We start from the raw sequence: 56,099 nt of genomic DNA on the forward strand, positions 1-56,099 counted from the left end.
CTTGCTCACGCCGAGGCCGCTGACCTCCAGCAGGGCGGTGGGGCTGGAGCGGGTGAACGAGGCAAGGTGCCCGGCGGCCTTGCGGGCCATCGCGAGGAACTCGTCGGGGGCCAGCTCGCGGTGGTTGGCGAGCAGCTTGAGGATCGGGTGCACCTCGTACGTGCTTCCCGCCGCCAGCAGTTCGTCGACGGGGGCGATGAGCGCCCCGGGGTCCAGGTAGAAGGGCGGGTACGCGGGTTCGTAATGGATGCCGCTGGTCCGCTCCACGGCGAACGAGACGCCGGGCGCGGCCTCGCGGAGGGTCTCCACCACGGCGGCGGCGTACTCGCGCTCCAGCGGGTGCACGTCGATCAGCCGGCCGCCGTTGTGCAGGTCGACCACGGCCGCGCCGTTGGCGCAGATGGCCAGGCCGTGACCGTGCACGTGATCGCGTACGACGTCCATCCAGCGGGCCGGGCGGCCGGTGACGAAGAAGACCTCGATGCCGGCCCGCTCGGCGGCGGCGAGTGCGGCGACGGTCCGCGCGGAGACCGTTTTGTCGTCGCGGAGCAGAGTGCCGTCGAGATCGGTGGCGATCAGCCGTGGCGTGGCGGAGAGGGCGGGCGCCGTACGGTCCACGGCCTGGGTCGAGGGCTGCTCGGTAGCTGGAGTCACGTCACCCATCCTCCCGCATATGCCTCGCACGGGTGCCCGAAGGGGCGCGTGTATCAGCCATCACTCTCCGCCTTCGGCCCCGGCGGCCCGCCGCGCGTTCCCGGCGGTTCCCCGGCGCTCACCAGGGGACGCGTGGGTGCCGTCCGTCGGCCGTCCGCCGGTTCTCCGGGGACATCCGGGGGCATCCGGGGGGCATCCGGGGGGTGGGGGCACGGGGCAGCCCCGGGGGCGGGGGTGGGGGTCGCCGCCGGGCCGGACGGGCCTGAGGCCGGCCCGGCCCCAGGCCCGTCCGGAGGGCCGCCGGCACGGCTTAGGCTCGAGGGCATGCGTCTGAGCACTGTGATCCTTCCCGTCCGCCGCTGGTCCGAGGGCGGCCGCGAGGTGTGGCAGCGGGCCGAGCAACTGGGTTTCCACGCCGCGTACACCTATGACCACCTGTCGTGGCGGTCCTTCCGGGACGGGCCGTGGTTCGGCGCCGTCCCCACCCTCACGGCCGCCGCCACGGCCACCTCCACGCTCCGCCTGGGCACCCTGGTGACCTCGCCGAACTTCCGGCACCCGGTGACCCTCGCCAAGGAACTGATCTCCCTGGACGACATCTCCGGCGGCCGGGTCACGTTGGGCATCGGGGCGGGCGGGTCGGGTTTCGACGCCTCGGCGCTGCTGCGGGAGGACGAGGAGGCCTGGAAGCCGCGCGAACGGGCCGACCGCTTCGCCGAGTTCGTGCCGCTGCTCGACCGGCTGCTGACCCATGAGGTGGTCTCGCACGAGGGCGCCTTCTACTCCGCCCAGGAGGTGCGGAACATACCGGGCTGTGTGCAGCGGCCCCGGCTGCCGTTCGCGGTCGCCGCGACCGGACCGCGCGGGCTGCGGCTGGCCGCCCGGTACGGACAGGCATGGGTGACCACCGGCGACCCGAAGATCGCCGACACCGGCACCCCGGCCGAGTCGGTGGTCGCGGTGGCCCGGCAGATCGAGGCGCTGCGCGCGGCGTGCGAGGAGGCCGGACGGGACGCCGCGGAGCTGGACAAGATCATGCTCACCGGCTTCACCCCGGACCGCAACGGACCGCTGGAATCGCTGGACGCCTTCGTCGACTTCGCGGGCGCCCACGCGGAGCTGGGCATCGACGAGATCGTGCTGCACTGGCCGATCCCGGACTCCGACTTCGGCACCGACCTCAAGGTCTTCGAGCGGATCGCCACCGAGGGCCTGGCGCGGCTGGCCGCCCGGTAGCGGCCACCGGAAGCGGGGGCGGACGCGGGGCGGGCGCCATCCGCCGGCGGCATCACCCGGCGGGGCGAGCGCTGCCGGCCCCGTCTCCGCCGCCCCCGGTCCGCCCCGTCTCCGCCGCCCCGCCTGTCCCGGCCGTGCCTCCACTGCTCCCGCCTCCGCCGGCTGTCCGCCGCGCACCGGCGCCCCGCGCTTCCGAGTCGCCGGTCGGCCCGCGCCGCCCGGCCGCCCGCACGCCGCGCCCCGGCGCCCGAGCCCCTGCGCGGCCGGTCCGCGTCCGCCGTTCCGTGTCGCCCGGCCCCGCCTCCGCCTGTCCCGGCCGTGCCTCCACCGCTCCCGCCGGCTGTCCGTCGCCTCCGCCGTTCCGCGTCGCCCGGATGCCGGTGTGCCGTGGCCGCCGAGCGGGGCCCCGGCCGTCTCCGTCCCTGGTGGCGCCTTGCCCTTTATGCCGCGTAAAGCCGCGAAAGGTGCAGAATCGAGGGTGGAGGTCGGTACTCATGGCGCGTACCCGGTTCGCCCCCGATCGCGGCCTGGCGACCCGCATGGTCGGCACGATGTTCCTCATAGGGCTGCTCTACGTGGTCTTCGTCGGTGTGCTGCTGGTGCTGCTGGGCAACTCCTGGCCGCTGATCCTGCTGCTCGTGGGGGGCATGTTCATCACCCAGTTCTGGTTCAGCGACCGGATCGCCGCGTTCAGCATGGGGGCCCGGGAGGTGACCCCGGAACAGGCCCCGGAGCTGCACGGCGCGGTCGACCGGCTGTGCGCACTCGCCGACATGCCCAAGCCCCGGGTGGCGATCGCCGAGAGCGACGTGCCCAATGCCTTCGCCACGGGGCGGAACCAGCGCCAGGCGCTGGTGTGCGCCACCACCGGGCTGATGCGGAGGCTGGAGCCGGAGGAACTGGAAGGCGTGCTGGCGCACGAGCTGTCGCACGTGGCGCACCGGGACGTGGCGGTGATGACCATCGCCTCGTTCCTCGGCGTGCTCGCGGGCGTGATCACCCGGGTCGCGCTGTGGGGCGGGTTCACCCGGGGCAACGGCCGGGACAACAACACCGCCATCCTGATGCTGATCGTGCCGCTGGTCAGCGCCGTCGTCTACGCCATCAGCTTCCTGCTCACCCGGCTGCTGTCCCGGTACCGCGAGCTGTCCGCCGACCGGGCCGGGGCGCTGCTCACCGGCCGCCCCTCGGCACTCGCCTCGGCGCTCACCAAGGTCACCGGGCAGATGGCCCGCATCCCCACCCGGGACCTGCGGCAGGCCGAGCCGTACAACGCCTTCTACTTCGCCCCGGCGCTCTCCGGCGAGAGCATGAAGCGGCTGTTCTCCTCCCATCCCACCCTGGAACAGCGCCTGGACCAGCTCGGACGGATCTCCACCCAGCTCGGAAGGGGCTGACCGGTGGGCTTCCTCGACGTCATCCTGGGACGCAGCAAACCGGTGCGCCCCGACCTCGACCAGCTCTTCGGGCTGCCGTCCGCCGCGATCACCCTGGAGGCGGCGCTCGGGTTCGTGCCGACCGGACAGGGAGCGGTGTGCTTCGCGAGCGTCGAAGGCGGTGCGTTCGAACGGCTGCGGCAGGACGTGCGGGCCCTGCTGGACGCCGATGCCGACCGGGGCGGCGTACCCGTGGAGTTCAGCCGGGACGAGTACGGCTACACCTGGCTGCTCGCCCGGCAGCCGCCCGAGGACACGGCGGCGCTCGTCAACGATCTGCACGCGGTCAACAGCGGCCTGGAGGGCAGCGGGTTCGGGCCGCAACTCCTCTGCTCCCTCATGGTGTTCCGCCGCGCACCGGACCAACCGGACGGCGTCCCGGGGCGCGACCCGCTGCTGGCGCTGGTGTACCTGTACAAGCGCGGCTCCTTCTACCCGTTCGCCCCGCTGCCGGGCCGGCCGGAGAAACGGGACAACGCGCTGGAGCTGCAGGTGAGATCACTGCTCGCGGACGATCTGCGGATCGAGCGGGATCTGTCCCGCTGGTTCCCCGTGTGGGGCGCGCCCGGCCTGTGACCCGGGACGGTACGCCGTCCCGGCCCGCGACCGGCCGGGACCGGCCCGGGTCGGCCGTCCGGCCCCGACGGCAGCGGGCCCGCCCGTGGTCGGGGCGTCCGGGGCCGGCCGTGGCGGGGCGTCCGGGGCCGGTGCGGGCGCCGGTCAGTCGGGGAAGCGGAGGAACGCGGGCGGGACCCCGGCCACCAGCCAGACCCCGTTGGCGCTGACCTGGAAGCTGTGCCCGGCCCGGTGCATGGCACCCGCGTCGACCGGGACGACCACCGGGACACCCCGCCGGGCGCCCACGCGGGTCGCCGTCTCCCGGTCGGGTGACAGGTGCACCGCGTGCCGGTTCATCGGGCGCAGCCCCTCGGCGCGGATCGCGGGCAGGAACCGCGCCACCGTGCCGTGGTACAGGTACGGCGGGGGCTCGGCGACCGGGAGGCAGAGGTCGACGTCGACCGTGTGTCCCTGGTTGGCGCGGATACGGTCACCCTCGACCGCGTACCGCTGCTTGTCGTTGGAGCGGACCACCTCGTCGAGTTCGGCGCGGGTGAACCGGAAGCCGTGGGCACCGGCTGCCGCGATCAGTTCGCCGACCTCCACCCAGCCGTGCGGGTCGAGGGTGATCCCGATCCGCTCCGGCTGATGCCGCAGATGCCGGGCCAGGTACTTGGAGATCTTCACCTTGCGTCTGTCGTCCATCACCTCTCATCGTGCCGTCGCCGCCCGCGCCCCGCATCCCCTTTCCACGCGGGAACCCGGCTGCCGCCCGGGGCCCGCCATGGTGCGGACCGGACCGGAGGCCGGCGTCGCGGCGGGACGCGGGGCCCGTCCTGACGCGGCGCGTCCCGTCACGGCCCGCAGGTGCGGTCCCGGCGCGCGGCGAGGGCGTCCATGGTGCGGGCGCGCACCTCACGGTCCGCCGCCGCGGCGATGAAGTCGGCGGTGGCATCGGCACCCACCAGGGCGCGGACCGCCTCGACCGTCTCCACGGGCAGCGTCACCGTCCGGCCCCGACCGTCCTCCGCCGCCCGCTGAGGGTGGGCCCCGCCGGGTGCCTCCCGGGGCCGGCCACCGCCCGGCCCGTCCCCGGTGCCTGATGGCGGGGACGGGGCGACCGGAGCCACTGGGGCATCCGGCGACCGGCCCACCGGCCCCGGATCGTCCGGCGGCCGACCTGCCACCCCCGGCGGGTCCGCCGCCGGGTCGGCCGCCTCCGGGTCGGCCGCCTCCGGTATGTGCGGTGAACGACCGTCCGCCCCTGGCCGGTCCGTCGCCTGCGCGGCCGCCCCTGATACGTCCGTCACCGGCACCTCTGGGCCGGGCACGGCCGACCCCCGCACCGCCGCCCCCGGCACCGCCGACCCGGGCACGGCCGTCCCCGGTATGGCCGTTGCCGACAGGTCCGGCTCCGGCGCGTCCGGCTCCGGCGCGTCCGGGCCCGACGCGTCCGGGCCCGGCACGTCCGGGCCCGGCACGTCCGTTGCCGACGAGCCCCCTGCCGACGAGCCCCTTGCCGACGAGTCCGGCCCTGGCGGGTCCGTCGCAGGCGTGTCCGTCGGTGACGGCGCCTGCCGGGTGGTGGCGAAGTCGGCCAACTGCCGCCGCACATAGCGGGTCGCCTGGGCGCGCATGGCGCGGGCCAGTTCCGCCTCCACGCTCTGCTGTGCGAGCGGCCGTAGCCGGCGCACCAGCGTGGCGGCCTCCGCGATCCCGGCGTCGGTGGGCGGGTCGTCCAGGAAGCGCCGGAAGACATGCTCGGTGGTGAACTCCAGGAACCGGCCGGCGATCCGCTCCACCTGCCCGCGCAGCTCCCGGAGCTGGGCGGCCACCGCGGGGAGCGGAACGCCCGCCGTGTGCAGCTCCCGGGCGACGGCCAGTTCGGCCGGGCTCGGCACGAGGTACTCGTCCGGGCGCCCGGGGACCGGTTCCAGCACCCCCAGCTCCACCGCCTCCCGGAGCGCCTCTTCCTGCCGTTCCCCGTCGAAGAGACCGGCCAGCTCGGCCCGGGTCACCGGGACCGGGCGCTCTCTGCTCCACGGGCCCCCCACCTCGGCGACGAGCCCGAGCACCCCGCCCAGCCCGCGGCCCGCGTCCCAGGCCTCCAGCAACTCCTTGATGCTGGCCAGGGTGTAGCCCCGGTCCAGCAGCTCGGCTATCTGCCGGAGCCGGGCCAGATGGGCCTCGCCGTACACGTTCGCCCGGCCACGGCGCTCCGGCCGGGGGAGCAGCCCGCGGTCCTGGTACCCGCGGATGGTGCGGACCGTGGCGCCGCTGCGGTGCGCCAGGTCCTCGATCCGGTACTCCGCGCCCCCGCCCGCCGGGCCGTTGCCGGAGGGGGCGGCGGCGGCCCCGGCCCCCGGGGCGGGCCCCGCACCCGGCCACGCGGCGGGCGGGCCGGCGGCGATGTGGCCGCCGTGCGGCCGGGCGGGCACCGCCGGGGCGGAATCCGGGGACCCGGCGCCGCCCGGCGGTGTGGCGGAGTGAGGCGGTGCGGGGGTCGGCGGTGGCGGGTGACCGGACACGCGTGGCTGCTCCTGGTGCTAGACCGACAGGTTGATCCGGGCCAGCGCCCGGGATGCCTTCGGCGATATTCGGCCCAGGATTCGGGCGACCCGCGCCTCCGGGGTGACGGGCACCACCGCCTCGTTGTGCGCCACGGCCCGCAGCACCGCCTCGGCGACCTTCTCCGGCGGGTAGTTCCGCTTGGCGTAGAGCCGGGAGGACCGCTCCTGCCGGCGTCTCTGCTCCTGCTCCGGGACACCGGTGAAGCGGGTGGTCGCGGTGATGTTGGTGTGCACGAAGCCCGGGCAGATCGCGGAGACCCCGATGCCCTGGCCGGCCAGCTCGGCGCGGAGGCATTCGCTGAGCATCAGCACGGCCGCCTTGGACGTGCTGTAGGCGGACAGCGACCGGGAGGGCTGGTAGCCGGCGAGTGAGGCGGTGTTCACGATGTGCCCGCCCTGCCCGCGCTCGGCCATCCGCCGGCCGAAGGCCCGGCAGCCGTGGATGACCCCCCACAGGTTGACGTCCAGCAGCTTGCGCCAGTCCTCCGTGGTGGTGTCCAGGAACGAACCCGCCATCCCTATGCCCGCGTTGTTCACCAGCACGTCCACCACGCCGTACTCACCGGTGACCTTCTCGGCGAGCTTCTCCATCGCCGCCTCGTCGGCGACGTCGGCGGTCTCCGCCCAGGCCCGCGGCGCGCCGAGCAGCCGGGCCAGCTCCGCGGTGCGGGCGGCGCCTTCCGCGTCCCGGTCGACGGCCACCACCCGGGCGCCCGCCTCGGCGAAGGCGAAGGCGGTGGCCCGGCCGATACCGCTGGCCGCGCCGGTCACCAGCACCAGCCGGCCGCCGAACCGGTCGGCGAACGGCGCCGCGGGACTCTTGGCGACCGGCGCCCGGCCCCCGCTCTCCTCCCGTGCGGTGACGAACTCCCCGATCCAGGCGGCGAGCTGGTCCGGCCGGGTGCGGGGTACCCAGTGCCGGGCGTCGATGGTGCGCCGGGTCAGGTCCGGCACCCACTCGTCCAGGTCGTCGTAGAGCCGGGGGGACAGGTAGGCGTCACCGGTCGGGACGATCAGCTGCACCGGCGCGTGGGCGTACGCGTCGTCACGCGGCTGCCGCATCCGGGAACGGACGTTGTCCCGGTAGAGCCACGCGCCGTGCGCCGCGTCGTCCGGCAGCGAGGGGGTCGGGTAGTCCCCGGCCGGTACCTTCTCCACCCGCTCCAGCATCCCGGGCCAGCGCCTGCCGAGCGGGCCGCGCCAGGCCGCCTCCGGGAGCTTCGGGGTGTGCAGCGCGTACACGTACCAGGATTTGGCGCCCTGGCCGAGGAGGTGGGCCAGCCGGCGCGGGGTGGGGCGGGACCTCCGCCGCTTGACCCAGTGTCCGAAGTGGTCCAGGGAAGGGCCGGAGACGGAGGTGAAGGAGGCGATGCGGCCCGCGGTGCGCGGCACCGTGACGAACTCCCACCCCTGCACCGAGCCCCAGTCGTGGCCGACCAGGTGCACCGGCCGGCCCGGGCTGACCGCGTCGGCCACCGTCAGGAAGTCGTCGGTCAGCCTGGCCAGGGTGTAGCCGCCGCGCAGTGGGGAGGGGGCGCTGGACCGGCCGCAGCCGCGGACGTCGTACGCCACCACGTGGAAGCGGTCGGCGAGCCGCCGGGCGACCTCCGTCCACACCTCCTTGCTGTCCGGGTAGCCGTGCACCAGCAGCACCGTCGGCCGGCCCGGGTCCCCCCACTCGGCGACGCACAGCTCCACCTCGCCGGTGTGGATCCGGCGCTCCGTCCCGCCCGCCGCTTCCGTCATCACGCGGTTCCCTTCTCCTGCTCGGTCCTCGTGTACCGCGGTCGTGCGGCGCCCTCCCGGCGCCGCACGTGCGGCAGGTCGTCGTCCGGCCAGGACGCGTGCTGCTGCGGAACCCGGGAGTCGGCGACCACCAGGCCCTCCTCGAACCCGGTCCCGACGCCGCGAACCCCCGGATGCGGTTCGACGCCCACGGACCGGGCCGCCGCGGGTGGCCGGAGAACCGGTACCGGCTCCACAGCGGTGAACCGCCGACCGGAGCCGCGCCACCCAGCAGCACGCCGATGCCCGGCTGTGCACCGATGCCCGGCTGTGCACTGACGCGTGGCTGTGCGCCGACGCACGGCGGCAGGCCGCCGCTGCATCACTGAGGTCATCGCCGTCCCCCCGGCGCCGCCCGCCGCCGGGCGCCGCCCATCCGTAACCGACCAACCTGACACTGATGAATGTGACAATCGCCGACGGCTGCGTCAAGGGTCGGAAGCCGCCTGTGGATACCGGCGGTAACCCCCGCCCGGCGGCAGCGCGGAGGCGGTAGCCCGCCGCGCCGGTTCGGGTGGTGGCCGCGCGGTGCCCCGGCGATGGCCGCCGCGCCCCGGCGGCGGTGGCGCCCCGGCGGTGGCCGCGCGTCGCTCCGGCGGCCGCCCGGGCGGCGCCGCCGACCGCGCCGATTACCACGGGCGACCCCGACGCGGGACCGCCCCCGGGACCCCTTGCCCCTACGGGTCCGTCAGCCCGGAGAAGTACGCGGATTCCATCGTCTGGGCTGACGTCCGGCCGGGGACCCGGCCCTACCGTCGAATACGTGACTGTCATCGCCACCGAAAGCCTGAGCAAGCGGTACCCCCGGGTCACCGCTCTCGACCGGCTCACCGTCGACATCACGCCGGGCGTCACGGGCCTGGTGGGTGCCAACGGGGCCGGCAAGTCCACGCTGATCAAGATCCTGCTGGGTCTCTCCCCCGCCAGCGCCGGGAGCGCCCGGGTACTCGGCCTGGACGTGGCCACCGAGGGCGGTGCGATCCGCGAGCGCGTCGGGTACATGCCCGAGCACGACTGCCTGCCGCCCGATGTCTCGGCGACCGAGTTCGTCGTGCACATGGCGCGGATGTCCGGGCTGCCGCCGTCCGCCGCCCGGGAGCGCACCGCGGACACGCTGCGCCACGTCGGGCTGTACGAGGAGCGCTACCGCCCCATCGGCGGCTACTCCACCGGTATGAAGCAGCGCGTCAAGCTCGCCCAGGCGCTGGTGCACGATCCGCAGCTGGTGCTGCTGGACGAGCCGACCAACGGCCTGGACCCGGTGGGCCGGGACGAGATGCTCGGGCTCATCCGCCGGGTGCACACCGACTTCGGGATCTCGGTGCTGGTCACCTCCCACCTCCTCGGCGAGCTGGAGCGCACCTGCGACCACGTGGTGGTGATCGACGGCGGCAAGCTGCTGCGCTCCAGCTCCACCAGCGACTTCACCCAGGCCACCGCGTCGTTGGCGGTGGAGGTCACCGATCACGAGGATCGGCTGCTGGAACTGCTGACGCGGTCCGGGCTGACCGTCCGCCGTGACGGCATGCTGCTGCTGGTCGACGTCGACGCTGATGTCGATGCGGCATCCGACGCCGGCGCGGCCCCGCGGCCGGACGCCGAGCGCGGCGGGAGCGCCTACGACACGGTGCGGGACGCGGTCGCGGAGCTGGGCGTGGGCCTGGTGCGGATGGAGCAGCGACGGCACCGGATCGCCGAGATCTTCCGCACCGGCGCATCCGCCGTCGACGACGCCGCCGACGCCGGTGACTCCACTGCCCCCGGTGCCCCCGGTGACTCCACTGACCCAAGCGTCCCCGGTGTCCCCGGCCCGGACCCGGCACCGGCCCCGGTCTCCGGAAGCCCCGCCCCCGGCCGTCCGAAGAAGGAGGCGTGAGCCGATGACCCGGCCCGACGTCAACGTCATCCACAACATCGGCTACCGCCACTACGACGGGGCCCGCCTGGGCCGGGCCTACGCTCGCCGCTCGTTGTTCTCGCAGAGCCTGCGCGGCGCCTACGGGCTGGGCCGGTCGGCGAAGTCCAAGGTGCTGCCGATGATCCTGTTCGCGGTGATGTGCGTACCCGCCACGATCCTGGTGGCGGTCGCGGTGGTCACCAAGAGCGACGAGCTGCCGGTGGAGTACACCCGCTACGCCATCTACCTCCAGGCGGTCATCGGCCTCTACGTCGCCGCGCAGGCCCCCCAGTCGGTCTCCCGGGACCTGCGGTTCAAGACCGTGCCGCTGTACTTCTCCCGGCCGATCGAGACGGTGGACTACGTGCTGGCCAAGTTCGCGGCCATGGCCTCGGCCCTCTTCCTGCTCACCGCCGCCCCCGTGCTGATCCTCTACGTGGGCGCCCTCCTCGCCAAGCTGGACTTCGCCGACCAGACGGCGGGGCTGGCGCAAGGACTGGTCTCCGTGGTTCTGCTCTCCCTGCTCTTCGCCGGCATAGGCCTGGTGATCGCCGCGCTCACGCCGCGCCGCGGTTTCGGCGTCGCCGCCGTCATCGCCGTGCTCACCATCAGCTACGGCGCGGTCAGCGCGGTGCAGGGCATCGCCTTCGAACAGGGCAGCACCGGTGCCATCGGCTGGCTCGGCCTGTTCTCCCCGATCACCCTGGTGGACGGGGTGCAGACCGCGTTCCTCGGTGCGACCTCGTCCTTCCCCGGCGGCTTCGGCCCGGACGCCGGTGCCGGCGCCGTCCACCTCCTCGTCCTCCTCGGCCTGATCGTCGGCTCGTACGGGCTGCTGATGCGCCGCTACCGAAAGGTCGGGCTGTGACCACCTCCCGTCCGTCGCCCTCCGCCACCCTCCTCAGGAACGGGCCGCGCCGATGAGCACCCTCCGTATCGACAACGTCTCCCGCTGGTTCGGCAACGTGGTCGCCGTCAACGACGTCAGCATGACGATCGGGCCCGGGGTGACCGGACTGCTCGGCCCCAACGGCGCCGGGAAGTCCACGCTGATCAACATGATGGGCGGGTTCCTGCCGCCGTCGAACGGCAGCGTCACCCTCGACGGCGAGACCATCTGGCAGCACGAGGCCGCCTACCGGAAGATCGGGCTGGTGCCCGAGCGGGAGGCCATGTACGACTTCCTCACCGGCCGGGAGTTCGTGCTCGCCAACGCCGAACTGCACGGGCTGGAGCGGCCGGTGGCCGCCGCCCGGAAGGCCCTGGCCACGGTGGAGATGGAAGAGGCGGCCACCCGCCGGATCGCCACCTACAGCAAGGGCATGCGGCAGCGGGTGAAGATGGCTTCCGCGCTCGTCCACGAGCCGTCCGTGCTGCTGCTGGACGAGCCGTTCAACGGCATGGACCCGCGCCAGCGCATGCAGCTGATGGACCTGCTGCGGCGGATGGGTGCCGAGGGCCGCACCGTCCTGTTCTCCTCGCACATCCTCGAGGAGGTCGAGCAACTCGCCGCCCACATCGAGGTGGTGGTGGCCGGCCGGCACGCGGCCTCCGGCGACTTCCGCAAGATCCGCCGGCTGATGACCGACCGCCCGCACCGCTATCTCGTCCGCTCCTCCGACGACCGGCGGCTCGCCGCCGCGCTGATCGGCGACGCGTCCACCGCGGGCATCGAGGTGGACGTCAAGGAGGGCGAACTCCGCATCCAGGCCGTCGACTTCGCCCGCTTCACCGAACTGCTGCCGCGGGTCGCCCGCGATCTGGACATCCGGCTGCTGACGGTCTCACCGTCCGACGAGTCCCTGGAAAGCGTCTTCTCCTACCTCGTCGCGGCCTGAAAGGAGCCCTCAGCGATGTCCTCGCTCTACCACCCGACCGTCGCCCGGCTCACCTACCGGGCGCTGCTCGGCCGCCGCCGCGCGCTGATGCTGGCCGCACTGCCGGTGCTGCTGATCGCCATCTCGGTGGCGGTGCGGGCGATGACCGGTGCCGACGACTCCACCGCGGACGGCATCCTGGGCGGCTTCGCGCTCGCCACCATGGTGCCGCTGATCGGCGTCATCGCGGGCACCGGCGCGATCAGCCCGGAGATCGACGACGGCTCGGTCGTCTACCTGCTCGCCAAGCCGGTCAAGCGCCCCACCATCATCTTCACCAAGCTGCTGGTCGCCATCGCCGTCACGGTGGCCTTCTCCGCGGTGCCCACCTTCCTGTCCGGCCTGATCCTCAACGGCGACAGCCAGCGGATAGCCACCGCCTACACGGCCGCGGCGGCCGTGGCCTCGGTCGCCTACAGCGCGATATTCCTGCTGCTCGGCACGGTCACCCGGCACGCGGTGGTGGCCGGTCTGGTCTACGCGCTGGTCTGGGAGTCGGTCTTCGGCAACCTGGTCGCCGGAGCCCGCACCCTGAGTGTCCAGCAGTGGTCCCTCAGCGTCGCCCAGCGCATCGCGGACGGCGGGGTGGTCACCTCCGATGTCGGCCTCCCGGCGGCCGTGGTGCTGCTGACCGTGGTGACCTGCGCGGCCACCTGGTACGCGGGCCGCAAGCTGCGGTCGCTCACGCTGGCCGGCGAGGAGTGAGCCGGCCAGCGGTCCGCTGAGCGGGGCCGGGGCCTGGGGCCGGGCTGGGGGGCAGGCGGCGACCCCGGCCCGGCCGCCGCCCGCCCGGCCCGCCGCCCGGCCGTACGCCCGCCCGACCGACGGGCGGTCGCCAGGTCGCCGCCGCACGACCGTCCGCCGGGCGCGGCCCCGGCCCCGCCCGCACCGGCACCGGGTGCGCCGCTCAGCCGGCCGCCGCTGCCAGCGCCGCCCGGGCCGCGGCGAGTATCTCGGCGGGCGCCTTGTCCGGGGTGCCGGCGTCGTACGGCGGCTGCGGGTCGTACTGCATCAGCAACTGGGTGGCCCGGGCGTGCGAGTCGCCCGCGATGCGGCCGGCGAGCGCCAGGCCCATGTCGATCCCGGCCGAGACCCCGGCCGCGGTGACGTACTTGCCGTCGAAGACGTACCGGGCCTCGGTGGGGTGCGCGCCGAGTTCGCCGAGCTCCGCCATCCCGCTCCAATGGGTGGTGGCACGGCGCCCCTCGAGCAGTCCGGCCGCCGCCAGGATCAGCGACCCGGTGCACACCGATGCCGTCCAGGTGCTGGTGCGATCGGCCTCCCGGAGCCAGTCGAGGACCGCCGTGTTGGTCAACTGCGGGGCGTAGACCGGGCTACCCGGCACCAGCACGATGTCCGGGTGCGGGACCTCGTCCAGCCCCGCCTCGGCGGTGATCCGCAGGTTGCCGAGCTCGTTGGTCACCGGCCCGGGGCGCTCGGCCACGAAGAGCGTGTCGGACTTCGGCAGGTTGGCGAGCGACTCGTACGGCCCGATCGCGTCGAGTGCGGTGAAGCCTTCGTAGAGCAGGATGGCCGTCTGCATGGCGTACTCCTTGACTGTGGATGGATCGTTCGGTCCCCGCCGGAGGTTCCGGCACCGCTCCGGGGCCGGGTTCCGCTCCGGTTCCGGCTCCGGTTCTGGTTCCGGCTCCGGTTGCGGTCGTGGTTGCGGGGGAGGGGAGGGTGCGTCGGGGGCCGCTCAGGACACCGCGGTGGGACGGAAACGCCGCCGGTACTCGGCGGGGGACGTGCCCAGCGCGCGGACGAAGGCCCGCCGCATCGCCTCCGGCGTCCCGTAGCCGCAGGCCCGGGAGATCTCGGCGACGCCGTCGCCGGAGTCCTCCAGCAGCCGGCGCGCCGACTCCAGCCGTACGCCGTCCACGTAGCGGCCGGGGGTCATCCCGACCTCGTTCCGGAAGGCCCGGGCGAAGTGGCGCGGGGAGAGGTTGGCGCGCTCGGCGAGCGCGGCCACCGACAGGTCGGCGGCCGGGTGCTCGGCGATCCAGCTCTGCACGTCCCGCAGCGGCAGGCGCTGCGCCGTCTGGGCCGCCAACTGGGCGCTGAACTGCGTCTGGTTGCCCGGTCGCCGGAGGTAGACGACCAGGTGCCGGGCGATCCGGAGGGCCGCGTCCCGGCCCAGGTCCTCCTCGACCAGGGCCAGCGCGAGGTCGATGCCGGTGGTGACCCCGGCGGAGGTGGAGACCTTCCCGGACCGGATGAAGATCGGTTCCGGATCGACCTCGACCCCGGGGAAGCGCCGGGCGAGCGAGGCGCACATGGTCCAGTGGGTGGTCGCCCGCACTCCCTCCAGCAGCCCGGCCTCGGCGAGCGCGAAGGCGCCGGTGCAGATCGACACGACGCGCTCCACGGACGGAGCGGTCTCCCGCAGCCAGGCGATGAGCGCCGGGTCCAGGCGGCGGGTCCCGCTGCCCCCGGGCACGATCAGGGTGTGCGGCGCGGGCACGTCGCGCAGCGCCAGGTCGGGGATCACGGTGAAGCCGGCCGAGGTACGGACCGGGCCGCCGTCGAGGGTCGCGGTGAGCACCCGGTAGGCGCCGGGCGATCCGGTCTGGTTCGCGCCCGCGAACACTTCGAGGGGACCGGTGAAGTCCAGGCTCAAGGTGCCCTCGAACAGGGTGATGAGGACGGTCCGTGGCGGCATGGCTCCATCGTGGTTCGGCACCCCGAGGGCAGCAATGCCGAATCTCCCACCTTTTCTGCCATCCGGCGGAGGCGCGGACGGGCGGAGCGGCTGTCCGGACGGCTGCTTACGGTAGGGGCATGACCGATTCCGATGACGTCCGCCGCATCGCGCTGTCCCTGCCGGAGACGGTGGAGAAGGAAGCCTGGCAGATGCCCACCTTCCGGGTCGCCGGGAGGATGTTCGTGACCATCCCGGACGACGAGACCTCCTTCGCGGTGCGCTGCCCCCGGCACGAGCGGGAGGAGCTGATCGCCGCCGAGCCGGAGAAGTTCTGGGTGCCGCCGCACGAGGCGGGCTCCAACTGGGTGCGGGTCCGCATCGCGGCGCTGGAGGACGAGGCGGAACTGCGGGACATCCTGGTCGATTCCTGGACCCAGGCCGCTCCGCCGCAACTGGTCGAGGAGTTCGCCGGCAGCGCGTCCGGCACGGCCTGACGCCCGACCCGCCGGCCCGCGCGCGTGTCCGCCCGGCTGGGCCGGCCGGGGCCGACGGCTCCCGCTCCGGGACCCGGGCGTCCCCCGCACGGGACCCGGGCGTCCCCCGCACGGAGCCCGGGCGTCTCCCGTATGGGGCCGGGCGGCCCCGGTGCCGGGCCCGGGCCCGGGTCGGTGTCTCCCCCCCCCCCGGCGGGGCCGGGGGCGCCCCGGCGCACCGGGGTGCGGGCCGGGCGCCCGCACCCCGGCCCTCGTCAGCGCGCCGTGTAGCGCACCTCGGTGAACGGCCAGTCGGCGGCGAGCCAGGCGGACACGGCCTCGTAGAGCGGGCGGTCCAGCTGGGCCCGGTCCGCACGTACCCAGGAACTCACCCGGGCCACACCCTCCGCTCCGGCCGCCGCGTTCGCCGCGTCCGCCGCGGGGACGGTGTCCTCGCCGGACGCGTGGCGTAGTGGGTAGATGTAGACGCAGCCGATCACCTCGTCGGCACCTCCGGAGCGGCCGCCCGAGCCGCCCTCCGTCCCGGCCCCCGGCTCCCCGGGCCCGTCTCCCGTAGTCCCGGCCCCGGCGTCCCCGGCTCCCGCATCCCCGGCCCCTGCCCCCGTATCCGCAGCCCCCGCGTCCCCCGCGTCCCCGGCCCCGGCGTCCCCTGCTCCGGCCCCCGAGTCCCCGGCGGGGTCCCCGTCCGCGGCGCTCCCGGTCCGGTCGCCGGTCGCGAGCACCGTGTAGGTGAAGCCGGTCCGCCGCTCGAAGTCGGCCGCGTGCCGCTCCAGGTCGGCGAGGTTCGCCTCCAGGGACATGCCGTCGACGGGCGGCCAGCCCCGCCCCTCGAATCCCGGGGTGGTCCGGATGTGCTCGATGCCGGACATCCACGCCGCGTGGTCGGAGGCGTTGTGCCGCGGCGCCAGGGGCTCCAGCCGGAACGCGGCGGTCTCCAGCCGTCGCGGCACGGTGAAGTCGTCGGGAACGAAGGGGGTGTCCGGTGCGGAAGGCGTCATGGCCCGGAGGGTACGTCGTGGTCGGGCAGCCGTCGCGGCCGTTTCCGCCGCCCGCCCGCCCGCCCGCCCAACGCCCGCCGCAGCCGCCCCGCCCCGGGGACCCCGTGCCCCAGCCTCCGCCCCCGCCCCTCGCCTGGACCGAAGCCCCCGCCCTACCCCTCGCCTCGCCTGGACCGAAGCCCCCGCCCCGCCCCTCGCCCCGCCTGGACCGAAGCCCCCGCCCTACCCTTCGCCTCGCCTGGACCGAAGCCCCCGCCCTACCCCTCGCCCCGCCTGGCCTCGCTCCGCCCCCGGCCCGCCCGGCCCCGCCCGGTCCCCCGGCTTCCGCCCGGGGCCGGTGACCGCCGTGGGGTGCCGTCCGGCCACCGCCTAGGGTGATCGGCGGCCCGGGACGACGAGGTCCCGGTGTCCGACGAGCGAGAGGCTCAGAACGTGACTGTCGCACTGTTCACCCTCGGCGGGACGATCGCGATGGGCGGGGTCGCCCGGGACGGTTCGGGAGGGGGTGTGGTCACCCGGCTCACCGGCGCCGACCTCACCGCCGCCGTCCCCGGCCTGGCCGACCTCGGCCTGCCGGTCGAGATACAGGACACCCAGGCCGTCCCCAGCGCCGGACTGACCTTCGGTCAGGTACTCGACCTCCTCGACGACGCGTCCCGCGCGGTGGCGGCGGGCGCGACCGGGGTGGTGGTCACCCAGGGCACCGACACCCTGGAGGAGACCGCCTTCCTGGCGGACCTGCTCTGGCCGCACCAGGCCCCGTTCGTGCTCACCGGGGCGATGCGCAATCCCACGCTGGCCGGCCCGGACGGCCCCGCCAACCTGCTCGCCGCCGCCCGTGTCGCCGCCGCGCCCGAGGCGCGCGGCCTGGGCGCCCTGGTGGCCTTCAACGACGAGGTGCACGCGGCCCGCTGGGTACGGAAGACGCACAGCACCAGCACCGCGACCTTCGCCTCCCCCGATCTCGGCCCCATCGGCCATGTCATCGAGGGGCGGGTCCGCGTCCTGACCGCGCCGCGCCGGCCCGGCCCCGTCTTCCCGCCCCGGCAGTCCGGCTCCGGGCCGCAGGCCGGTCCCGCGCCGGCGGGCTTCGACCGGGAGCGGCTGGCCGCGACCCGGGTGGCGCTGCACACCCTCTCCCTGGACGACGACGGGACGGCCCTGGAGGCCCTCGGCGCCACCCACCAGGGGCTGGTGGTGGCCGGCTTCGGAGTCGGGCACGCGCCCGCCGCGCTGGCCCCGGTCCTGGGGGACCTGGCCGGGCGCATCCCGGTGGTGCTGACCTCGCGCTGCGGCAGCGGCTCGGTGCTGCGGGCGACCTACGGGGCGGTCGGCTCGGAGGCGGACCTGCAGCGCCGCGGCCTGATCAACGCCGGGCTGCTGGACCCCTACAAGGCGAGGATCCTGCTGCGTCTGCTGCTGGCCGCCGGCGCCGGCCGGGAAGCGATCGCCGAAGCCTGCGCGCGCCTCGGCTGAGTCCCGGCGCGGCCCGCGTCGCTCCACCGGGTACCACCGGCGGCGGCCGGGACGCCGAAGACCCCGCGCACCCGGCGCGGGGTCTTCGGTGTTGCGCCGGACGGCGGGGACGCGGCCCCCGCCGGCCCCGGCGTCAGAGCGTGCGGCTGCGGTGCGGGCTGCCCAGCCCCTCGCGGTGGTAGGCGGCGGGCTCGGCCGGACCGCCCGGTTGGCGGCCCACCGCCACGTGGACGATGGATGGGGCTCCGTTCTGCCCGCGCCGCGACAGCATCACCGTCATCACGACGGACGCCAGCGCCAGGACGATCAGTGCGATCAACACTGCGACCATGTCGTACCCCCCTTGTGACGTGTCCGCTCACCGTACTCCCCGCGGACGTCGAAAACCGCTCATCGGTCACGTCAGGTTCCGGACAATCGGGGTGCGCGCAGCCCGTGTTGGCGCACCGGGGACGGTAACTAGCTGACGTATCAGGGGAGTTCGGGGGCGAACATGCGAACGCACGCGCGGCTGTTCGTCGGAACGCGTGATCCGGGCCGGAAGCGCTGTCCCCCGCCTCTACCCACCGGCGATGCTTACCAGGCGCGAGTGAAGGGCTGCAGACCGTTACCGCGTCCCCGGCGGCGGTGCATGTCCCGCCCGTACGTCGGGGTGTCGTCCCACTTGGAGTTCACGTACAAGGAGAAGCATGAACATCGTCACCAGCCTGCTCGCCGGCGTCGTCCACTTCGTGGGCTGGCTCGTCTGACGCGGCAGGATCGCGGGTGGCGCGGCACCGGCTGACCTCCGGTTCCGCGGGCACCGCGAGACGCGCTGTCCGGCCCCGCCCCCCCTGGTCCCACGGAGGGGCGGGGCCCTTCCGGACGCGCCCACCCGGTCGGGCGGCGGCCGGCGGCGGTCGGTGCGCCGGGCCCGGTCAGGCGCTGTGGGCCAGCAGGGTCTCGGCGATGGCCACCTGCTTCTCCTGGAGTTCTCCCTCGTCGTCCTCGTCCTCGAGGTCCCACAGGGCGTTCTGCAGCACCCGGGCGAGGGTCCAGCGCAGCGCCCGCTGCCGGTCCTGACCGGTGATCTCGGTGAGCAGGTCGAAACGGCGGCGGACGGCGCGCGGCACGTCACCGGTGGCGGTGACGTCGTCCCAGCGGTTGTGCAGCGCGGGCAGCAGCTCGAAGCCCGGGTCGCCGGCCAGCGGCTTGGGGTCGATGGCCAGCCAGGGGCCGCGACCGGAGCCCGGGAGCGAGGCGAGCACGTTCTCGTAGTGCAGGTCCCAGTGGAGCAGCCGGTCGCCCGGCTCGCCGCGGACCTCCGCCACCGCCGCGAGGCAGTTCTCCAGCAGCCGGCGGTGGCCCGCGTCGGCCAGTCCGGGCAGCAGGCCGGGGAGGTCGCCGAACAGCCGGTCGGTGACGCCGGCCAGGGTGCGCAGCCCGGCCGGGGCGGGGGCCGCGGTCAGCCGGGCCATGATCTCCGCCAGTTTCATCAGCGCGGCCTGGTCGTCGGGGACGGAGGCCAGTGAGCGGCGGCCGTCCAGCCGCTCCAGCAGCATGGTGCCGCTGGCCGGGTCGTGGTCCAGCAGACGTACCGCCCCGTCGCCGGCCCACTCGCGCAGGCCCGTGGCCTCTCCGGCGGTCTCCTCCGTGACCTGCTGGAACTTCAGGGCCGCCGGCGTTCCGTCCTTGCCGGTGACCGGCAGCACCAGGGCGGCGTACCCGTGCGCGGCGGTACCGTCCGGGCGCAGGTCCCACCGCTCCAGGAACTCCGTGACCAGTTCCGGCAGCGCGGCGATCCACTCCGGCCCGCCGTCATAGTCGTCGTAGTACTCGGCCAGTCGGGCAGGAACCTCGATACGCGTCATGAAGGGGGTGGCTCCTCGTTGCGGTGGTACCGGAACGGACCCTCCGCCCATCCGAGGCACCGGGCCCCGGAGTCGCTCCGCCGCCCGGTCGTCCGCCGATGGCGCGGCCCGGTGCGGTGATCTTACGGTCGGTCGGGGCGGGGCCGCTGCGGGGTCGCGCCCCCGGTTTCCGGAGCCCGCGCCACCCGCCCGCGGACCGGTGCCGGCCACCGGTCGGCCGGGGTGCCGGGCCGGGCGCGGAACGGCCGGCCGCCGCCGGGCGACCGGTCGGGGCCTCGACCGGCCCGGCCGCCCCCGGAGCCGCCCCGGACGCCCCCGCGTCCCCGAACACCCCCGCCGCACCGGGCACTTCGGCCGCCGTGCCGGGCGGACCGGCCCGGACGCATTCGGGACCGGGTCCAGCCACTGCCGGGGGCAGTCCTCCCGGAGTCGGCCCTCCCGGGGGCAGTCGCTCCGGGGCCAGCCCACCCGTGGTCAGTCCACCCGGGGTCAGCCGCTGCCGTGGTCAGCCGCTCCCGGGGGCAGTGGCCCGGAGTCCCGCGCGCCGTACTCCGTGCCGTACTCCGTGCCGTCCTGCGCGCCATCGTGCTCATCGTCGTCCGGGCCGCCGTCGGGGCGCCGGTGGAGGCTGTCCGACACGGTCTCCGCGAACGCCAGCGCCGCCGGGCTCAGCGCGTCCCAGCGGCGCACCGCCCAGCCGGCCGCCAGTGGGGGGAGCCCGGGGATCGGGATCAGCCGCAGGTCGCGGCGGGCGCTGCGGTGCCAGCCCGGCAGCGCGGGCACGACCGCGTGGCCCAGGCCGAGTTCGGCGAGCAGGATGGCGGTGTCCCAGTCGGCGACGCTGGTGGTCGACACCGGTTCGGTGCCCTGCCGGGTGAGGTGTTCGTCGAGCCGCAACCGGGAGATGGAGTTCTCCGGCAGGCGTATGTGGCGGATCGCGGCGAGTTCCCCGGGGCCGATCTCGGTGCGGTCGGCGAGCGGGTCGTCGGCCCGGACCGCGAGTACCCAGGGCAGTTCGGTCACCGGCCGCTGCTCCACTCCGCGGACCGGCGGGCGGATGGTGATCCAGGCCAGGTCGGCTGCGTTGGCGGCGAGCGCCTCCAGGCAGGCGCGGGTGGAGTTCTCGGTCTGGAACTCCAGGCTGACGTGCGGGTGCCGGCGCCGGAAGGCCACCACTCCGGCGGACATGAAGTGCCGGACGGTCGTCGCCCCGGTGGTGATCCGCACCGTGCCGCCGCCGCCCTGCCGCATGTCGCGCAGCCGTCGCAACGCCTGGTCCAGGCCGCCCAGTCCGTCCGCCGCCGACCGGTGCAGCACCCGGCCGGCCTGGGTGGGGGAGACCCCGCGCGGCTGGCGCTCCAGCAGGGTGAGGCCGAGTTCCCGCTCCAGGCGCCGGACCCGCTGACTGACCGCCGACTGGGTGCAGCCCAGTTCACGGGCGACGGCGCTGAGGCTGCCGGAGTCGCAGACGGCGACGAAGGCGCGGAGATCGTCCAGGGTCACCGGCACAAGCTACAGCTTGAGGGTGTGGGAGGAGCCCCCAGGGAGGACTTGGGGACGGGGCGGACGAACCGGGGTATGGCGACCGGGGCGGCCGAGGGCGCGCGGGAGGGCGCCGGGGCCTTCCCCGCGGAGCCGGAAGCTACGCGCGTAACTGAGCTTAACGACCTGTTCATGCCAATGACCGACGGGAGGTTGACGCTTGTCAGGTACTCGCCGAACCCTATGGGGGCGCCACCTCGTTTTCTGCTCCGACTCCCCCCAATCCGCAGCTCGTTGACGGGCTGTCACACCCCGGAGGACCGCATGCGCCGGTTGACCACCAGCCTCGCCGCCACCGCGATCACCGCAGCCGCCACCGTGGCCCTGGCCTCGCCCGCGCAGGCCGCCCCCGCCGACAAGCCGCAGGTGCTCTCCAGCTGGACGCAGACCAGCGCGAGCAGCTACAACGCCTGGCTCAGCGCCCGCAACAACCAGGGCGCCTGGTCCGCCTACGCGTTCAACTGGTCCACCGACTACTGCAGCACCTCCCCGGACAACCCGTTCGGCTTCCCGTTCCAGCTCTCCTGCGCCCGCCACGACTTCGGCTACCGCAACTACAAGGCGATGGGCTCCTTCGACGCCAACAAGTCGCGGCTGGACAGCGCCTTCTACGAGGACCTGAAGCGGGTCTGCAACCGCTACAGCGGCGCCACCAAGACCTCCTGCAACGGCACCGCCTGGACCTACTACCAGGCCGTCAAGATCTTCGGCTGAGCCGCCGGCCGCAGGTACCCCGGCCCTCGCGGGGCAGCGGCGTGGACCGCCGCCGCGCCCCCGGCGCCCGTCGCACGGCGCCGCACCGGCCACGGTCCACCAACCACCGGGAACGGCCGCATCCGCGCCCGGTGGCGGACCGTTCCACGGGTCCGACCGCACCGGATCCGGGCGGAGGCCCGCCGCGTCGAGGCGCGGCGGGCCTCCGGCGCTGTCCGGCGCGGCCCCGCCGGGCGGCAGGGGACCCCGGGCTCAGGCGCCCGGGAACAGCCGCTCCAGGACGAGCGCGATGCCGTCCGCGTCGTTGGAGGCGGTGATCTCGTCGGCGACCGCCTTGAGTTCCTGGTGCGCCCCGGCCATCGCCACCCCGTGCGCCGCCCAGCCGAACATCGGGATGTCGTTGGGCATGTCACCGAAGGCGATGGTCTCGGCGGCCTTCACGCCCAGGCGGCGGGCGGCCAGTGACAGCCCGGTCGCCTTGCTGAGGCCCAGCGGCAGCAGCTCCACGATGTCCGGGCCCGACACGGCCACCCCGACCAGGCCGCCGGCCACCGCCGTCGCGGCCCGGGCCAGCTCGTCGTCGGCCAGCCGGGGATGCTGGATGTAGAGCTTGTTCAGGGGCGCGGACCAGACGTCGGCGGGATCGGTGAAGGCCCGGTAGGGCAGTTCCCCGTCCACCGTGCGGTAGCCGGGGCCGACGAGCACCTCGCCGTCCAGCCCGTCCCGGCTCGCGGCCAGCAGCACCGGGCCGACCTCCGCCTCGATCTTGGCGAGGGCCAGCCCGGCGAGCTGCCGGTCCAGGGTCACCGAGGTCAGCAGCCGGTGCTCACCCGCGTGGTACAGCTGTCCGCCCTGGCCGCACACGGCGAGGCCGCGGTAGCCGAGGTCGTCGAGTATGTGCCGGGTCCAGGGCACCGACCGCCCGGTGACCACCAGATGCGCGGCGCCCGCCGCGGTGGCCGCGGCCAGCGCGTCCCGGGTGCGCCCGGAGATGGTCTCGTCGGAGCGCAGCAGCGTCCCGTCCAGGTCCGTCGCGACCAGCCGGTACGGCGGCCGGTGCTCCGGCCCGCTGCCCGGACCGGGGCGGGCGGCCGGGTCGCCGCCTTCCCCGCCGGCCCGGCCGCCGGTGGCCGGGCCGGGGCCCGGGTGCGCGGCGGCGCTCACTTGGCGACGGGTTCCAGGAGCTCCCGGCCGCCCAGGTAGGGCCGCAGGACCTCCGGAACGCGGACCGAGCCGTCGGCCTGCTGGTGGTTCTCCAGCAGCGCCACGATGGTGCGGGGCACCGCGCACAGCGTGCCGTTGAGCGTGGCCAGCGGACGGACCTGCGGCTTGCCGCCCTCCCCGGCCTCCCGCATCCGCACCGACAGGCGACGCGCCTGGAACTCGTCGCAGTTGGAGGCGGAGGTCAGCTCGCGGTACTTGCCCTGCGTGGGGATCCACGCCTCGCAGTCGAACTTCCGGGAGGCCGAGGCGCCGAGGTCGCCGGTGGCCACGTCGATCACCTGGAACGGCAGCTCCAGGCCGGTCAGCCACTGCTTCTCCCAGTCCAGCAGCCGCTGGTGCTCGGCCTGGGCGTCCTCCGGCGCGACGAACGAGAACATCTCGACCTTGTCGAACTGGTGGACCCGGAAGATGCCGCGGGTGTCCTTGCCGTAGGTGCCCGCCTCGCGGCGGAAGCAGGGCGAGAAGCCGGCGTACCGCAGCGGCAGCTTCTCCGCGTCGAGGATCTCGTCCATGTGGTAGGCGGCGAGCGGGACCTCGGAGGTGCCGACCAGGTAGTAGTCGTCCTTCTCCAGGTGGTACACGTTCTCCGCGGCCTGGCCGAGGAAGCCGGTGCCCTCCATGGCGTGCGGGCGCACCAGCGCGGGGGTGAGCATCGGCACGAGGCCGGCCGCGGTGGCCTGGGCGATGGCGGCGTTGACCAGCGCGAGTTCCAGCAGGGCGCCGACGCCCGTCAGGTAGTAGAAGCGGGAGCCCGACACCTTGGCGGCGCGCTCCACGTCGATGGCGCCCAGCGCCTGGCCGATCTCCAGGTGGTCCTTGGGCGTGAAGCCCTCGGCCTCGAAGTCGCGGATGGTGCCGTGCGTCTCCAGGACGGCGAAGTCGTCCTCGCCGCCGACCGGCACGTCCGGGTGCACCAGGTTGCCGAGCCGGCGCAGCAGGGCCTGGGCCTCCTCCTTGGCCTGGTCCTGCTCGGCGTCGGCGGCCTTGACGGCGGCGGACAGCTCGGCGGCCTTCTTCAGCAGCCCGGCCTTCTCGTCGCCGGCGGCCTTGGGGATGAGCTTGCCGAGCGACTTCTGCTCGGCGCGCAGCTCGTCGAAGCGGACGCCGGAGGCCCTGCGCCGCTCGTCGGCGGAGAGCAGTTCGTCGACGATGCCGACGTCCTCTCCACGGGCGCGCTGGGAGGCGCGCACACGGTCGGGGTCCTCACGGAGCAGGCGAAGGTCAATCACCCCCCCAGGTTACCGGGGCGGAGCGTGGCGGCTCGACCCATATCGCGGCGCATTATTTGCCCGGTTTATACCGATTGGGTATTGCGCTCGCCACGGTTCGGTCACGAGTGCCGCGGCGGGGCGGGCGGGGGTCGGCGAGGGGGTGGGCCCAGGGTTCGGCGGGACGGGGAAACGCCGGAATTGCGCGCCGCCCGGACCGTCAAGGGAATTCCCGTGCATTCGCCGAAAAGGGGCATAGGGTGCTTGTCGTGCTGACCGGGCTTACCGTACTCCCTTGCGGTCGCGCGGAGTTGGGCCCCCGCTGAGGGGGTGTCCCGTCCCTCGCTTGTCCACAGGGGCTGTGGGTGGTGCGGCAGGTTATCCACAGCCTGTGTGTGAGTTCTGTGGATGCCGGAATTGATCATTCCGTCTTGTCGGAGATGACATGGGGATTCCCGGACCAAACCATCCGACCCCACTCTTTCGGGTGGGAGTGATTAATTTCCGGTGACCCTAAAGGGGTGATCTTCGGAATTCGGATGACGCCCCGGGGAGGAGCGCCGGGTGCGGGCTGTGGACACGCGCGGGTGGCACGGGGGTACGTTCGGTGACGCGGCGCCGCCGCCGGGTGGATCTGTCGACTTTTCCCCAGCCCGGGAGCCGCCCCTGTGGATAACTTCGCCACTCCTGGGGATAACGCCGTGACGCTGTGTGCGGCCCGTGGCCGCAACGCCGCCGCCCCCGGCGCCGGGCGCCCGAGGCCCGTCAGGTCCGGCCGTCCTGGCAGCGGGCCAGCCACTCCGCCGCCGCCACGAACTCCTCGTCCGAGGTGCCCGGCCGCAGCGGGCCCACCATCGACGGGTCCACGCCCGCCCGCGGATAGGAACCCAGGAACCGCACCTTGGGGCAGATCCGCTTGAGACCCATCAGCACCGAGGCCACCCGCCGGTCGTTGATGTGCCCCTCGCAGTCCACCGAGAAGCAGTAGCGCCCCATGCCCTGACCGGTCGGACGGGACTCGATCCGCATCATGTTCACGCCTCGGGCCGCGTACTCCTGGAGCAGTTCCAGCAGCGCACCGGGATGGTCGTCGCCGAGCCAGATCACCACCGACGTCTTGTCGGCCCCGGTCCACGCCGCGGGCCGGGCCGGCCGGCCCACCAGCACGAACCGGGTGACCGCGTTCTCCGCGTCGTGGATCTCCGAGACCAGCGGTTCGAGGCCGTACCGGGGGGCGGCGAACTCACCGGCGAACGCCGCGTCGTAGCGGCCCTCCTGGACCAGCCGGGCCCCGTCCGCGTTCGACGCGGCCGACTCCCACTGGGCGTCCGGCAGGTGTGCCGCCAGCCAGTTGCGGACCTGCGGCTGGGCCACCGGGTGGCCGGTCACGGTCTTCACGTCCGTCAGCCCGGTGCCGGGCCGGACGAGCAGGGCGAACGCGATGGGCAGCAGCACCTCGCGGTAGATCATCAGCGGTTCACCGGTGGCCAGTTCGTCCAGGGTGGCGGTGACGCCGCCCTCCACGGAGTTCTCGATGGGCACCAGCGCCGCCGCGGCGGAGCCCGACCGGACGGCGTCCAGCGCGGCCGGCACGGAGACCATCGGGACCAGTTCACGGGTGGCGGCCTCGGGCAGTGTGCGCAGCGCGGCCTCGGTGAAGGTGCCTTCGGGACCGAGGTAGGTGTAGCGGCTGACCGACATCACGGTGGGGCTCTCCCTGCGGATCGGACGAGTGCCCCACGATACCCACGCACACCGGGCCCCCGGACCGCCGTCCACGAAGCGGTCCGCCGCCCGGCGGCGGCGCCGCGGGCACCGGCGGCCGGGTGCCCGTGGCCCGGCACCGGCGGCCCGGTGCTGGCGGCCGGGTGCCCGCGGCCTGGCACCAGCGGCCGGGTGCTGGCGGCCCGGCCCCGGCGCCCGGCCCCGGCGTCCGGCTGGCGCTCGCGATCCGGCCTGGCGCTCGCGGTCCCCGCCGGCGCCCGCGGCTCCGGCCCGGCGCACCGGTGGCCGCGCTGCACCGCCGGCGGGCGCTCCGGCGGCCGGTCAGCCCTCCAGCAGCGGCTGCCCGACGTACGAGCCCGGCTTCGGGGCGGGTGGCACCGCGAACAGACCGCTCGCCTCGTGCCGCAGGAACCGGGACAGCCCGTCGCCCCGGTCCAGCTTCCGCTGCACCGGCACGAACCCCTTCATCGGATCCGCCTGCCAGGCGATGAACAGCAGACCCGCGTCCGGCGCCCCGTCGTCCAGGAAGCCGTCGTGGTACGAGAAGGGACGCCGGAGCATCGCCGCGCCCTGGTTGGACTCCGGCGCCGCCACCCGTACGTGGGCGTCCCCCGCGATGGCCAGCGCGCCCTCGGGGGTCATCTTCGTCAGGTCGACCGGGGTGGTCTCCGAGCCGCCGGACAGCGGCGCCCCGTCCGCCTTCCGGCGGCCGATGACCTTCTCCTGCCGCTCCGTCGACAGGTTGTCCCAGGAGTCCAGGAGCATCCGGATGCGCCGCACGACGGCGTACGAGCCGCCGGCCATCCACTCCGGCGCGCCCCGGTCCGGCACGAACACCCGCCGGGCGAAGTCCGGATCGGACGGGGCGGGGTTGTTCGTGCCGTCGACCTGGCCCATCAGGTTGCGGGCGGTCATGGGCCGGGCGGTGGCGCCGGGGGTGCGGTTGAAGCCGTTCATCTGCCAGCGCAGCCGGGCCGTCCCGCCCGCGTCCCGCTGGACCGCGCGCAGCGCGTGGAAGGCGACCAGCGCGTCGTCCGCGCCGATCTGCACCCACAGGTCGCCGTTGCTGCGCCGGCCGTCGAGGGCGTCGGCGGAGAAGTCCGGCAGCGGCGCCAGCGCCTCCGGCAGTGCGGCGCCCAGCCCGGTCCGGCCGAAGAAGCTCCGGCCGAAGCCGAAGGTCACGGTGAGCGAGGACGGCCCCGCGTCCAGCGCGATCCCGGTGTCCGCGCCCCCGGCCTGCGGCTCGCCCGCCATCAGCCGCTCCGCCGTCGCCGTCCAGCGGCGCAGCAGGGCGATCACCGCCCGGCGGTCGGCGCCCGGCGCCAGGTCGAAGGCGAGCAGGTGGCCGCGCGCCTGCAACGGGGTGGTGATGCCCGGCTGGTGCCGGTCGCCGCGGAACGCCACCGAGGTGGCACCGATGCTGCCGAGCGGCGTCGGCGCCTCCTCGCGCACCGCCTCGGCGCCGAACGCGCCCGCCGCGCCGCCCGCGACCAGTCCGGCCGCCCCGGCGGCGCCCGCGGTGCCGATCAGCCGGCGGCGGGTGACGGCCGGCCGCTCGGGCCGGTCGGCCGGCTCGGTCTCCCCGCCGGTCCGCGGCGGCCGGATCCCCCGCCGCGGGTCCGGCCCCTGCCGCCCCGGCTCGCCGCGCTTCGTCTGCCGCGGGTGCTGCTGGTTCTTCTGCTGTGTCATCGGCCGACCTTCACGGTCTCGATCTCTGTCACCTGGTCGATGTCGGAGGTCCGTACGGTCATGGACACCTGCCAGGACCCCGGCACGGGCAGCTGGTACCCGGTCGCGCTCCAGTGCCCGGTGGACAGGTGCTCCAGCGGCACCGGCAGCGGCCCGATGTCCTGCTCGCGCTGGGTGAACGACATCTTGAGCTCCGCCACGTCCACCGGTCGGCCGGCCGCGTCGGTGACGTAGACGTGCACCTCGTTGTCGCCCTTGCGGGCCGGGTCGAGGGTGACCTCGGCGGTGCCGCGGCCGCTCTTGCTGCCGGTGTCGTACGGGATCTTCACGGTCACCGGTCCGGCGACGGGGGCGGCGCCCCGGGCGGCGGCCTGCTCGGTCTCGGCCCGGCCCGGCTGGGTGCCGGTGAGCAGGGTGGTGACCGCGAGCAGCACCACCGCCACGGCCGTCTCGGCGAGCACCGAGCGGCGCAGCGCGGTGCGCCCCGGGTCGCTGTCCCGGCGGCGCTGCGAGGCCGTCCGGTCCCTCGCGGCCCGCTGCCGGGCCAGTTGGGCGGCGCGTACCGGGTCGGCGGCGTCCGTCCCGTCCGGGCCGGCGCCGCTGCCCGCCCCGGTCGCCGGGCCCGGGTCCGTCGCCGTTTCCGGGGCGGCCTCCGACGCGGCGTCCGGGCCCGGGTCCGCCGCGGTGGTGTCCGCGGCGGTCAGGTCCGGGCTGGTGTCCGCCGCGAGGGTGTCCGGGCCGGTGTCCGGGGCAGGGGTGTCCGTCGCGAGGGTGTCCGGGCCGGTGTCCGCGGCAGCGGTGTCCGGGTCGGTGTCCCGGGCGGCGGTCGCGGTGCCGCGGCCCGCGGTGGCCACTCCACCGCCGCCCGCGCCCGGAGGCGTGCCCGCGGCCGCCCCGCTCTCCGTTGCCGCCCCGCTCTCCGCGGCCGCCGGTCGCGGCTCGGGACCGGTCGCGGGCCCCGGCTCCGGACCGGTCGCGGGCTCCGGCGCCGGGTCGGTCAGCCGGGCGGTCCAGCGGCGGGACACCGCGGCCAGGCCCACCAGCACGGCGACCAGCGCCACCTTCAGCAGCAGCCACCGCCCGTACTCCGTGCCGGTCAGCGCGTCCCAGCTGCCCACCTGCCGCCAGGACTGGTACAGGCCGGTGCCGACCAGGACCAGCACCGCGCCGAACGCCGTCCGGGAGAACCGCCGCACCTGCCGGGCGGTGATCGGTTCCCCCGCGCGGAGGGTCACCAGCAGGGCCACCAGGCCCCCGAGCCAGACCGCCACCGCGAGCAGGTGCGCCACGTCGACGGGCATGGCCAGCCAGGGCTGGATGCCGACCGAGGCGTGCTCGGCCATCGCCCAGGTCGCGCCCAGCCCGGCCGCCACCACGGTGCCGCCGACGGCGAGGCCGAAGGCCAGGTCCCGGCGGGCCCTCGGGTCGGCGTCCGCGCCGGCGGCCCGGGTCTGCCGCGCGTACGAGCCGAAGAGCACCGCCAGGAACACCGCGGCCGCGCCGAGCAGCAGCAGCCGGGAGAGCAGCGCCGCGCCCGGCTTGGTGGACAGCACCTCGTCCAGCCCGCCCAGGTCGAAGGCCGCGCCGATCCCCTCCCCGCCCGCGTACGGGCCGCGCAGCAGCAACAGCAGCAGCGACGCGGCGAAGAGCGTGACCCAGCCGCTCGCCGCCACCCGCGCCACCGGGCGGGAGCCGCGGCACACCCCGGCGAACAGGCAGCCCCCCACCAGCAGCACGAAGCCCGCGTAGGCGGCGTACCGCCCGATGCCGTACAGCAGGTCGACCGTGGCGTCCGGCTCGGCGCTCGTCGGCACCGACACGGTGGTCTTCGAGGGCGCCCCGATGGAGAAGGTGAACGCGCCGCCCACCGGGTGGCTGTCCTCCGACACCGCCTTCCAGGCCACGGTGAAGGTGCCGTCCGGCAGCCCGGTGTGGAGCGCGACGGTGGCGGTGGACGATCTGCCGTCCACATGGCCCGGTTCGCCGGAGTCCACCCGCTTGCCGCGCGGGTCGAGCACCCGCAGCGAGTCGTCGGACAGCAGCACCCCTTCGGAGAAGGTGAGCGTCACCCGCTTCGGGGCGGCCTGCAGCACGCTGCCCTCGGCCGGGTCGGTGGAGGTCAGCGCGGCGTGGGCGGACGCGGGCCCGGCGCCGGGACCGAGCACCGAGAGCAGGGCCAGGAGCAGCGCCCCGAACAGGGCCGGCAGTCGCCGCCCCGCCCGCCGCGGCCGGTCCGTGGACCGGCCGGCGGCCGGGGCGAGGCGGGTCGGGCGGGGGGTCGCGCGGGGGGTCATCGGCTGTCCGTCCTCAGTCCGCGGGGCGGTAGGTCGTCGGCTTCACCGGGACGTCGACCTCGATCGGCCCGGAGGTGGCGAAGTGCAGCGTGAACCGCACCTTCTCGCCCACCTTCGGCCGGTGGGCCAGCTTGCCCAGCATCAGATGGCTGCCGCCGCTGGCCAGCCGCAGCTCACCGTCGGCGGGCACCTCCAGCTCCGGCACCCGGCGCATCGAGGTGCCTTCGGTGGCGTGCAGGGTGACGTCGGCGGAGAGCGGGGTGGTGACCGACGTCAGCCGGTCGGCGGCGCCGCCTTCGTTCCGCACGGTCAGGAAGCCGGCGGCCATGTCGGGCATGGCGGGCTGCGGCAGGTAGGCGCCGCTGACCGCCAGTTCGGGGCGGGCCCCGCCCTTTCCGCCGCCCGTCCCGCGGGCCCCGTCGCCGTCCCCGGCGCAGGCGGTGAGCACCAGGCCCAGGGAGGTGGCGGCCGAGACGGCGGCCGCCGCGTACCAGCGCGCCCGTACGCCGCGCGCCGCACCGGCCGCCCGCGTGCCCCGGGGGCCGTCCGCCGCCGGGTGGTCCGCTGCCGGCCGGGTCACGGGTTCACGCCCTTGATGATCTTCGGCAGGTCCCGGGTGTAGGTCTCGGAGGTGGTCTCCGTGGTGTAGAGCCAGTGCCCCCGGTCGTCCTTCGGCGAGAAGCCGACGACCTCGGCCCCGTGCTGCACGGTGATGCTGCCGTCCTTCTCCTTCTTGGGCTTCTCCACGAAGATGCCCAGCGGCCGGGCGGCGGCCTGGATGGTGTCGAAGTCGCCGGTCAGGCCGACGAAGTCGGTGCCGCCCTGACCGTCGAGCCAGGCCCGCATCCGCTTGGGGGTGTCCCGGGCGGGGTCGGTGGTCACGAAGACCACCTGGAGCTTCTCGCGCTCGGCCGGGGACAGCTTCGCCTCCGCGATGGCGATGTTGCTCATCACCAGCGAGCAGACGTCGGGGCAGTAGGTGTAGCCGAAGTAGACCAGCGTCGGGCGGCCCTTGGTCTCCTTCAGCAGGTCGTACTCCCTGCCGTCGGTGTCCTTCAGTACCAGGTCGGGCTTGGCCTTGGGGTTGTCGAGGACGATCGCCGACTTCCGCTTCTCGGCGCCCGAGACGTCGGCGACGGCGTCACCACCGCCGTCCTTCTTGTCCGAGGTGCCGCCGCAGGCGGTGAGCGAGAGCGCGGCGGCCGTGGCGGTCAGGGCCGCCGCCAGGATCTTGATGCGCATGGGGTGTTTCTCCGGAATCGGTGTGCGAGAGGGGTGCGAGCGGGCCCGGGCGGGACGGTACGGCCGGGGCCGGTACGCCCCGCCGGGCCTTGCTCGGTCGCGGGTGGTCGGACGGTCGGGCCGGGCGGCCGGGACCGGAACACCGCCGGTCCGGACCGACGGTCCGGTCACGGTCAGGCGGAGCGGCGGCGCATCCCGAGCACGCCGAACGCGACACCGGCGGCGCCGACGACCAGGCCGGCGATGCCGAGCACCCGGGCGGTGGTGTCACTGGCGTCGCCGTCGTCGCCGTCGGCGGTCCGCTGCTTCCCGTCCTCGTCCCGGTGCTCGTCCTTGTCGTCCGCGTCCGCGCCGCTGCCCGAGCCGTGGTGGCCGGAGCCTTCGGCCGGCTCCACCAGGGTCAGCACCGGGGCCGGGTTCTCCGGCTCCGGCGCACCCTCCTTCGGCTCCTCGATCCAGCGCACGACCTCCTTGTTGTCATAGGTCTGCAGCGCCTTGAAGACGAGCTGGTCCGCGTCCTCGGGCAGCTGGCCCATGGAGACCGGGAACTGCTGGAAGGTGCCGGGCTCGATGCCCTTGTCCTCGGCGGTCCAGGTCACCTTGCTGACCGCCTCGTTGATCTTCTTGCCGTGCACCTCGAGCGGCTTGTCGAGCTTGCTCTTGGTCACCTTCACGTCCCAGCCGGGGACCGGCTGCGGCATCACCGAGGCGAGCGGGTGGTCGGTCGGCACGGTGACCTCGAGCTTCACCGTGGAGGCGTCGTCCCGCTCGTTGGGCACCTTGAAGTCGACGACGCTGTAGCCGCCCTTCTCGGCCTGCCCGGGCTGCACGCTGACGTGGGCGAAGGCGGGGGAGGCGAACAGGGCGACGGTACCGGCGGCGACGGTCCCGACGACGGCGAGACGGCGCGGACGCATGGCGGTCATGACAGAACTCCTGTGTGGCGTATGTGTGGGAAGCGGGGTGCGGGGCAGCGGAGCGGATGGCACCGCTGTTCGACGGCGGACCGTGCCGCGCCGGCCCCCGCCGCCACATGCCACCTCCCGGGGTGCCGGGCGCCGACCGCCGGTGACCGGGGCGGGCCGCAACGGGCCGCGCCGGAACCGGGGAGCGGGCGTCCGTCCGTGCGCCGGTGGGTGCGGGGTGCGGTCACGCGCCCGGCGGGGTGGATACGCCCGCGGTGCGCCCGCACTCCGTCGCACCTCGCGCCGGGGCGCCGGTGACGCCCGCGCGTGAGCACGTCGGGAGGGTGGAGCAGGTGATGGTGGTGGTGCGCCGGTCAGGCCGCCAGTCCGAATCCCGGCGGACCACGGCGGATCACACTGTGCTGGAGCACCAGTGCGCCCGGGTCGGGCTCGTCCCGGCCCGCCCCGCGCCGGGCCCTTCGGCCGGCCGGCGGCGCCTGCCCCGGCAGCCCGGCGCGCAGCGCGCGGACCAGCCGCAGCGCGGCCCGCAGCGACGGCACCCGGACCCGGTCCGCGGACAGCCGCACCAGCCGCCACAGGGCGACCTCGCCGCGCCGCAGCAGCCAGCCGGCCGCCAGCGCGGCCAGCAGGTGGCCGAGGACCATGCCCGGCGACGGCAGCAGCGAGTGCCACACCGACCCGTGGGAGGCGGGACCAGGCAGCCACGCCTGGGTCAGCCGGCCGCCGCCCGCCCCGCCGTGGCCGGCCAGGGCGGGGTTGGTGGCCGGGTCGATCCCGGCGCCCCGGACGATCCGGTAGGCCTCGGCGGCGTCCAGCCGGCCCGCACCGGAGTTGCAGACCATCTTCTCGGCCAGGGCGATCACCCGGCCGTCGGCTCCGGCGCGCTCCGCGACCGCCACCGAACCGTGCTGCCCCAGCCCGAACAGGGCGTGCAGCCCGAGCTGGCCCACGGCCAGCCCGGCCGCGATACCGGGCAGCGAACGCTCCCGTCCGGCCAGCGCCATGACCACCGCGAAGACCGCCACGCCACCGAGGCCCAGCGTCCACAGCGGCACCGGCGCACAGGAGGCCAGCGCATGCCCGCCCGCCGACAGCAGCACGCAGACCGCGGTGAACACCGCGGCCCGCAGCAGCCGGAGATCCGCGCCCGCACGCACGGCGGCCCGCGGCGGCACGGGGCTGCCCGGGGCGCGGTGGCGGGGTGGCGGAAGGACGGACATGGCTGCGCCATCATCCCATCGGGCCGGGCCCGTCCCGACGCCAGGGTCCGGCCGGAGGCCCGCGGTCACCGGGCGCCGGGAGGGCGGTCGCACACCGCGATCGCCGGGCCGCGAGGCGCTGCCGGCCGCCCCGGACGCCGGGGCCCGGAGCCGTCGGCGGGGCGAGGCGGTCGCGCCGTCCGCGGCACGCGCTCGCGGTCGCCGGCCCCGCCCGGGACGAGGCGCTCGCCCGGGGCGCCGCCGCGGTGGCCGCCGCCCGGGGCGCGCACCGGAGTCCGGATCCCGCCCCCGGACCCGGCGATCCGCGGGCCGCGACCGGGGGGCGGCTCCGGCGGCGGGGCAGTGGTCGCCCGGCGCGGGCTTCTCCCAGGCGCACGCCGGGGTGCGCTGGGAGTGGAAACAGCGCAGTACAGCCGCGTATTGCACTCGAACGGCCGCACCGCGACCTCATACACCGGGGACCGGACGCCGCGCTTCCGCCGAATGAGTGGAGTCACATCCGGTACACGCTTACGGGCCACCCGGCCCGGCAATACGTACGGTAGGTCGAGCCGCGGTCGGGAGGCTGGAGCATGAGCATCTGGTGGTCTCTCCATCTGCGACGTGAGGTCGCGAGCGTGCCACTGGCGCGACGGCTACTGCTGAGCACCATGGAGACGGCCGGGGTCGACCCCGAGATCGCCCACGACCTCTCCCTCGCCCTGACCGAGGCGTGCGCCAACGCCGTGGAGCACGGCGGCGCCGACGGGGCGAGCCGGCACTACCGGGTCACGGCCTTCATCGACGGCGACACCTGCCGGATCGAGGTCACCGACTCCGGCCACGGCTTCGCCCGCCCCCCGGGCGTCCCGGAGCCCGCCGGTTCGGCCGCGCCGCACCCCGGGGCACCGTCCCCCACCGACGCGCCGGCGCACGGCGCGGCGACGCTGGACCCGCCCGAGGGGCTCGACCCGCGCCACGAACCGGCCGGCCCCGCGGACGCCGGGTTCGAGGACGCCGGCCCCGCGGACGCCGAGGACGCCCCGCGGCTGCCCAGCCATCCGGTGGCCCCCGCCCCCCTCCAGGCCGAGCACGGCCGCGGCCTCTTCCTCATCGAGGCGCTCACCGACCACGTCCACTACCGCAACCGTTCCGGGCGGTCCGGTGCGGTGGTCAGCTTCGACAAGATCCTCAAGTGGCGGGAGGGCGCGCTGCTCAAGGCGTCCTGAAGGCTCCTTTAAACGTCCCGAAGCGCCTTGAGCAGGGCGCAAGGCGTCCCGAGGCGCCTTGCCAAGGACCGGCGCCGGCCCCCGGCCTCAGCGCAGCCGTCCCCGCCTCAGCGCAGCGGGCCTCGCCTCAGAGCAGTCGGGCCCGCCTCAGCGCAGCGGGCGGCGGCCGCCGCGGCGGAGCTGGACGGCGAGCTGGACCAGGGCGAGCAGGAAGACCAGCACCCCGACGGCGAGCAGGAATCCGAGGCTCTCGGCGGCCACCCCGATGAGACCGAGCACGATGGCGATGAGGAGCAGGAGCAGAAAGAGGGTCATCTCGTCCTCCTCGGCCGTGCGCGCCACCGTCCCCCGCCACCCGGCGGTGCCCGTGCTTCCGCGTCCGGGACATGCGGTCCGGCCTCCGGCGACCGGGACGGGCGGTGCGCGCGGTGGCGGTGTCAGCGGCGGGCCAGGCGGCGTTCTCCGCCCGCGCCCGGCCGGTAGGGCACTTCGTAGTGGGCGAACACGGTCGGTTCGTCCTCGGCGGTCAGGACCCCGTCGGTCTCGATGGACGGGGCGTCCTTCACCTGCTGCTTGGGGTAGGCGACCTTCAGGTAGCCGGGTCCCACGGTGGCCCCGGCGAGCGGCACGAAGACCAGGCGGCGCCGGGTCGGCATGCCGATCATGACGGTGGCGAACGAGGGCTGGTCGGTGGAAGTGTCCACGTAGATCGACTCCAGGGAGCCGATCTTGTTGCCGTCCGGGTCCACCACGTCGTGATCACGCCACTTGCGGATGTCGTCGGCCTCGAACACCGCTGGCCTCCCAACTGTCGGCTCACCTCATCGTCCACCGCCGGGCGGCCGCCAGCCACTCCACCGGGCCCGTCACCCGCCGGTCGGCGGAGGACGGAGGGGCGGGGTGCGCCACCGGGCGGTGACCCCGGCGCGGACGGCGGGGTGTGGTGGTGATTCGTCCGTGTACCGGGGTGTTTCCACGGTACTCCCGGGGGCCGCCGGCCGGGCCGGGGCGGCCACGGCCGACGGCGCCGGACCGCCGCCGGGTACGGGGGGCGGCGCCGGGCCGGCCGTGCCGGGTGGCCGGGTGTGCGGGGCGGCGCCGGGCCGTCAGATGCCGTGCACCGCGGCGACCGTGAACGGCTGGTCGGGAGTGCCGGGACCCATCGGGCCGCCCTTGTCGAACTGCGATCGGACCACCAGCAGCCGGCCGTCCCGGCGCACCAGTGTGGTGGGGACGCGCAGCTCCGGGTCGGTGACGCTGCGCTCCAGGCGGGCGGCGCGTCCGTCGCCGGACAGGCGCAGGCGGCTGATGGTGTTGCTGCGGTTCTGCGCCACCCACAGGGTGCGGTGGCGCAGTTCCAGGCCGTCCGCGTGGGTCAGGGCGGCGCCCTTCAGGGCCACCTCGCGGACCTCGCCCGAGGCGGTGTCCAGCCGGTAGAGCCGCCCGCCGACCATGTCCACGGTGAGGACGAAGCGGCCGGCCGGGTCCACGACGATCCCGTTGAGGGCGAACTCGTCCGCGGGCTGCGGGCCGAGCGCCGCGAACAGGTCGAAGCCGGTGCGGAGCGAGGCGCGGCGGTCGCCGGACGCCGCCTCCCGCAGCTCCGCCGGGGTGACCCGGTAGACCAGGCCGAGCAGGCTGTCGGTGAGGTACGCGCTGCCGTCCGGGGCGATGGCGACGTCGTTGAGCCAGCCGCCCGGGCGGGGCGGCTCGAACCGGGCGACCAGCCGGCGGTCGTGCGTGCGGTAGACCGACACCCCTTCCTTGTCGACCACCCACAGGTGACCCGCCCGGTCCACCTTCAGCCCGCCGGCGGTGGTCCGGCCGTCCGTGCCGGCGGGCAGGAACACCTCGGCGGTGTGCCGGCCGGGGGTGATCCGGTAGATCGCGCCGGTGGTGAAGGAGGAGACGAACAGCGCCCCGGAACGCGGGTCCGCGCCGATCCCCTCCGGGTAGACGCGGTCACCGGGCAGGACGTACGCGGTCGAGACGCGGGCGTCGGCGGCCCGGGCGGCGGCGGGGCCGGGGTGCGGGGTCGCGGCGGGCGCGGCCGGGGCCAGGGCCAGGGTGGCGGCGAGGGCCAGCCCCGCGGCGGCCACGGAGCGACGGCGGGCATGCGGCATGGAGGTCTCTTCTCCGAATACTCGAATGATCAGATGACTCCTAACCATAGTTAGAGTTCTAATGATCGACAAGGTGCTCATGGCGGCGGGGCGCGGCTCCGGTGCGCCAGGCCAGGAGGAGGAAGGGGGTGCGGCTCCGGTGCGCCAGGAGGGAGAAGCGGTGCGCGGGGAGGAAGGGGGACGCGGGTAAAGGAGGGACGCGGGGAGGAAGGGCGGGGCCGGACGGGCCGGGGGCGGCCCCCTCGGCCGGTGTGATGTCAATACGATGCGGAGATGACGTCGATGCCCGCCGCCGAACGCCTCGGCTCGTACCTCAAGCGCACCGAGCAGGCCCTCAGCGCCACCAAGCACGCGGCGCTGAAGCCGGCCGGGCTGACCGTGCCGCAGTACGCCGCGCTGCTGCTGCTCTCCGAGAACCCCGGGATGTCGGCCGCCGCGCTGGCGCGTGGCTGTGCGGTCACCCCGCCCACCATGAACACCGTGCTGAAGAACCTCCAGGAGCGCGGGCTGGTGGAGCGCACCCCGCACGCCTGGCACGGCAACGTGCTGGAGACCCGGCTCACCGAGCGGGGGCGGGAGGTGATGGCGGACGCGGACGCCCGGGCGATCCGGGTCGAGCGTGCCCTGGCGGCCGAGTTCACCCCGGCGGAGCGGGAGACCCTGATCGCGCTCCTGGGGCGGTGTGCCGACGTGCTGGAGGCGGTACGTCCGGATGCCGGAGCCTGAGCCGGCGCGGCCGGATGCCGGCGGCTTGGCCGGTGCGGCCGGGGGTGGCCGCGGTGGCGCGCGGTCCGGCGGCGCCGTCCCGGCCGGCGGGTCACGATGGTGGGGTCCGGTGGCCGGCCCGTGTGCCCTGAACGGGTGAGGGGCCTGATGGTCGGCGGGGTGCACGGGGCGCATGAGGCGAGGGAAGGCCCGGCGGTCGACGGGGGCGCGCAAGGCGGGGGGACGCGAGACAGGGGCGCGCAAGGCGGGGGACGCGAGACGGGGGCGCGTGGGTCGACCGGGGCGCACCGAACGGCCCGGAACCCGCCCGACGAGCCGTATCGCGCCGTATCGCACCGCGATACACTGGCTCCATGAAGACCATCACCCAACGCGAACTCGCGGCGCGCTCCAAGGCCGTCCTCGACGACGTGGAGGCTGGTGAGACCTACCACGTCACGCGGAACGGCACCGAGATCGCCGAGGTGCGTCCGCTCAGCACCCGCCGCCGCTTCGTGCCGGTGGACGAGCTCCAGCGGAAGTGGCGTAGCGCGCCACGCGTCGACTCGGCCCGGATGCGGGCCGAGGCCGACGAGTTCTTCGGCGACGAGGACCGGATCGACGAGGCCGACGACCCCTGGCGGCGCGGATGACCCGGCGGCGCCCCCGCGGCCTGCTGGACACCTGCGTCATCATCGACCTGCCCGACCTCGACCCGCAGTTCCTGCCGGTGGAGGCCGCCGTGCCGTCGATCGTGCTCGCCGAGCTGGCCCAGGGGGTGGCGATGACCTCCGACCCGGTGGAGGTCCTGGCGCGGGCCCAGCGGCTCGCCGACGTGGAGGCCGAGTTCACCACCATCCCGTTCGACCGGGAGGCGGCGCGCCGCTACGGCACGCTGGTCGCGCTGACCATCAAGGCCAACCGCAACCCCCGGCCGCGCCGCATCGACCTGATGATCGCCGCCACGGCCGCGGCCCAGGGGCTGCCGCTCTACACGCGCAACGGGGCCGACTTCCGGGGCTTGGAGCGCGGCGTCGAGGTCATCACCGTCTGAGCGCCGACCGCCCCGGTCGCCGCCACCCCGGCCGTGGCCGGGCCGTCCGTCGCCGGGCCGGCCGCCTCGGGGCCGTCGGCCCCGGCCGTCTCGGTGCGGTGCACGGCGGTGCCCAGCCGGTACTCCTGCGGGCTCACCCCGCGCACCCGTTTGAACGCGGCGCTGAGCGCGAACGCGCTGCCGTACCCCACCTGCCGGGCCACCGACTCCAGAGTGGCGTCGGGGGTGCGCAGCAGGTCGGCGGCGAGCGCCAGCCGCCAGCCGGTGAGGTAGCCCATCGGCGGCTCGCCGACCAGTTCGGTGAAGCGCCGGGCGAGCGCCGCGCGCGAGACACCGGCCCGCGCCGCCAGCGCGGCGACCGTCCAGGGGTGCGCCGGGTCGTCGTGCAGCAGCCGCAGTGCCCGGCCCACCACCGGGTCGCCCTGGGCCTGGTACCAGGCCGGGGCGGCCGCCTCCGGCCGGGAGAACCAGGAGCGCAGGGCGGCGATCAGCAGCAGGTCCAGCAGCCGGTCGAGGACGACCTCCTGGCCGGGCCGGTCCTTGACGATCTCCTCTTCGAGGATGGCCAGCAGCGGGGAGTCCCAGGACTCGCCCGGCAGCACCAGGAGCGTCGGCAGCACCCCGAGCAGCCTGCGGCTGATCTCGCCGCCCACCCGGTAGGTGCCGATGAGCATCACCGTGCCGCCGTCCAGGTTCTCCCCCCAGGTGCGGACGCCCAGGTCGAGGTGCTCGCACAGCTCGGTGCCGTCGGTGGTGGTGGAGCGCCCGTCGGGGTGGATGACGATGCGGGGCTCGGTGGCGGGGTCGTCGGCGAAGACGTAGGGATCGGGGCCGCGCATGATCGCCACATCGCCCGGGCCGAGCCGGCGCGGCTCGCCGTGCTCCGGGGTCACCCAGGCCACGCCCCGTTCCAACGCCACCAGCGTCAGCGGGGCTTCGTCCTCGATCCGTATCGACCAGGGCGGATCGAAGACGGCCCGCAGCAGAAACGCTCCCCGGGCTCTCGGCCCGTCGAGGAGACCTGCGAGTACGTCCATGGCGTCAGCGTAGGCCCGGTGGCGGGACACGGGATACGGCCCGGCGTGGACGCAGACGTATGGAGCCGAGCCCCTCGGCGATGGTCGGTGCCCGCCGCGGCGGCTTGACTTGGGGTCAGGCGGACGGCACACACGCGGATCCGCCACGGCGAACGGACGATCGGGGCACGCCGGCCGCAGCGGCGGCGGACGTGGACGGTCGACGCGAACGAGGACGGGGAGTGACCATGTCGGCGGGGATGCGGGGCGCGGCGCTGGTGGCGGCGACGGTGACGACGGGGCTGAGCGCGGGCCTGTTCTACGCGTTCGCCTGTGCGGTGATGCCCGGGCTGCGGAAGGTCGGGGACCGGGCGTTCGTGGAGACGATGCAGCGCATCAACGTGGCGATCGTGAACGGCTGGTTCATGATCAGCTTCATGGGGGCGCTGCTGCTCACCGGGCTGGCGTTGGCGCTCCACGTGCCGGGTGGCGAGGGGCGGCGGGTGCTGCCCTGGGTGATCGCCGCGCTCGTGCTCTACCTCGCCATGTTCGTCATCACGGTGGCGGTCAACATCCCGCTCAACAACGAACTGGACGCGGCCGGGGACCCGGCCCGGATCGCCGATCCGGCGGCGGTGCGGGAGCGGTTCGAGGCGGTGTGGGTGCGCTGGAACATCGTCCGCGCGGTGCTGTCCTCGGCGGCCTTCGCCTGTCTGACCTGGGCCCTGGTGCTGCACGGCCGGATCAAGGGGTGAGCCGCCCCGGCGCCGCGGCCGGGCCCCGGGCCGCGGCGGCGGGCGGGGTGACGGCGGCACCGGCGCGGCCGGGGAACGCCCCCACGGGCGGGGTCCCCGGCCGCGCCGCGCGCCCGGCCACGGCCGGCGACCCGCCCGGCCGGGGAAGCCCGGAGCGTGCGGTCCGGACGGGCGGGGTCCGTTCCGCGGCCGGAGACCCGCCCGGCCAGGGCGGTGCCGACGGCGCCGGGCGGTCCCCACGGCGCGGGTATCCGGAGGGTGCGGTCCGGAAGGCGCGGTCCGGAAGGCGCGGTCCGGAAGGCGCGGTCCGAAACGTGTGGTCCGGAAGGCGCGGGCCGGTCAGCGCCTGAGCGCGGCCATCCACGCCTCGACGTCGTCGGAGGTGCGGGGCAGCCCGGCCGACAGGTTCCGGTTGCCGTCCTCGGTGACGAGGATGTCGTCCTCGATCCGGACGCCGATGCCCCGGTACTCCTCGGGCACGGTCAGGTCGTCCGCCTGGAAGTACAGACCGGGCTCCACGGTGAGGCACATGCCCGGCTCCAGCACGCCGTCCGCGTAGCTCTCCCGGCGGGCGGCGGCGCAGTCGTGCACGTCGAGGCCGAGCATGTGCCCGGTGCCGTGCAGCGTCCAGCGCCGCTGGAGTCCCAGCTCCAGCACCTTCTCCACGTCCAGGTCGCCCAGCAGGCCCCATTCGACCAGCCGGGTGGCGAGCACCCGCTGGGCGGCCTCGTGGAAGTCGAGGAACCGGGCCCCCGGCCGGACCGCCGCGATACCGGCCTCCTGGGCTTCGTGGACGGCGTCGTAGATCCGGCGCTGCAGGGGGCTGAAGCGGCCGTTGACCGGGAGGGTGCGGGTGACGTCGGCGGTGTAGAGGGTGCGGGTCTCCACCCCCGCGTCCAGCAGCAGCAGGTCGCCGGAGCGGACGTCCCCGTCGTTGCGCACCCAGTGCAGCGTCGTGGCGTGCGGACCGGACGCGCAGATGGAGCCGTAGCCGACGTCGTTGCCCTCCACCCGGGCGCGCAGGAAGAACGTTCCCTCGATGTAGCGCTCGGAGGTGGCCTCGGCCTTGTCGAGGACCTTCACCACGTCCTCGAAGCCGCGCACGGTGGAGTCCACGGCCGCCTGCAGCTGCTCGATCTCCCACGCGTCCTTGACCAGCCGCAGCTCGCTGAGGAAGGCCCGCAGTTCCTCGTCGCGTTCGGCGGTGGTCCGGCCGGTGAGCGCCGCCTCGATTCCGGCGTCGTGGCCGCGCACCACCCGGACCGGGCCGGGGGCCGCCGCCAGTGCCGCGGGCAGTCGGCGCACGTCGCGGGCGGGGATGCCGAGCAGCCGTTCGGCCTCGGTCAGGCTGTGCCGGCGGCCCACCCACAGCTCGCCCTGGCCGTCCAGCCAGAACTCGCCGTTCTCCCGGTCGGAGCGCGGCAGCAGGTAGAGGGTCGCGGAGTGTCCCGTCTCCCCGGTGGGCTCCAGCACCAGCACGCCGTCCTGGGTCTGGTCGCCGGTGAGGTACGCGTACTCGGTCGCGGCGCGGAAGGGGTACTCGGTGTCGTTGGACCGGGTACGGAGGTTGCCCGCGGGGACGACCAGGCGCTCACCCGGGAACCGGGCGGAGAGCGCGGCGCGGCGGCGGGCCGTGTGCGGTGCCTGGTCGACCGGCTGGAGGTCACGCAGCTCGGTGTCGGCCCAGCCGGACCGCATGTTCTCGGCGAGCTCGTCGGAGACGCCCGGGTACAGGCCGTTCTTCCGCTGCTCGATGGGTGCGTCGCCCTCCGGGGTCTCCGGCGACTCGGCGGTCGGCTCCTCGGCCACGTGTGTTTCCTCCTCGGATCGAACCCGTCCATCGTAGGTGTAGGGGGCAGCGATCAGAGAAAGGTGTGACCTATCCGGCAAACCGCGACAACCGCCCGGCGCCCGGCCGGGGCGGGCCGTGTGGGTCCGGGTCAGGCCGTGTCAGGCCATGTCCTCAGGCCGTGTCGGCAGGCGGCGGCGGGCCGCGTCAGGCCGCGGAGGGCCCGCTCCGCCCGGCCCGGCGCGCCGCGGTGCTCCGCTCCGCCCGGCCCGGCGGTGGCACCGGCCCGGCGGTGGCCGGGTCAGCTGAAGTGGGCCGCGAGCAGTACCACGTCCTCGGTGCGGTCGACGGCCGCCAGGCCCTCCGGCAGCACCGTCCGCAGCACGTGGTCGACCACCGCGTCCGGGTCGTGGCGCAGCGCCCTGGGCACCCCGGCCGCCGCCGCGTGCAGCCGGGCGAAGGACCGGTCCATCGGGTCGCCGGTCCGGTGCAGCAGGCCGTCGCTGTACAACAGGAGCGTTTCTCCTGGGGCGGGTTCGATGTCCACGCTGGGCGCCTCCCAGCAGGAGAGCATGCCCAGCGGCGCGGAGAGCGAGGTCTCCACGTACTCGGTGCGGTGCTCCCCGATGATCAGCGGCGGGCAGTGCCCCGCTCCGGCGAGCACCACCCTGCGCAGCGCCGGTTCGCAGTAGGCGAAGAGTGCGGTGGCGGTGCGGGCCGGTTCGGTGAGGCGGAGCAGCAGCTCCAGGTCGGACAGGACCGCCACCGGGTCCTCGCCCTCCATCACGGCGTACGCCCGCAGCGAGGCCCGGAGCCGGCCCATCGCCGCGACCGCGCTGGGCCCGGAGCCGGACACCGCGCCGACGGCGAGACCGAGCGCCCCTTCGGGGAGGGGCAGGGCGTCGTACCAGTCCCCGCCGCCGTCCGGGCCGGTCCGGTGGCGGACGGCCAGCCGCACCCCGGCGGTCCGGGGCAGCCGGGCGGGGAGCAGTTCCTCCCGGATGACGGACACGGTGTCGCGGGCGCGGGTGAGTTCCAGCAGCCGGGCGAGGTGTTCGGCGGCGTAGCGGCAGTAGAGGCCGAGCAGATGGCGCTGGCGTTCCACCGGTTCGGTGGGCTCGTCGTACAGCCACACCGCTCCGCCGAGCCGGCCGGGGACCGCCGACCCCTCGTCCGCCCGCACCGGTGCGGTGCCGCCGGGACCAGCCCCGGTCGGCCGGGGCGGCCCGGAGCGGCCTCCGGGCGGGTCGCCCGGCAGCGGGCCGGCCCCGCGCGCCGGTCCGGGGGCGGCCCCGGGCCCGGCCGCCGGCCCGGGCGGCACCGGGGAGCCGATCCCGGTGCCGGTGCCGCTGGTGGTCGGCGCGGTGGGTGTGGCCGGGGGTGGCGCCCAGCCCCTCGCGGTGCCCGGGCCCCGGCCGGCCGGTCCGGTCGGTCCCGGCCGTCCGGGGGGTGCCGCCGGTCCGGGCGGGGCGGGTGCGTCCGCCGCGCCGGGGGCGCCGAGCGGGTCGAGCGGGACGGCGTAGCTGGCGGCGTAACCGAGCCGCGCGGCCACCTCGCGGTGCCGGGGGTCCAGGTCCGCCTCGCCGGCGAGGTCGGGATGGACGACCTCGGGGCGCTGGGCGTGCGGTGCGGGCAGCCCGTCGAGGAGGTGGCCGGCCGAGGCGGTGCCGCGCGGGATGGTCTCGATGTGGCCGAGGTCGGCGCGGCCGAGCCCCAGGCCGATGGTGGTGACCGGGCCGAGCCCGTCGGCGGGTTCCAGCGCGACCAGGCCGCGGCGGGCCCCGACCAGCGCCGCGCCGGCCCGCAGCAGCTCGTGCAGCGCGCTGTCCAGGGTGGTGGTGCGGGCCAGCCGCTCGGTCAGGTCATGGAGCGTGGTGAGGTCCGAGACCCAGCCGGCCAGCCGGTCGAGGACCAGGGGGTTGGGCGGGGGCGGTGCGGCGGGGCCGGGGGTGACCGGGTCCGCAGTGTGAGCGGGGGAGGGAACTGATGGATCGATTCCAGCCACTTTCGGCGAGCGGTGCAGGCTCATGGCTCTCTGCCTTCACGGGCTGTGGTGACCATGGGGGGCGCGGGGGGCTCGGATCGGCCTTCGCCTGGAGTTCTGTCGCATTTTGATGGTGATTGCGGCATATTTTTGACAGCTGTCGCGCGCTCGACGGGGCAGCGCGTACCGCTCCATAGCATCGCAAACCCCCTGTCGTGTTGCGCCGCTACTGGTTCCAGATGTACACGCACCGACGAGGGGATGTCCAGCATTGTCCCGGTGGGGTTGTTGGTGTCTGTACGGAAAACCAAGTTGGCTGAAAAATGGCCAGCGCCCTTCCCTCTTGGGGTCGACTGGCGTTCTTCGACAGCGCGTCATATCCACCCCAGTGGGTACGTAATCGGAGGAGGGCAGGGGCAGTTCGTACCGCCCTGGAACCCTGCGGTCGGACCGAGCGTCCTAGTCGGCGACGGCCGTGCCCATCCCCGAGTGGCGGGCCAGAGCACCGAGCACCGGACAGGCGGCAAGCGCCATGCGCGCGCCACCCCTCGCCACGTTCCGCGCTCGGCCCGCGGCGTGATGCGCTGCCTTGTACGCGCAGTGACTAGTGATCCACGTGGCGTGATGGTCCAGAAGCTTCCGAACAGCGCCACCAGTGCCACGCAATGCCCTGTAGTGCGACGGATACGGCCCTCGGCGTTCACGGAAAGGACGAGCGCTCATGCGCGAGATCCCCGGAAGGCGACGCAAGTTTCCACTTCTGCGACAGAGCGGGAGCCAGGCGCTGCTCCGTGCGGCGCTCACCTGCGCCACGGAGTGGCGGTGGCCGGTGCTGCCCGGCGTGGGGCTGCAGCCCGGCGGTGGCGGCCGCGCCGGTGAGTGCGGCTGCCCGCATCCGGAGTGTGTGGTTCCTGGCGCGCACCCGTTCGATCCCGGGCTGCTCGCCGCCACCACCGACCCGCGCATGGTGCGCTGGTGGTGGACGAACCGGCCCAATGCCCCGATCATCCTCGCCACCGGCGGCCGGGCACCCTGCGCGGTGAGCCTGCCCGCCGTGGCGGCGGCCCGCGCCCTGGCCGTCCTCGACCACGCCGGCGTCCGGGTCGGCCCGGTCGTCGCCACCCCGACCCGCTGGTCGCTGCTGGTGGCCCCGTACGGCCTCGAAGAGCTGGGCGAACTGCTGCACAACCAGGACTGGGTGCCCGGCTCCCTGCGGTTCCACGGGGAGGGCGGCTACCTGGTGCTGCCGCCGTCGCAGACCGGGGCCGGCCGGGTGCGCTGGGAGCGGGCGCCGCAGCGGCGTGCCGCGGTCCAGTGGCTGCCCCGGGTCGGCACCGTGCTGGACGCGCTGGTCGAGGCGAGCACCAGTGCCCCGGGCGGCGGCAGCCGGCTCGCCTACTGAGGTGCCCGGCGAGGCGTCCGCCGAGGTGTCCGCGTACTGAGGCGTGTGCGGAGGCACGCTCTGAGGCGCGGACCGCGGCCCGCCCGGCCGGCCCCGTCCCATCCACCCGGTCCCCCGGCGCGCGGATTGCGCCGGGGGACCGGGCTTCGGCCCGTCCCGGACCGCGCGGCGCCTCCGGGCGACCGCCCGCCGCCGGGTTCCGGCGGTGACGCTGCCGGACAGGGCGCCGGGGGCTGCTCGACCGCCTCCGCGCGCCGCTGTCCGGCGCCCGGCCGCCGCTGTCCCGCTCTGCCGCTGGGCCGGTGCCGCCCGGGTGTCCGGTCGGCCGCGGCGCGGTACGGCGACGGCCCGGCGGCCCCTCCGCGAGCGGCTGCCCGGGGGCGATCGATGCCGTGCGCAACCACAAATGTCAGATCCGCGCAACGGCCGCCGAATGTCCGAATGCCGACTGTCCCCCGGTGCCCGGCCTCGGTCTTTCCGCGGCCGGCCGGCACTCCCTCCCGGCCCGCCCGCCGCCGGCGGCCCGCTCCGAACTCGTACACCGGAACCGAATACACGATCACGGCGTCAAGAGCGATGAAGTGAGACGGCGCGGGGGAGCGATCGGGGGAACAGAAGATCGGTGTGCGGAACGGTAACCGGGAACACCTCGGTCCGCGGTCCGGGAGAACTCGGAAACGGGCTCGACGCACCCGCTCCGGCGCCTGCCGGGGGCGTAATGGGAACAGGTGAAGTGATGTGGGGCCGGTCCGGACCGGCGGGCCGGGGCGGCCGCGGCGGGCAGCGGCGCGCGGTTTGCCTCCGAGGCAACTAGCCTTGCCGACCGGGCCGTTGGCCGGGAGCCCGCCCGGGTGACGAGACCCGGACGCGGACATGGAAGCGCCCGGTCGCTGGCGACGGGGGATGCACCAGCGACCGGGCTTCTAGAACCGTAACAAGAGATCGGCGGTTCGCAAATTCCATCGCGGATTTCCGGACGCCCAATTCCGCGATATTGCCGGGAGTTGTGAGCAGAGTCACGCTCCGGCAGTCTCTTTTGTTACCCCGGATCACCTTTGATATCAGCGTCAGCGCTGATATGGGTGTCAGCTGAGCGTCACCTGGCGATTGGTGAGTCCACCGCGCGCCCGCCGCTCCTCTGCGGTCAGCGGCGCTTCCGAGGCGAGCGCCTCGGCGAGGCGCTCCGCGAAGGCGGCCGCCGGCTTCTCCACGTCCTCCGCCCCGACCGTGGTGGGCAGGTCCCACACCGGCACCGTCAGACCGTGCGCCCGGAAGGAGCCGACCAGCCGGGTGCCCTCGCCCAGCGAAGAGGCCCCGGCGGCGTGCAGCCGCGCCAGGGCGTCCAGCAGCTTCTCCTCCGGGTGGGTCATCACCCAGCGCAGGTGGTTCTTCTCCGGGGTCCGGCACCAGTACGCGGCCGTGACGCCGGAGAGCCGGACGGTGGGAATCGCCGCGGCGTTGGCCCGCTCCAGGGAGGCGGCGACCTCGCCGCTCGCGGCGTCCGCGTCCTCCAGCCAGAACTCGAAGCCCTCGTGCACCACCGGGGTGAACGGGGCGGCGGGGTCGAGCAGGTCCTGCAGCCGCGGGCCCTCGGCCGCGCCGCGCGAGGCGGCCACCGGGGTGCCCGGCTCGGCGGTCAGCGCCCGCTGCAGGGTGTCCGCCAGGTCCCGGCTGATGTCTCCGGAGGCGGTGTCGTTCTGCAGGCCGAGCAGCACCGCGCCGTTGTCCCGGCGCAGCGCGGGCCAGGCCATGGGCAGCACGGTGGCGAGGGTGAGTGACGGGACGCCTTCCGGCAGGCCGTCCTTGAGGTGGAGTTCGACGGTGGCGGCGGGCACCAGCTCGCGCAGCGCCACCCAGTCGCCCTCCCCGGGCAGGCCCTCGAACGGGCGCTGCACCAGCTCGGTCACGGCCTGCACGGCCGCCCGGCCGTGGCAGGCCTTGTAGCGGCGGCCCGAGCCGCACGGGCAGGGCTCCCGTGCGCCCACCACCGGGTAGTCGGCGTCGGCTGCTCCGGCGCTGGCCCGTGGTCCGGCGGCCTTGGTCTGGGGGCGGCGCTTCTTGGCCATGGTGTGGCTGTCTCCCGGTGAGTACGGCTTGGGCTTCGATGGCGGGTCGTACCGTCGCTCGTGCGCGTACGGTCCCCGGGAGACCCGGCGGTGCGTCCGGCGGCGGCCCGGGGACGGGAACGCGGCCCGGGACCCGGACCGGCGACCCGTCTCCGGCGCGGTCACCGTCACCCGGGATGTCCCGGGGCGCCCGGCCCGTCCCCGCCCCTCCGGGACGGCGTCCGCCGGACCCGTCGTCCGACAGCCCGTCCGGGGACCCGGAGAACTCGTACGGCAGAGCAGATACGGCGCGAGCCTAGCCCGTTGGCCGAACCTCGTCGGTCACGCCAGCCCGTCGAGATCGGCGAAGCCCAGTTCGGAGCCGAGTTCGGGCCCGAGACCGGCGGTCGCGACACGCCGCCGCCGGGCGCCCGGCACAACCGGATCGGGTGAGAGGGCCACATGGGTGGCGAACGGGGCGCGGGCGGACAGGGTGGCCCAGACCGTCACTTCGCCGCCGCCGTCCCGCACCCCCCAGTCCTCGGCGAGCGCGGAGATGATGTTCAGCCCGCGGCCACCGCGCGCGGTGACCGAAGGTGTGGCCGGAACCGGTCTTGTGGGTCCACCGCCGTCCGTCACCTCCACGGTGAGGCGGGCGTACCGGTCCACCCGCCAGGCGGCGCGGACGTCGCCGCTCCCCTGCTCGCCGCCGCCGCATCCGTCGGAGCCCAGCGGGCGGCCGTGCCGGCACGCGTTGCTGAGCAGCTCCGAGAGGATGAGCACGGCATCGTCGATGACCGCGTCCGGGACCCCGGTCCGCTGCAGATCGCCGCGCATCCGGCGCCTTGCCCGACCCACGTCGGCAGGGCCATGGGGTACGGCCATGCTCGACGACGTCGGCACTTCCTGTGCCACCACCAACGCCACCCCCGAGACCTCCTTCGCCCCACGCCACGGGATGGATGCCCGGCCGGGGTGGAACGGAAACCGGCCAAGTGGCATCCGGTGACGCACTTGCCGCGATCGAATACGTACCGAACGCGCCGGTGCACTCCTTGTCATGGCCGCCGTGAGCGCATTATCGGCGGCCGAGTTGGGACAGGACCTGTTTGGGGCGGTTGGTGATGATCGCGTCCACGTCGAGGCGGGCGCACAGCTCGATGTCCTCCGGCCGGTCCACGGTCCAGACGTGCACCGGGTGCCCCGCCCGCTGCCACCGGACCACCAGAGCGGGGTGGTTGCGCACGATCCGGATGCCCGGTCCGGCGATGTCCACGCCCGGCGGCAGCTGGCCCTCGCGGTGGCGCGGCAGCGCGAACTGCATCAGGAAGACGGTGGGCAGGTCGGGCGCCGCCGCCCGTACCCGCTGCAGGGAGCGCGCCGAGAAGCTCATCACCCGCACCTGCGGGGGTTCCAGTGGTGGTGGCGCGGTCAGTCCGAAGCGGCGCAGCAGCGCCAGCAGCCGCTCCTCGACGTGCCCAGCCCAGCGGGTCGGGTGCTTGGTCTCGATGGCCAGCTCCACCCGGCGGCCGGCGTCGGCGACGAGCTCCAGCAGTCGCTCCAGGGTGAGCACCGAGGTGTGGTCGCCGTGGTCCCGGCCCGCGTCCTCGCCGGTCGTCCGGTCCGGCGCCTCGCGGTCGGTGGCCTGTCCCTTCCAGGAGCCGAAGTCGAGGGCGGCGAGGTCGGACAGCTCCAGCGAGGAGACCGCGCCCCGGCCGTTGGAGGTGCGGTCGATGCGGCGGTCGTGCACACACACCAGATGTCCGTCGGCGGTCATCCGCACATCGCACTCGAGCGCGTCGGCGCCGTCCTCGATGGCGCGGCGGTAGGCGGCCAGGGTGTGTTCGGGGGCGTCCTCGGAGGCTCCGCGGTGGGCCACCACGGAGATGCTCCGCGCGCCTGGGCGGCTGGTGTGGTCCGGGCGGGGATACGTCATCGCGTTATGGTGCCACCGTCGGGCCGGGGTTCGCGGACGCGGTCCTATTTACCCATTTAGGTCCGCTCTATCCGGAATAAGGGATGGCGGCTGCCGGGAGCGTCGCTCCTTACGGTGGTCTGACGCGTCGTGGGAAAAGCTTGCCGATGATGCTCGTACGCGTCCTGGGCCGTTGTCCGCAAACTGTCGTGCACCTGAGGAGAGAGCCGTGAGCACCGAGAACCAGGGCCCCGCCGTGCCGCCCACGCCCGAGTCGCACACGGCACCCCCGGCACCGCACCCGGAGCCCACCGCCGACGCCGGAACCACCCCTCCCGCCCCGGCCGCGCCGCCCGCCGCCCCGGCCGACGGCCAACCGGCCCCGGCCGACCGCCGTCCGTCCCCGGCCCCGGCCCAGGACCCGCCGGGCGCGGACTACGACCTGGCGGCCCCCGCCCGGCCCCAGGCCGCCCCCGACTCGCCGCCGCCCGGCACCACCCGGCCCGCCCCCGAGCCGGCCCTGGCGGAGGCACCCGCGCCGGCCCCGGTAGAGGCCCCGGCCTCGGCCCCGGCGGAGGCGCCCGCCCCGGCCGACCGGCCCACCGCCGGCCACACCTCGCCGCCCCCGGCGCCGCAGCCCACCCCCGCCCACTCCGCCGCCCCGGCCGGCCCCGGTGCCTGGTGGGCGGCGGACGGCGGCGCGCCCCCGGCCACGGCCGGCCACCCGGCCGGCGGCGGAGGCGGCGGCTGGGGCACCGCCCCGCTGCCGGTGCCCGGTGCCGAGCCCTCCGGCCGCAAGCGATCCGGCGGGATCGTCGCCGCCGTACTGGCGGCGGTGCTCGTCGCGGGCGGCATCGGCGGCGGCATCGGATACTGGGCCGCCGACCGGGAGAGCGGCACGGACTCCACCACCCTGTCCGCCCCCGGCGACCCCAAGGCCGGGAGCCGCGCGCCCGGTTCGGTGTCCGACATCGCCAGCAAGGCGCTGCCCAGCGTGGTGACGATCGAGGCCCAGAGCACCAGCGGCGAAGGGGGCACCGGCACCGGCTTCGTCTACGACAAGCAGGGCCACATCCTCACCAACAACCACGTGGTGGCCTCGGCGGCGGACAGCGGTGAGCTCGCCGTCACCTTCTCCGACGGCAAGCGGTACGACGCCGAGGTCGTCGGCCGGGCCGAGGGCTACGACGTGGCCGTGCTCAAGCTCAAGAACGCCCCCGGCGCCCGTCTCACCCCGCTCCCGCTCGGCAACTCCGACAACGTGACGGTCGGCGACGCCACGGTCGCCATCGGCGCGCCCTTCGGCCTCTCCGGCACCGTCACCACCGGCATCGTGAGCGCCAAGAACCGGCCGGTCGCCTCCACCGACGGCGGCGGCAGCAACTCCTCCTACATGAGCGCCCTGCAGACCGACGCGTCCATCAACCCGGGCAACTCCGGCGGGCCGCTGCTGGACGCCAAGGGCGCGGTGATCGGCGTCAACTCGGCCATCCAGTCCGCCGGCAACGGCGGCGGCTTCGGCGGCGAGGCCCAGCAGTCCGGCTCCATCGGCCTCGGCTTCGCCATCCCCATCAACCAGGCGAAGAACGTCGCCGAGCAGCTGATCAAGACCGGTGAGCCGGTGTACCCGGTCATCGAGGCGACGGTCACCATGAAGGACACCGGAACGGGCGCGACCATCGCCCCCTCCGGCGCCGACGGCACCGAAGCGGTGATCCCCGGCGGCCCGGCCGACCAGGCGGGTCTGAAGTCCGGCGACGTCATCACCAAGCTGGACGACACGGTGATCGACAGCGGCCCCACCCTCATCAGCGAGATCTGGACCCACCAGCCCGGCGACAAGGTCACCCTGACCTACGAGCGGAACGGCAAGGAGTCCACGGTCCAGCTGACGTTGGGGGAGCGCAAGGGCGACAGCTGACGCGCTAGGCTGATCCTCGCACCGCCCCGGCGGGCGGCGCGAGGAGGCTTGCCCGAGCGGCCTAAGGGAACGGTCTTGAAAACCGTCGTGGCAGCGATGTCACCGTGGGTTCAAATCCCACAGCCTCCGCCGCTGAACAGCCCCTGACCTGTACCCCGGGTCGGGGGCTTTCCCATGGCCGGCCGCCCGCCGACGACCGTGGCCGCCCCGTGCACGGGGACACGAGCGTTGATGTCCGTGCGGGCCAGGGTGGCGCACCGACTCGTTAGGGTCACCGGCATGAGTGCCGCCATAGCCGCCATGGTCACCGCGGTCGTCGGCGTGCTCGGCACGCTCTTCGCACCGCTGGTCGCAAACTGGGTGGCCAGGCGTCAACGTGCTGACGAGGCTCAAGCGGAGGAGAGGAGACGGCACCACGAGGAACGGCACGCCGCGTACACCGCGATGAACCGGGCGTCCCGCAATTTCCACACGCTGCTGAAAGACGCTCTTCACCGCCTGCGTGACGGGGTCTACAGCGACGAGGACCGGGTCCGGGTCGAGGAAGCCCGACGCGACTACCGCGACCGTTACGCCGAGGCGCAAATGATCGTCCCCGACGTGGTGCTTGCCGCGTCTCGCGAGCTCAACGTGGTACTCGCCGGGGTCGACGCCGCCGCCAAGCGCATTGACCGCGGTCTCGCGGGCGCCGGCGAAACCGCGGAGCGGGTGCTCCTCGACCTCAAAGCCGCAGAGCCCAGACTCACCGCCATGCGCCGCATCATGCGCCAGGATCTCGGCATCACCGATTGAGTGGCCGGCCTGGTCGCCGTACCGCGCCGTTGTATCGCGATGGCTCCGGAGTCCCTCTGGCTGTCGAGCGCCATCGGTGGCCCGCTGGTCGTGCTCGACGCGGGACCCGAAAGGGATATCCGGTAGCCATCGGGTCATCGGGTTGGCAGTCTCCGGTCATGGATTCCCGGCTCAATGACATGCCGAGCCATTCCTGGCTCGGCACGCCGATCGACGCCCGCTCGCTGTTCGCTCCGGAACACGCCGCACTCATGTCCACCCTGCGCGGCCTGGCGCCCGCCGACTGGCGCAGGGAGGCGGTGCCGGGCTGGACCGTCCGCGATCTCGTCGCACACCTGCTGGGCGACTGCTACGGGCGTCTTGCCCGCGACCGCGACGGCCACCAGGAAGGCCCCGCCCTCGCGCCGGGCGAGACGCTGGAGGCGTTCATCCACCGCATCAACCAGGAATGGGTGGACGCCTTCTCCCGGGTGAGCCCGGCCGCGCTCACCGACACCCTCGGCCTGGTGGGAGCGCAGGTGGCCCGGTTCTTCGAGGGCACCGACCCCGATGCGCCGTCGCTGGGCGTGTCCTGGGCCGGCGTCGACCCGGCGCCGGCGTGGCTGGACACCGCCCGGGACTTCACCGAGTTCTGGACCCACCGCCAGCAGATCCGCCATGCGGTGGGCCAGCCCACCGACCACGATCCGCAGCCGCTGTCCGTGGTCCTGGACACCTTCATGCGGGCTCTGCCCCACACCCTGCGCGACGTCCAGGCGCCGGTCGGCACGGCGATCCAGGTGCGGGTCGACGGCCCGGCCGGCGGCATCTGGACCGTGACGGCCACCGGGTCCCGCTGGTCGCCGGCCGAGCAGGGCACCGCACGTCCCAGCGCGCTCGTCCGGCTGGACGCGGAGACCGCCTGGCGCCTGTGCACCCGCGGCATCCAGCCGGACGCCGCCCTCGCTCGTGCCCGCGTCGACGGCGACCGTGAGCTGGCCGAAGCCGCCTGCCGGATCGTGTCGATCGTCCACTGACGGAGGCCCGGCCGCCCGGCCCGGCCGTGGTGTGCGTCCGGGCGGCGCGCGGGCCGGGGGCTCGGGCAACGGCCGGCCGGTCCGCTCCCGTCCCGCCGACCGGGGTGCCCCGGTACCGCCCGGGTGGGCCGGTTCGGTGGTGGTGGCAACCGGAGGGCCGGGGCAGACGTCCTTGAGGGCGCTCGGTCACTCGGCCGCTCAGGCCTTCACCGGTCGACCCCGCGACTTCGGGGCCGGAAGGACGGGACAGGGAATGGACACAGGGAACCGCCGCGCCAGGCGCACGATGCGGGCAGCGGCCGTGCTCCTGGCGGCCGCGGCCGTCGCCGGGGCCACCGGCGGGTGTGACGACGGCGGGTCCGGCGAGCCGTCGGCGAGCGCGTCGAAGCGGCCCGGGGCGGCCGCGGGCGATCAGGCGGGGCGGCAGCGGGCGCAGCAGGCGCTGGAGGGCTTCCTGACCAGCTACCAGCAGGCGCTCAACGGCGAGGGCGTGTTCACCAAGGAGGCGCTCCGCGACCAGAACCTGACGCCGCGGTACGTGCCCCGGCTGGTGGAGTGGGAGAAGGAGAACCATGTGGACGGCGTCTTCCGGACGAAGGACGTGCCGCTGTCCTGGACCACCCGGGTGATCGGCGAGAAGAGCACCGGGGACAGCGCCTTCGTCGAGGCGACGTTCGAGTGGGGGACCGGCAAGAAGACCGCGGTGGAGTACGAGTACGACGTGCGGACGCTGAAGATCCGGGGGATCGAGGCGAAGTAGCCGGCGCCGAGGGCGGCGCCGGGGGCCGCAGGCCGCGGGCGAGGAGGAACGGACCCGGTGCCGGATGGCTCACCTCGGCACCGTCGGCCGGCGGTGCCGCGAGGTCCGGGGCGGGCGTCAAGGCGCGGTACGGGGGGCTTTCGGGGGCACCCGAGGTTTGGCGGCCGCTGGTCATACCTGCGGGGGAATCGTGAGGTCAGGCGGCATGCACCCCGTTCGGTGAGGGCATTTCTGCCTCAGCGGCGCACACGCGCCGGACAGCATCGGGGTCTACGTCTGCGAGTTGGGTGATGCGGTGACTCAAGGGATTCAGGTGAGGTAGACGGTCTGGCGTAGCGGCGGCACCCCGGTGCCGCCGCTACGTCATTCCGCGCCCGGACGGGGCCCGGGCGGCGCCCGGATGGCGCCCGGCGGGGGCGGGCCCGCCCCCGCGGCTCCGGCCGGACGGCCCGCGACCCGAGCGGACGGGCCGGGCCCCGGGCCCCCAGTCCCCCGAACGGCCGGCGGCCCCGGGCCACTGCCCGCACCCGGGCCGCTTTTGTGCCCCCGGGCCCCACCCGCCCCTGGCGGACGGCCCGCCGCACCGCGGCCCGCAGCACCCCCTCGGGCGGACGGCCCCGGCGCCTCGGGCCCCCATCCGCTCACCTCGGGCCCCACCCCCGCCCCCGGCGGACGGCCCGTGGCACCGATACCCAGCACCCCCTTCGGGCGGACGGCCGGCGGCTCGGGTCGGACGGCCGGACTCCGGGCAGACGGCTGAACTCTGGGCCCGCCACGGGCGTGTCAGCGGGGCACCGGGCCGGCCGCCACCTTCACTCCCCCTATGGACCGACAAAAAGGGATCATCAGATATGTGGTCGGCCTGTGCGCGGCGCTGACCGGCCTGGCGGCCGGCGGGGTCCTGCCCGCGACCGCATCCGCGAACGTCGTGCCCTCCGGGACGACCGCGCCCTACGCGGCCGAGCGACCGGTGTCGCCCGCGCAGCCCACGCCCGTTCCGCCGTTGGCCGTGCGGGCCGCGGTGGACCCGGACCCGCTGTCCGATCTGACGGTGGAGACATCGCCCACGACCGGTGAGGCTTCGCTGCCCGACGCGCCGGACCTGATGGAGCTCGGCGAGGCACGGGCCGTCGGAGCGCTGCCCGACCCGCAGGTGTACGGCGCCCGGATCTTCCGCGGCCGGGCCTTCGACACCTGCCACGCGCCGTCCCTGGCCACCCTGCGGGCCTGGCTCGCCTCCCCGTACCGCGCGGTCGGGATCTACTACGGCGGCCGCGGCCGGCACTGCCTGGACCAGCCGCGGCTCTCCCGCTCCTGGGCGCTGGGCGCGCAGCGGATGGGCTGGGACCTGCTGCCGGTCTACGTGGGGTCGCAGTCGCCGTGCGTCCGCAACAAGGCCAAGTGGCACGTGCGGATGGGCAGCCGTCCCTGGGAGCAGGGGCGCAGTGAGGGACGGGACGCGGTGCGGCGCGCGAAGGCGCTCGGCATGGTCAAGCGGAGCGCGCTCTACCTCGACATGGAGGCGTACGACCGCAAGAACGCGAAGTGCGCCCTCGCCACTCTCGACTTCATCCGGGGCTGGAACCGTGAGGTCCGCTCCCGCGGCTACTTCCCCGGGTTCTACAGCAGCGCGAACTCCGGCGTGCGGCACCTGGAGACCGCACGGCGGGCCGGGATCCGGGATCTGCCCTCCGCCATGTGGTTCGCGCGCTGGGGCAAGAAGCCCTCGCTGTACGGCGAGCCGACGCTGCGCGACTCGGCGTGGCACCCGCACCGCCGCATCCACCAGTACGCGGGCAACGTCAGCGAGAAGCACGGCGGGCGGCGGCTGAGCATCGACCGCAACGCGGTGGACGCCCCGGTCGCGATCGTCCGCTGAGCCGGCCCGCGGAAGCGACTCCCGGCCCTCAAGCCCGGGGCTGCGGTGCTCCTGCCCGGCCCCGGGCCCGGCCCGCGGTTCCGGTCCGGGGACGACCCGCGGCCGCGACCTGGCTCCGGGGGGCCGGGAGCCGGAACGCGAGCCGGGAGCCGGGAGCCGGAAACTGGGAGTCGAGAGCACGGGAAGAGTTGGGAGCCGAGGCCGGTGTCCGGCATCCGGCCCTCGGCCCGGGGCCCCGGGTCCCCGGTCCTATGGCGCAGGGCCCGGAGGCCGTGCGGCCCACGGCCTCGCCGCGGCCGGCGGGGGCCCTCCCCCGAGGCCGTGCGGGCCCTCCCCGAGATCCGGAGCCGGGCCTTCTCGGGGAGGTGACCGGTCCTGGATTCCGCTGCCCGGGGCCCCGCGCGGACCGGTGCGGAGCCCGCCGCCGGGGGCCGGTTCTCCGGTGTGACCCTGAGGGGCCGGTACTACCGCCCTCC

The 56,099-nt window shown here is 75.0% G+C and carries 47 protein-coding genes, 1 tRNA gene and 3 pseudogenes (1 of these 51 only partly in view); 22 read left to right on the forward strand and 29 right to left on the reverse strand.

Annotated elements, in window-relative coordinates:
• Nucleotides 1–663: the 5' portion of an HAD family hydrolase gene (locus ACH4B3_RS14260; protein WP_398463103.1), read on the reverse strand. The gene continues 222 nt to the left of window position 1, outside the view; 663 of the gene's 885 nt are visible here — the first part of the coding sequence; its start codon is at nt 661–663; its stop codon lies beyond the left edge, outside the window.
• A gap of 315 nt (nt 664–978) precedes the next feature.
• Here ACH4B3_RS14260 and ACH4B3_RS14265 point away from each other — a divergent pair, with 315 nt between their 5' ends.
• The 3 genes from ACH4B3_RS14265 to ACH4B3_RS14275 all read left to right on the forward strand — a co-directional run bounded on the left by ACH4B3_RS14265 (nt 979) and on the right by ACH4B3_RS14275 (nt 3,902).
• On the forward strand, nt 979–1,890 hold the full coding sequence (locus tag ACH4B3_RS14265) for an LLM class flavin-dependent oxidoreductase (RefSeq protein WP_398463104.1): 912 nt from the start codon (nt 979–981) through the stop codon (nt 1,888–1,890).
• Nucleotides 1,891–2,384: 494 nt separating this feature from the next.
• Nucleotides 2,385–3,287 carry a zinc metalloprotease HtpX gene (htpX, locus tag ACH4B3_RS14270; protein WP_398463105.1) on the forward strand — a complete coding sequence of 301 codons (903 nt, stop codon included), beginning with the start codon at nt 2,385–2,387 and terminating at the stop codon, nt 3,285–3,287.
• A 3-nt stretch (nt 3,288–3,290) separates the two neighbouring features.
• Entirely contained in the window at nt 3,291–3,902 is a 612-nt protein-coding gene (locus ACH4B3_RS14275; RefSeq protein WP_398463106.1) for a hypothetical protein, read from the forward strand.
• Between the two features lie 144 nt (nt 3,903–4,046).
• Here ACH4B3_RS14275 and ACH4B3_RS14280 read toward each other — a convergent pair whose 3' ends face one another.
• The 4 genes and pseudogenes from ACH4B3_RS14280 to ACH4B3_RS14295 all read right to left on the reverse strand — a co-directional run.
• A complete protein-coding gene (locus ACH4B3_RS14280) occupies nt 4,047–4,589 on the reverse strand; it encodes an RNA 2'-phosphotransferase (protein ID WP_398463107.1) in 543 nt (180 codons plus the stop codon).
• A gap of 866 nt (nt 4,590–5,455) precedes the next feature.
• Nucleotides 5,456–6,184: pseudogene (locus tag ACH4B3_RS14285) on the reverse strand (MerR family transcriptional regulator); the annotation flags it as partial.
• A gap of 246 nt (nt 6,185–6,430) precedes the next feature.
• Nucleotides 6,431–8,200: an SDR family oxidoreductase gene (locus ACH4B3_RS14290; RefSeq protein ID WP_398463108.1), complete on the reverse strand. Its 1,770-nt coding sequence runs from the start codon at nt 8,198–8,200 to the stop codon at nt 6,431–6,433.
• Nucleotides 8,200–8,450 (reverse strand): annotated as a pseudogene (locus ACH4B3_RS14295) (hypothetical protein); the annotation flags it as partial. The pseudogene ACH4B3_RS14295 and the gene ACH4B3_RS14290, both read right to left, overlap by 1 nt.
• 552 nt (nt 8,451–9,002) lie before the next feature.
• On the opposite strand from ACH4B3_RS14295, the gene ACH4B3_RS14300 reads away from it, so the two are divergent.
• The 4 genes from ACH4B3_RS14300 to ACH4B3_RS14315 are packed head-to-tail and all read left to right on the forward strand — an operon-like array spanning nt 9,003 to nt 12,718.
• Nucleotides 9,003–10,115 (forward strand): ABC transporter ATP-binding protein, encoded by a 1,113-nt coding sequence (locus ACH4B3_RS14300; protein WP_398463109.1) that lies wholly within the window; start codon nt 9,003–9,005, stop codon nt 10,113–10,115.
• 4 nt (nt 10,116–10,119) lie between these two features.
• Nucleotides 10,120–11,004, forward strand: coding sequence for an ABC transporter permease (locus ACH4B3_RS14305; protein WP_398463110.1), 885 nt, complete (start codon nt 10,120–10,122; stop codon nt 11,002–11,004).
• A 52-nt stretch (nt 11,005–11,056) separates the two neighbouring features.
• Nucleotides 11,057–11,974, forward strand: a complete 918-nt coding sequence (locus ACH4B3_RS14310) for an ABC transporter ATP-binding protein (RefSeq protein ID WP_398463111.1) — start codon at nt 11,057–11,059, stop codon at nt 11,972–11,974.
• Between the two features lie 15 nt (nt 11,975–11,989).
• Nucleotides 11,990–12,718, forward strand: a complete 729-nt coding sequence (locus tag ACH4B3_RS14315; protein WP_398463112.1) for an ABC transporter permease — start codon at nt 11,990–11,992, stop codon at nt 12,716–12,718.
• A gap of 202 nt (nt 12,719–12,920) precedes the next feature.
• Here ACH4B3_RS14315 and ACH4B3_RS14320 read toward each other — a convergent pair whose 3' ends face one another.
• A complete protein-coding gene (locus ACH4B3_RS14320; protein WP_398463113.1) occupies nt 12,921–13,556 on the reverse strand; it encodes a DJ-1/PfpI family protein in 636 nt (211 codons plus the stop codon).
• 156 nt (nt 13,557–13,712) lie between these two features.
• Nucleotides 13,713–14,675, reverse strand: a complete 963-nt coding sequence (locus tag ACH4B3_RS14325; RefSeq protein ID WP_398463114.1) for a GlxA family transcriptional regulator — start codon at nt 14,673–14,675, stop codon at nt 13,713–13,715.
• 119 nt (nt 14,676–14,794) lie between these two features.
• Between ACH4B3_RS14325 and ACH4B3_RS14330 the strand changes: the two genes are divergently transcribed.
• Nucleotides 14,795–15,151 carry an MmcQ/YjbR family DNA-binding protein gene (locus ACH4B3_RS14330; protein WP_398463115.1) on the forward strand — a complete coding sequence of 119 codons (357 nt, stop codon included), beginning with the start codon at nt 14,795–14,797 and terminating at the stop codon, nt 15,149–15,151.
• A gap of 254 nt (nt 15,152–15,405) precedes the next feature.
• Here ACH4B3_RS14330 and ACH4B3_RS14335 read toward each other — a convergent pair whose 3' ends face one another.
• Nucleotides 15,406–16,149, reverse strand: a complete 744-nt coding sequence (locus ACH4B3_RS14335) for a hypothetical protein (RefSeq protein WP_398463116.1) — start codon at nt 16,147–16,149, stop codon at nt 15,406–15,408.
• Between the two features lie 432 nt (nt 16,150–16,581).
• Here ACH4B3_RS14335 and ACH4B3_RS14340 point away from each other — a divergent pair, with 432 nt between their 5' ends.
• On the forward strand, nt 16,582–17,625 hold the full coding sequence (locus ACH4B3_RS14340; protein WP_398463117.1) for an asparaginase: 1,044 nt from the start codon (nt 16,582–16,584) through the stop codon (nt 17,623–17,625).
• A 133-nt stretch (nt 17,626–17,758) separates the two neighbouring features.
• Here ACH4B3_RS14340 and ACH4B3_RS14345 read toward each other — a convergent pair whose 3' ends face one another.
• From ACH4B3_RS14345 to ACH4B3_RS14355, 3 genes are all read right to left on the reverse strand, one after another.
• Entirely contained in the window at nt 17,759–17,956 is a 198-nt protein-coding gene (locus ACH4B3_RS14345) for a hypothetical protein (RefSeq protein ID WP_398463118.1), read from the reverse strand.
• 586 nt (nt 17,957–18,542) lie between these two features.
• Nucleotides 18,543–19,475: an aminoglycoside phosphotransferase family protein gene (locus tag ACH4B3_RS14350; RefSeq protein WP_398463119.1), complete on the reverse strand. Its 933-nt coding sequence runs from the start codon at nt 19,473–19,475 to the stop codon at nt 18,543–18,545.
• Nucleotides 19,476–19,964: 489 nt separating this feature from the next.
• Nucleotides 19,965–20,978, reverse strand: a complete 1,014-nt coding sequence (locus tag ACH4B3_RS14355) for a LysR family transcriptional regulator (protein ID WP_398463120.1) — start codon at nt 20,976–20,978, stop codon at nt 19,965–19,967.
• A 303-nt stretch (nt 20,979–21,281) separates the two neighbouring features.
• Between ACH4B3_RS14355 and ACH4B3_RS14360 the strand changes: the two genes are divergently transcribed.
• Complete coding sequence (locus ACH4B3_RS14360) at nt 21,282–21,731, forward strand: phospholipase (RefSeq protein WP_398463121.1); 450 nt, start codon at nt 21,282–21,284, stop codon at nt 21,729–21,731.
• Between the two features lie 252 nt (nt 21,732–21,983).
• On the opposite strand, the gene ACH4B3_RS14365 is transcribed toward ACH4B3_RS14360, so the two are convergent.
• The 9 genes from ACH4B3_RS14365 to ACH4B3_RS14405 all read right to left on the reverse strand — a co-directional run bounded on the left by ACH4B3_RS14365 (nt 21,984) and on the right by ACH4B3_RS14405 (nt 33,259).
• Entirely contained in the window at nt 21,984–22,772 is a 789-nt protein-coding gene (locus ACH4B3_RS14365) for an HAD family hydrolase (protein WP_398463174.1), read from the reverse strand.
• A gap of 119 nt (nt 22,773–22,891) precedes the next feature.
• Nucleotides 22,892–24,184, reverse strand: coding sequence for a serine--tRNA ligase (gene serS, locus ACH4B3_RS14370; protein ID WP_398463122.1), 1,293 nt, complete (start codon nt 24,182–24,184; stop codon nt 22,892–22,894).
• Between the two features lie 744 nt (nt 24,185–24,928).
• Complete coding sequence (gene pheA / locus ACH4B3_RS14375; RefSeq protein WP_398463175.1) at nt 24,929–25,864, reverse strand: prephenate dehydratase; 936 nt, start codon at nt 25,862–25,864, stop codon at nt 24,929–24,931.
• Between the two features lie 345 nt (nt 25,865–26,209).
• On the reverse strand, nt 26,210–27,577 hold the full coding sequence (gene efeB, locus ACH4B3_RS14380; protein WP_398463123.1) for an iron uptake transporter deferrochelatase/peroxidase subunit: 1,368 nt from the start codon (nt 27,575–27,577) through the stop codon (nt 26,210–26,212).
• Nucleotides 27,574–29,871, reverse strand: coding sequence for a FixH family protein (locus tag ACH4B3_RS14385; RefSeq protein WP_398463124.1), 2,298 nt, complete (start codon nt 29,869–29,871; stop codon nt 27,574–27,576). The genes efeB and ACH4B3_RS14385 overlap by 4 nt, the downstream gene beginning before the upstream one ends.
• A 13-nt stretch (nt 29,872–29,884) precedes the next feature.
• Nucleotides 29,885–30,451: a copper chaperone PCu(A)C gene (locus ACH4B3_RS14390; RefSeq protein ID WP_398463125.1), complete on the reverse strand. Its 567-nt coding sequence runs from the start codon at nt 30,449–30,451 to the stop codon at nt 29,885–29,887.
• Nucleotides 30,448–31,113, reverse strand: a complete 666-nt coding sequence (locus tag ACH4B3_RS14395; protein ID WP_398463126.1) for an SCO family protein — start codon at nt 31,111–31,113, stop codon at nt 30,448–30,450. The genes ACH4B3_RS14390 and ACH4B3_RS14395 overlap by 4 nt, the downstream gene beginning before the upstream one ends.
• Nucleotides 31,114–31,286: 173 nt before the next feature.
• Complete coding sequence (locus ACH4B3_RS14400; RefSeq protein WP_398463176.1) at nt 31,287–32,030, reverse strand: YcnI family protein; 744 nt, start codon at nt 32,028–32,030, stop codon at nt 31,287–31,289.
• Between the two features lie 362 nt (nt 32,031–32,392).
• Nucleotides 32,393–33,259 (reverse strand): hypothetical protein, encoded by an 867-nt coding sequence (locus tag ACH4B3_RS14405; protein WP_398463127.1) that lies wholly within the window; start codon nt 33,257–33,259, stop codon nt 32,393–32,395.
• Nucleotides 33,260–33,831: 572 nt separating this feature from the next.
• Here ACH4B3_RS14405 and ACH4B3_RS14410 point away from each other — a divergent pair.
• Nucleotides 33,832–34,467: an ATP-binding protein gene (locus ACH4B3_RS14410; RefSeq protein ID WP_398463128.1), complete on the forward strand. Its 636-nt coding sequence runs from the start codon at nt 33,832–33,834 to the stop codon at nt 34,465–34,467.
• A gap of 147 nt (nt 34,468–34,614) precedes the next feature.
• Here ACH4B3_RS14410 and ACH4B3_RS14415 read toward each other — a convergent pair whose 3' ends face one another.
• The 3 genes from ACH4B3_RS14415 to ACH4B3_RS14425 all read right to left on the reverse strand — a co-directional run bounded on the left by ACH4B3_RS14415 (nt 34,615) and on the right by ACH4B3_RS14425 (nt 36,590).
• Nucleotides 34,615–34,782, reverse strand: coding sequence for a hypothetical protein (locus ACH4B3_RS14415; protein ID WP_398463129.1), 168 nt, complete (start codon nt 34,780–34,782; stop codon nt 34,615–34,617).
• 122 nt (nt 34,783–34,904) lie between these two features.
• Nucleotides 34,905–35,261 (reverse strand): PRC-barrel domain-containing protein, encoded by a 357-nt coding sequence (locus ACH4B3_RS14420; RefSeq protein WP_398463130.1) that lies wholly within the window; start codon nt 35,259–35,261, stop codon nt 34,905–34,907.
• A 312-nt stretch (nt 35,262–35,573) separates the two neighbouring features.
• A complete protein-coding gene (locus tag ACH4B3_RS14425) occupies nt 35,574–36,590 on the reverse strand; it encodes an SMP-30/gluconolactonase/LRE family protein (protein WP_398463131.1) in 1,017 nt (338 codons plus the stop codon).
• 273 nt (nt 36,591–36,863) lie between these two features.
• On the opposite strand from ACH4B3_RS14425, the gene ACH4B3_RS14430 reads away from it, so the two are divergent.
• From ACH4B3_RS14430 to ACH4B3_RS14440, 3 genes are all read left to right on the forward strand, one after another.
• Nucleotides 36,864–37,316 (forward strand): MarR family winged helix-turn-helix transcriptional regulator, encoded by a 453-nt coding sequence (locus ACH4B3_RS14430; protein ID WP_398463132.1) that lies wholly within the window; start codon nt 36,864–36,866, stop codon nt 37,314–37,316.
• Nucleotides 37,317–37,669: 353 nt separating this feature from the next.
• On the forward strand, nt 37,670–37,948 hold the full coding sequence (locus ACH4B3_RS14435; RefSeq protein ID WP_398463133.1) for a type II toxin-antitoxin system Phd/YefM family antitoxin: 279 nt from the start codon (nt 37,670–37,672) through the stop codon (nt 37,946–37,948).
• A complete protein-coding gene (locus tag ACH4B3_RS14440; protein ID WP_398463134.1) occupies nt 37,945–38,349 on the forward strand; it encodes a type II toxin-antitoxin system VapC family toxin in 405 nt (134 codons plus the stop codon). Before ACH4B3_RS14435 ends, ACH4B3_RS14440 begins: the two co-directional genes overlap by 4 nt.
• A 110-nt stretch (nt 38,350–38,459) precedes the next feature.
• On the opposite strand, the pseudogene ACH4B3_RS14445 reads toward ACH4B3_RS14440, so the two are convergent.
• A pseudogene (locus ACH4B3_RS14445) lies at nt 38,460–39,386 on the reverse strand (AraC family transcriptional regulator); the annotation flags it as partial.
• Nucleotides 39,387–39,613: 227 nt separating this feature from the next.
• On the opposite strand from ACH4B3_RS14445, the gene ACH4B3_RS14450 reads away from it, so the two are divergent.
• Nucleotides 39,614–40,120, forward strand: coding sequence for a DUF1772 domain-containing protein (locus ACH4B3_RS14450; protein WP_398463177.1), 507 nt, complete (start codon nt 39,614–39,616; stop codon nt 40,118–40,120).
• Between the two features lie 339 nt (nt 40,121–40,459).
• On the opposite strand, the gene ACH4B3_RS14455 is transcribed toward ACH4B3_RS14450, so the two are convergent.
• The gene (locus ACH4B3_RS14455) at nt 40,460–41,929 is read right to left on the reverse strand and encodes an aminopeptidase P family protein (RefSeq protein ID WP_398463135.1); all 1,470 of its coding nucleotides are present in this window, start codon (nt 41,927–41,929) and stop codon (nt 40,460–40,462) included.
• Nucleotides 41,930–42,210: 281 nt separating this feature from the next.
• A complete protein-coding gene (locus tag ACH4B3_RS14460; protein ID WP_398463136.1) occupies nt 42,211–43,938 on the reverse strand; it encodes a PP2C family protein-serine/threonine phosphatase in 1,728 nt (575 codons plus the stop codon).
• A gap of 676 nt (nt 43,939–44,614) precedes the next feature.
• On the opposite strand from ACH4B3_RS14460, the gene ACH4B3_RS14465 reads away from it, so the two are divergent.
• On the forward strand, nt 44,615–45,295 hold the full coding sequence (locus ACH4B3_RS14465; RefSeq protein ID WP_398463137.1) for a bifunctional DNA primase/polymerase: 681 nt from the start codon (nt 44,615–44,617) through the stop codon (nt 45,293–45,295).
• 1,085 nt (nt 45,296–46,380) lie between these two features.
• Here the strand turns inward: ACH4B3_RS14465 and ACH4B3_RS14470 are convergent.
• The 3 genes from ACH4B3_RS14470 to ACH4B3_RS14480 form a co-directional block, all read right to left on the reverse strand.
• Nucleotides 46,381–47,361, reverse strand: a complete 981-nt coding sequence (locus tag ACH4B3_RS14470; RefSeq protein ID WP_398463138.1) for a DUF5926 family protein — start codon at nt 47,359–47,361, stop codon at nt 46,381–46,383.
• A 321-nt stretch (nt 47,362–47,682) separates the two neighbouring features.
• Nucleotides 47,683–48,354: an ATP-binding protein gene (locus ACH4B3_RS14475; RefSeq protein WP_398463178.1), complete on the reverse strand. Its 672-nt coding sequence runs from the start codon at nt 48,352–48,354 to the stop codon at nt 47,683–47,685.
• Nucleotides 48,355–48,418: 64 nt separating this feature from the next.
• Nucleotides 48,419–49,276 carry a glycerophosphodiester phosphodiesterase gene (locus ACH4B3_RS14480; RefSeq protein WP_398463139.1) on the reverse strand — a complete coding sequence of 286 codons (858 nt, stop codon included), beginning with the start codon at nt 49,274–49,276 and terminating at the stop codon, nt 48,419–48,421.
• Nucleotides 49,277–49,484: 208 nt separating this feature from the next.
• Between ACH4B3_RS14480 and ACH4B3_RS14485 the strand changes: the two genes are divergently transcribed.
• From ACH4B3_RS14485 to ACH4B3_RS14510, 6 genes are all read left to right on the forward strand, one after another.
• Nucleotides 49,485–51,176 carry a trypsin-like peptidase domain-containing protein gene (locus ACH4B3_RS14485; protein ID WP_398463140.1) on the forward strand — a complete coding sequence of 564 codons (1,692 nt, stop codon included), beginning with the start codon at nt 49,485–49,487 and terminating at the stop codon, nt 51,174–51,176.
• A 42-nt stretch (nt 51,177–51,218) separates the two neighbouring features.
• Nucleotides 51,219–51,305: transfer RNA gene (locus ACH4B3_RS14490), tRNA-Ser, on the forward strand.
• Nucleotides 51,306–51,455: 150 nt separating this feature from the next.
• Entirely contained in the window at nt 51,456–51,968 is a 513-nt protein-coding gene (locus tag ACH4B3_RS14495; RefSeq protein WP_398463141.1) for a hypothetical protein, read from the forward strand.
• 158 nt (nt 51,969–52,126) lie between these two features.
• Nucleotides 52,127–52,984, forward strand: a complete 858-nt coding sequence (locus ACH4B3_RS14500) for a maleylpyruvate isomerase family mycothiol-dependent enzyme (protein WP_398463142.1) — start codon at nt 52,127–52,129, stop codon at nt 52,982–52,984.
• A gap of 253 nt (nt 52,985–53,237) precedes the next feature.
• The gene (locus tag ACH4B3_RS14505; protein ID WP_398463143.1) at nt 53,238–53,744 is read left to right on the forward strand and encodes a hypothetical protein; all 507 of its coding nucleotides are present in this window, start codon (nt 53,238–53,240) and stop codon (nt 53,742–53,744) included.
• Nucleotides 53,745–54,567: 823 nt separating this feature from the next.
• Nucleotides 54,568–55,623: a DUF1906 domain-containing protein gene (locus ACH4B3_RS14510; RefSeq protein ID WP_398463144.1), complete on the forward strand. Its 1,056-nt coding sequence runs from the start codon at nt 54,568–54,570 to the stop codon at nt 55,621–55,623.
• Nucleotides 55,624–56,099 lie beyond the last annotated feature (476 nt).

The sequence above is a fragment of the Streptomyces sp. NPDC018031 genome (assembly GCF_044327625.1).
In the GTDB taxonomy this organism is placed as follows: Bacteria; Actinomycetota; Actinomycetes; order Streptomycetales; family Streptomycetaceae; genus Streptomyces.

Coding starts and splice junctions, on each gene's coding strand:
- ACH4B3_RS14335 (WP_398463116.1), bottom strand. CDS start 16,149: ATGACGCCTTCCGCACCGGACACCCCCTTCGTTCCCGACGACTTCACC.
- ACH4B3_RS14425 (WP_398463131.1), bottom strand. CDS start 36,590: ATGCCGCATGCCCGCCGTCGCTCCGTGGCCGCCGCGGGGCTGGCCCTC.
- ACH4B3_RS14290 (WP_398463108.1), bottom strand. CDS start 8,200: ATGACGGAAGCGGCGGGCGGGACGGAGCGCCGGATCCACACCGGCGAG.
- ACH4B3_RS14265 (WP_398463104.1), top strand. CDS start 979: ATGCGTCTGAGCACTGTGATCCTTCCCGTCCGCCGCTGGTCCGAGGGC.
- ACH4B3_RS14470 (WP_398463138.1), bottom strand. CDS start 47,361: ATGGCCAAGAAGCGCCGCCCCCAGACCAAGGCCGCCGGACCACGGGCC.
- ACH4B3_RS14465 (WP_398463137.1), top strand. CDS start 44,615: ATGCGCGAGATCCCCGGAAGGCGACGCAAGTTTCCACTTCTGCGACAG.
- ACH4B3_RS14500 (WP_398463142.1), top strand. CDS start 52,127: ATGGATTCCCGGCTCAATGACATGCCGAGCCATTCCTGGCTCGGCACG.
- efeB (WP_398463123.1), bottom strand. CDS start 27,577: ATGACACAGCAGAAGAACCAGCAGCACCCGCGGCAGACGAAGCGCGGC.
- ACH4B3_RS14440 (WP_398463134.1), top strand. CDS start 37,945: ATGACCCGGCGGCGCCCCCGCGGCCTGCTGGACACCTGCGTCATCATC.
- ACH4B3_RS14435 (WP_398463133.1), top strand. CDS start 37,670: ATGAAGACCATCACCCAACGCGAACTCGCGGCGCGCTCCAAGGCCGTC.
- ACH4B3_RS14480 (WP_398463139.1), bottom strand. CDS start 49,276: ATGACGTATCCCCGCCCGGACCACACCAGCCGCCCAGGCGCGCGGAGC.
- ACH4B3_RS14450 (WP_398463177.1), top strand. CDS start 39,614: ATGTCGGCGGGGATGCGGGGCGCGGCGCTGGTGGCGGCGACGGTGACG.
- ACH4B3_RS14460 (WP_398463136.1), bottom strand. CDS start 43,938: ATGAGCCTGCACCGCTCGCCGAAAGTGGCTGGAATCGATCCATCAGTT.
- ACH4B3_RS14315 (WP_398463112.1), top strand. CDS start 11,990: ATGTCCTCGCTCTACCACCCGACCGTCGCCCGGCTCACCTACCGGGCG.
- ACH4B3_RS14310 (WP_398463111.1), top strand. CDS start 11,057: ATGAGCACCCTCCGTATCGACAACGTCTCCCGCTGGTTCGGCAACGTG.
- ACH4B3_RS14505 (WP_398463143.1), top strand. CDS start 53,238: ATGGACACAGGGAACCGCCGCGCCAGGCGCACGATGCGGGCAGCGGCC.
- ACH4B3_RS14280 (WP_398463107.1), bottom strand. CDS start 4,589: ATGGACGACAGACGCAAGGTGAAGATCTCCAAGTACCTGGCCCGGCAT.
- ACH4B3_RS14430 (WP_398463132.1), top strand. CDS start 36,864: ATGACGTCGATGCCCGCCGCCGAACGCCTCGGCTCGTACCTCAAGCGC.
- ACH4B3_RS14350 (WP_398463119.1), bottom strand. CDS start 19,475: ATGACGCGTATCGAGGTTCCTGCCCGACTGGCCGAGTACTACGACGAC.
- ACH4B3_RS14410 (WP_398463128.1), top strand. CDS start 33,832: ATGAGCATCTGGTGGTCTCTCCATCTGCGACGTGAGGTCGCGAGCGTG.
- ACH4B3_RS14385 (WP_398463124.1), bottom strand. CDS start 29,871: ATGACCCCCCGCGCGACCCCCCGCCCGACCCGCCTCGCCCCGGCCGCC.
- ACH4B3_RS14345 (WP_398463118.1), bottom strand. CDS start 17,956: ATGGTCGCAGTGTTGATCGCACTGATCGTCCTGGCGCTGGCGTCCGTC.
- ACH4B3_RS14330 (WP_398463115.1), top strand. CDS start 14,795: ATGACCGATTCCGATGACGTCCGCCGCATCGCGCTGTCCCTGCCGGAG.
- ACH4B3_RS14325 (WP_398463114.1), bottom strand. CDS start 14,675: ATGCCGCCACGGACCGTCCTCATCACCCTGTTCGAGGGCACCTTGAGC.
- ACH4B3_RS14360 (WP_398463121.1), top strand. CDS start 21,282: ATGCGCCGGTTGACCACCAGCCTCGCCGCCACCGCGATCACCGCAGCC.
- ACH4B3_RS14495 (WP_398463141.1), top strand. CDS start 51,456: ATGAGTGCCGCCATAGCCGCCATGGTCACCGCGGTCGTCGGCGTGCTC.
- htpX (WP_398463105.1), top strand. CDS start 2,385: ATGGCGCGTACCCGGTTCGCCCCCGATCGCGGCCTGGCGACCCGCATG.
- ACH4B3_RS14395 (WP_398463126.1), bottom strand. CDS start 31,113: ATGCGCATCAAGATCCTGGCGGCGGCCCTGACCGCCACGGCCGCCGCG.
- ACH4B3_RS14305 (WP_398463110.1), top strand. CDS start 10,120: ATGACCCGGCCCGACGTCAACGTCATCCACAACATCGGCTACCGCCAC.
- ACH4B3_RS14405 (WP_398463127.1), bottom strand. CDS start 33,259: ATGTCCGTCCTTCCGCCACCCCGCCACCGCGCCCCGGGCAGCCCCGTG.
- ACH4B3_RS14400 (WP_398463176.1), bottom strand. CDS start 32,030: ATGCGTCCGCGCCGTCTCGCCGTCGTCGGGACCGTCGCCGCCGGTACC.
- ACH4B3_RS14415 (WP_398463129.1), bottom strand. CDS start 34,782: ATGACCCTCTTTCTGCTCCTGCTCCTCATCGCCATCGTGCTCGGTCTC.
- pheA (WP_398463175.1), bottom strand. CDS start 25,864: ATGTCGGTCAGCCGCTACACCTACCTCGGTCCCGAAGGCACCTTCACC.
- ACH4B3_RS14510 (WP_398463144.1), top strand. CDS start 54,568: ATGGACCGACAAAAAGGGATCATCAGATATGTGGTCGGCCTGTGCGCG.
- ACH4B3_RS14320 (WP_398463113.1), bottom strand. CDS start 13,556: ATGCAGACGGCCATCCTGCTCTACGAAGGCTTCACCGCACTCGACGCG.